At 72.0% G+C, this 54,766-nt stretch carries 55 protein-coding genes and 4 pseudogenes (1 of these 59 cut by a window edge); 25 read left to right on the top strand and 34 right to left on the bottom strand.

The window, feature by feature from the left end; translation table 11 throughout:
* The 9 genes from ACH427_RS30580 to ACH427_RS30540 all read right to left on the bottom strand — a co-directional run.
* Window positions 1-999, bottom strand: the 5' portion of a protein-coding gene (locus tag ACH427_RS30580; RefSeq protein ID WP_398874763.1) for an ABC transporter permease. Its footprint begins 756 nt before the window's first position; only the first 999 of its 1,755 coding nucleotides appear in the window; it begins with the start codon at window positions 997-999; its stop codon lies beyond the left edge, outside the window.
* 156 nt (window positions 1,000-1,155) lie between these two features.
* Window positions 1,156-2,169 carry a cation diffusion facilitator family transporter gene (locus ACH427_RS30575; protein WP_398874761.1) on the bottom strand — a complete coding sequence of 338 codons (1,014 nt, stop codon included), beginning with the start codon at window positions 2,167-2,169 and terminating at the stop codon, window positions 1,156-1,158.
* 148 nt (window positions 2,170-2,317) lie between these two features.
* Window positions 2,318-2,761, bottom strand: coding sequence for a winged helix-turn-helix domain-containing protein (locus tag ACH427_RS30570; RefSeq protein ID WP_398874759.1), 444 nt, complete (start codon window positions 2,759-2,761; stop codon window positions 2,318-2,320).
* Window positions 2,762-2,814: 53 nt separating this feature from the next.
* On the bottom strand, window positions 2,815-3,081 hold the full coding sequence (locus ACH427_RS30565; RefSeq protein ID WP_398874757.1) for a hypothetical protein: 267 nt from the start codon (window positions 3,079-3,081) through the stop codon (window positions 2,815-2,817).
* Between the two features lie 97 nt (window positions 3,082-3,178).
* Window positions 3,179-3,454, bottom strand: coding sequence for a hypothetical protein (locus tag ACH427_RS30560; RefSeq protein WP_398874755.1), 276 nt, complete (start codon window positions 3,452-3,454; stop codon window positions 3,179-3,181).
* Between the two features lie 74 nt (window positions 3,455-3,528).
* Complete coding sequence (locus tag ACH427_RS30555; protein ID WP_398874753.1) at window positions 3,529-5,181, bottom strand: NRAMP family divalent metal transporter; 1,653 nt, start codon at window positions 5,179-5,181, stop codon at window positions 3,529-3,531.
* A 437-nt stretch (window positions 5,182-5,618) separates the two neighbouring features.
* Window positions 5,619-6,098: an NUDIX hydrolase gene (locus tag ACH427_RS30550; RefSeq protein WP_398874751.1), complete on the bottom strand. Its 480-nt coding sequence runs from the start codon at window positions 6,096-6,098 to the stop codon at window positions 5,619-5,621.
* A gap of 40 nt (window positions 6,099-6,138) precedes the next feature.
* Window positions 6,139-6,744, bottom strand: a complete 606-nt coding sequence (locus ACH427_RS30545; protein WP_398874749.1) for a hypothetical protein — start codon at window positions 6,742-6,744, stop codon at window positions 6,139-6,141.
* Between the two features lie 79 nt (window positions 6,745-6,823).
* A complete protein-coding gene (locus ACH427_RS30540; protein ID WP_398874747.1) occupies window positions 6,824-7,621 on the bottom strand; it encodes a glutamate racemase in 798 nt (265 codons plus the stop codon).
* A 145-nt stretch (window positions 7,622-7,766) separates the two neighbouring features.
* Between ACH427_RS30540 and ACH427_RS30535 the strand changes: the two genes are divergently transcribed.
* Complete coding sequence (locus ACH427_RS30535) at window positions 7,767-8,936, top strand: glycosyltransferase (protein ID WP_398874745.1); 1,170 nt, start codon at window positions 7,767-7,769, stop codon at window positions 8,934-8,936.
* 13 nt (window positions 8,937-8,949) lie between these two features.
* On the opposite strand, the gene ACH427_RS30530 is transcribed toward ACH427_RS30535, so the two are convergent.
* From ACH427_RS30530 to ACH427_RS30515, 4 genes are all read right to left on the bottom strand, one after another.
* A complete protein-coding gene (locus ACH427_RS30530; RefSeq protein WP_398874743.1) occupies window positions 8,950-10,248 on the bottom strand; it encodes a TerD family protein in 1,299 nt (432 codons plus the stop codon).
* Between the two features lie 70 nt (window positions 10,249-10,318).
* A complete protein-coding gene (locus tag ACH427_RS30525; protein ID WP_398874741.1) occupies window positions 10,319-11,710 on the bottom strand; it encodes a DUF6777 domain-containing protein in 1,392 nt (463 codons plus the stop codon).
* Between the two features lie 179 nt (window positions 11,711-11,889).
* Window positions 11,890-13,353 carry a serine/threonine-protein kinase gene (locus tag ACH427_RS30520; RefSeq protein WP_398874738.1) on the bottom strand — a complete coding sequence of 488 codons (1,464 nt, stop codon included), beginning with the start codon at window positions 13,351-13,353 and terminating at the stop codon, window positions 11,890-11,892.
* A 117-nt stretch (window positions 13,354-13,470) separates the two neighbouring features.
* A complete protein-coding gene (locus ACH427_RS30515) occupies window positions 13,471-14,235 on the bottom strand; it encodes a DUF72 domain-containing protein (protein ID WP_398874736.1) in 765 nt (254 codons plus the stop codon).
* 53 nt (window positions 14,236-14,288) lie between these two features.
* Here ACH427_RS30515 and ACH427_RS30510 point away from each other — a divergent pair, with 53 nt between their 5' ends.
* From ACH427_RS30510 to ACH427_RS30500, 3 genes and pseudogenes are all read left to right on the top strand, one after another.
* Window positions 14,289-14,699, top strand: a complete 411-nt coding sequence (locus tag ACH427_RS30510; RefSeq protein WP_398874734.1) for an HIT family protein — start codon at window positions 14,289-14,291, stop codon at window positions 14,697-14,699.
* 206 nt (window positions 14,700-14,905) lie between these two features.
* Window positions 14,906-15,553, top strand: a pseudogene (locus ACH427_RS30505) (phosphoribosyltransferase); the annotation flags it as partial.
* A 51-nt stretch (window positions 15,554-15,604) separates the two neighbouring features.
* Window positions 15,605-15,874, top strand: a complete 270-nt coding sequence (locus ACH427_RS30500) for a DUF1876 domain-containing protein (protein WP_398874732.1) — start codon at window positions 15,605-15,607, stop codon at window positions 15,872-15,874.
* 72 nt (window positions 15,875-15,946) lie between these two features.
* On the opposite strand, the gene ACH427_RS30495 is transcribed toward ACH427_RS30500, so the two are convergent.
* From ACH427_RS30495 to ACH427_RS30475, 5 genes are all read right to left on the bottom strand, one after another.
* Window positions 15,947-16,303 carry a Rieske (2Fe-2S) protein gene (locus ACH427_RS30495; RefSeq protein WP_398874730.1) on the bottom strand — a complete coding sequence of 119 codons (357 nt, stop codon included), beginning with the start codon at window positions 16,301-16,303 and terminating at the stop codon, window positions 15,947-15,949.
* Entirely contained in the window at window positions 16,304-17,134 is an 831-nt protein-coding gene (locus ACH427_RS30490) for an iron-containing redox enzyme family protein (RefSeq protein ID WP_398874728.1), read from the bottom strand. It lies immediately after the preceding gene.
* Window positions 17,135-17,226: 92 nt separating this feature from the next.
* Complete coding sequence (locus ACH427_RS30485; protein WP_398874726.1) at window positions 17,227-18,051, bottom strand: dihydrodipicolinate synthase family protein; 825 nt, start codon at window positions 18,049-18,051, stop codon at window positions 17,227-17,229.
* The gene (locus ACH427_RS30480) at window positions 18,038-18,541 is read right to left on the bottom strand and encodes a DUF6190 family protein (protein ID WP_398874724.1); all 504 of its coding nucleotides are present in this window, start codon (window positions 18,539-18,541) and stop codon (window positions 18,038-18,040) included. The genes ACH427_RS30485 and ACH427_RS30480 overlap by 14 nt, the downstream gene beginning before the upstream one ends.
* Window positions 18,531-19,685, bottom strand: a complete 1,155-nt coding sequence (locus ACH427_RS30475; RefSeq protein ID WP_398874722.1) for a pyridoxal phosphate-dependent aminotransferase — start codon at window positions 19,683-19,685, stop codon at window positions 18,531-18,533. Before ACH427_RS30475 ends, ACH427_RS30480 begins: the two co-directional genes overlap by 11 nt.
* A 345-nt stretch (window positions 19,686-20,030) precedes the next feature.
* Here ACH427_RS30475 and ACH427_RS30470 point away from each other — a divergent pair.
* The 9 genes and pseudogenes from ACH427_RS30470 (at window position 20,031) to ACH427_RS30430 (ending at window position 30,727) form a co-directional block, all read left to right on the top strand.
* Window positions 20,031-20,702: pseudogene (locus tag ACH427_RS30470) on the top strand (GntR family transcriptional regulator).
* Window positions 20,699-21,397, top strand: a complete 699-nt coding sequence (locus ACH427_RS30465; RefSeq protein WP_398874719.1) for a DsbA family protein — start codon at window positions 20,699-20,701, stop codon at window positions 21,395-21,397. The pseudogene ACH427_RS30470 and the gene ACH427_RS30465 overlap by 4 nt, the downstream one beginning before the upstream one ends.
* Before the next feature lie 284 nt (window positions 21,398-21,681).
* On the top strand, window positions 21,682-24,345 hold the full coding sequence (gene aceE / locus ACH427_RS30460) for a pyruvate dehydrogenase (acetyl-transferring), homodimeric type (RefSeq protein WP_398874717.1): 2,664 nt from the start codon (window positions 21,682-21,684) through the stop codon (window positions 24,343-24,345).
* Window positions 24,346-24,673: 328 nt separating this feature from the next.
* Window positions 24,674-25,951, top strand: coding sequence for a CAP domain-containing protein (locus ACH427_RS30455; protein ID WP_398874782.1), 1,278 nt, complete (start codon window positions 24,674-24,676; stop codon window positions 25,949-25,951).
* A gap of 399 nt (window positions 25,952-26,350) precedes the next feature.
* Window positions 26,351-26,917, top strand: coding sequence for a hypothetical protein (locus ACH427_RS30450; RefSeq protein ID WP_398874715.1), 567 nt, complete (start codon window positions 26,351-26,353; stop codon window positions 26,915-26,917).
* On the top strand, window positions 26,917-27,375 hold the full coding sequence (locus ACH427_RS30445; protein WP_398874713.1) for a hypothetical protein: 459 nt from the start codon (window positions 26,917-26,919) through the stop codon (window positions 27,373-27,375). Before ACH427_RS30450 ends, ACH427_RS30445 begins: the two co-directional genes overlap by 1 nt.
* Window positions 27,376-27,555: 180 nt before the next feature.
* Window positions 27,556-29,151 (top strand): hypothetical protein, encoded by a 1,596-nt coding sequence (locus ACH427_RS30440; protein ID WP_398874711.1) that lies wholly within the window; start codon window positions 27,556-27,558, stop codon window positions 29,149-29,151.
* 141 nt (window positions 29,152-29,292) lie between these two features.
* Window positions 29,293-29,949, top strand: a complete 657-nt coding sequence (locus ACH427_RS30435) for a DUF4360 domain-containing protein (RefSeq protein ID WP_398874709.1) — start codon at window positions 29,293-29,295, stop codon at window positions 29,947-29,949.
* Window positions 29,950-30,100: 151 nt separating this feature from the next.
* On the top strand, window positions 30,101-30,727 hold the full coding sequence (locus ACH427_RS30430) for a DUF4360 domain-containing protein (protein WP_398874780.1): 627 nt from the start codon (window positions 30,101-30,103) through the stop codon (window positions 30,725-30,727).
* Window positions 30,728-30,929: 202 nt separating this feature from the next.
* On the opposite strand, the gene ACH427_RS30425 is transcribed toward ACH427_RS30430, so the two are convergent.
* On the bottom strand, window positions 30,930-32,612 hold the full coding sequence (locus ACH427_RS30425) for an enoyl-CoA hydratase-related protein (RefSeq protein ID WP_398874778.1): 1,683 nt from the start codon (window positions 32,610-32,612) through the stop codon (window positions 30,930-30,932).
* A gap of 215 nt (window positions 32,613-32,827) precedes the next feature.
* Between ACH427_RS30425 and ACH427_RS30420 the strand changes: the two genes are divergently transcribed.
* Window positions 32,828-33,307 carry a DUF6314 family protein gene (locus ACH427_RS30420; protein ID WP_398874707.1) on the top strand — a complete coding sequence of 160 codons (480 nt, stop codon included), beginning with the start codon at window positions 32,828-32,830 and terminating at the stop codon, window positions 33,305-33,307.
* Window positions 33,308-33,356: 49 nt separating this feature from the next.
* Here ACH427_RS30420 and ACH427_RS30415 read toward each other — a convergent pair whose 3' ends face one another.
* On the bottom strand, window positions 33,357-33,548 hold the full coding sequence (locus ACH427_RS30415) for a ferredoxin (protein WP_398874705.1): 192 nt from the start codon (window positions 33,546-33,548) through the stop codon (window positions 33,357-33,359).
* Between the two features lie 20 nt (window positions 33,549-33,568).
* Complete coding sequence (locus tag ACH427_RS30410) at window positions 33,569-34,789, bottom strand: cytochrome P450 (RefSeq protein WP_398874703.1); 1,221 nt, start codon at window positions 34,787-34,789, stop codon at window positions 33,569-33,571.
* A gap of 59 nt (window positions 34,790-34,848) precedes the next feature.
* On the opposite strand from ACH427_RS30410, the gene ACH427_RS30405 reads away from it, so the two are divergent.
* Window positions 34,849-35,559 carry a TetR/AcrR family transcriptional regulator gene (locus tag ACH427_RS30405; protein ID WP_398874701.1) on the top strand — a complete coding sequence of 237 codons (711 nt, stop codon included), beginning with the start codon at window positions 34,849-34,851 and terminating at the stop codon, window positions 35,557-35,559.
* Window positions 35,560-35,570: 11 nt separating this feature from the next.
* On the opposite strand, the gene ACH427_RS30400 is transcribed toward ACH427_RS30405, so the two are convergent.
* The 5 genes from ACH427_RS30400 to ACH427_RS30380 form a co-directional block, all read right to left on the bottom strand.
* A complete protein-coding gene (locus ACH427_RS30400; protein WP_398874699.1) occupies window positions 35,571-36,074 on the bottom strand; it encodes an LURP-one-related/scramblase family protein in 504 nt (167 codons plus the stop codon).
* Between the two features lie 151 nt (window positions 36,075-36,225).
* On the bottom strand, window positions 36,226-37,176 hold the full coding sequence (locus ACH427_RS30395) for an NAD-dependent epimerase/dehydratase family protein (RefSeq protein ID WP_398874697.1): 951 nt from the start codon (window positions 37,174-37,176) through the stop codon (window positions 36,226-36,228).
* Window positions 37,177-37,244: 68 nt separating this feature from the next.
* On the bottom strand, window positions 37,245-37,493 hold the full coding sequence (locus ACH427_RS30390) for a cupredoxin domain-containing protein (RefSeq protein WP_398874695.1): 249 nt from the start codon (window positions 37,491-37,493) through the stop codon (window positions 37,245-37,247).
* Window positions 37,494-37,632: 139 nt separating this feature from the next.
* Window positions 37,633-38,148 (bottom strand): GNAT family N-acetyltransferase, encoded by a 516-nt coding sequence (locus tag ACH427_RS30385; protein WP_398874693.1) that lies wholly within the window; start codon window positions 38,146-38,148, stop codon window positions 37,633-37,635.
* Window positions 38,149-38,408: 260 nt separating this feature from the next.
* Window positions 38,409-38,759, bottom strand: coding sequence for a MerR family transcriptional regulator (locus tag ACH427_RS30380; RefSeq protein ID WP_398874691.1), 351 nt, complete (start codon window positions 38,757-38,759; stop codon window positions 38,409-38,411).
* A 135-nt stretch (window positions 38,760-38,894) separates the two neighbouring features.
* Between ACH427_RS30380 and ACH427_RS30375 the strand changes: the two genes are divergently transcribed.
* Window positions 38,895-39,554, top strand: a complete 660-nt coding sequence (locus ACH427_RS30375; protein WP_398874689.1) for a flavodoxin family protein — start codon at window positions 38,895-38,897, stop codon at window positions 39,552-39,554.
* A 251-nt stretch (window positions 39,555-39,805) separates the two neighbouring features.
* Here ACH427_RS30375 and ACH427_RS30370 read toward each other — a convergent pair whose 3' ends face one another.
* Window positions 39,806-40,348 carry an FHA domain-containing protein gene (locus tag ACH427_RS30370; protein ID WP_398874686.1) on the bottom strand — a complete coding sequence of 181 codons (543 nt, stop codon included), beginning with the start codon at window positions 40,346-40,348 and terminating at the stop codon, window positions 39,806-39,808.
* Between the two features lie 156 nt (window positions 40,349-40,504).
* Here ACH427_RS30370 and ACH427_RS30365 point away from each other — a divergent pair, with 156 nt between their 5' ends.
* Both ACH427_RS30365 and ACH427_RS30360 read left to right on the top strand, forming a co-directional pair.
* Window positions 40,505-40,990: a hypothetical protein gene (locus ACH427_RS30365; RefSeq protein WP_398874684.1), complete on the top strand. Its 486-nt coding sequence runs from the start codon at window positions 40,505-40,507 to the stop codon at window positions 40,988-40,990.
* A 62-nt stretch (window positions 40,991-41,052) separates the two neighbouring features.
* A complete protein-coding gene (locus tag ACH427_RS30360; RefSeq protein WP_398874682.1) occupies window positions 41,053-41,772 on the top strand; it encodes an MBL fold metallo-hydrolase in 720 nt (239 codons plus the stop codon).
* A gap of 30 nt (window positions 41,773-41,802) precedes the next feature.
* Here ACH427_RS30360 and murJ read toward each other — a convergent pair whose 3' ends face one another.
* Window positions 41,803-43,485 (bottom strand): murein biosynthesis integral membrane protein MurJ, encoded by a 1,683-nt coding sequence (gene murJ / locus ACH427_RS30355; protein WP_398874680.1) that lies wholly within the window; start codon window positions 43,483-43,485, stop codon window positions 41,803-41,805.
* Window positions 43,486-43,589: 104 nt separating this feature from the next.
* On the opposite strand from murJ, the gene ACH427_RS30350 reads away from it, so the two are divergent.
* The 5 genes and pseudogenes from ACH427_RS30350 to ACH427_RS30330 all read left to right on the top strand — a co-directional run bounded on the left by ACH427_RS30350 (window position 43,590) and on the right by ACH427_RS30330 (window position 46,931).
* Window positions 43,590-44,189: an ArsR/SmtB family transcription factor gene (locus ACH427_RS30350; RefSeq protein ID WP_398874678.1), complete on the top strand. Its 600-nt coding sequence runs from the start codon at window positions 43,590-43,592 to the stop codon at window positions 44,187-44,189.
* Window positions 44,186-45,487: an MFS transporter gene (locus ACH427_RS30345; protein ID WP_398874674.1), complete on the top strand. Its 1,302-nt coding sequence runs from the start codon at window positions 44,186-44,188 to the stop codon at window positions 45,485-45,487. Before ACH427_RS30350 ends, ACH427_RS30345 begins: the two co-directional genes overlap by 4 nt.
* Window positions 45,488-45,835: 348 nt before the next feature.
* On the top strand, window positions 45,836-46,087 hold the full coding sequence (locus tag ACH427_RS30340; RefSeq protein ID WP_398874672.1) for a hypothetical protein: 252 nt from the start codon (window positions 45,836-45,838) through the stop codon (window positions 46,085-46,087).
* Between the two features lie 36 nt (window positions 46,088-46,123).
* Window positions 46,124-46,326 (top strand): annotated as a pseudogene (locus ACH427_RS30335) (PhnA domain-containing protein); the annotation flags it as partial.
* A 47-nt stretch (window positions 46,327-46,373) separates the two neighbouring features.
* Complete coding sequence (locus ACH427_RS30330; RefSeq protein WP_398874670.1) at window positions 46,374-46,931, top strand: PH domain-containing protein; 558 nt, start codon at window positions 46,374-46,376, stop codon at window positions 46,929-46,931.
* Here ACH427_RS30330 and ACH427_RS30325 read toward each other — a convergent pair.
* The 3 genes from ACH427_RS30325 to ACH427_RS30315 form a co-directional block, all read right to left on the bottom strand.
* Complete coding sequence (locus ACH427_RS30325; RefSeq protein WP_398874668.1) at window positions 46,870-48,429, bottom strand: SDR family oxidoreductase; 1,560 nt, start codon at window positions 48,427-48,429, stop codon at window positions 46,870-46,872. The two genes, ACH427_RS30330 and ACH427_RS30325, sit on opposite strands and share 62 nt — an antisense overlap.
* Before the next feature lie 71 nt (window positions 48,430-48,500).
* A complete protein-coding gene (locus ACH427_RS30320; RefSeq protein WP_398874666.1) occupies window positions 48,501-49,871 on the bottom strand; it encodes a cryptochrome/photolyase family protein in 1,371 nt (456 codons plus the stop codon).
* A gap of 82 nt (window positions 49,872-49,953) precedes the next feature.
* A complete protein-coding gene (locus tag ACH427_RS30315; RefSeq protein ID WP_398874664.1) occupies window positions 49,954-50,616 on the bottom strand; it encodes a hypothetical protein in 663 nt (220 codons plus the stop codon).
* Between the two features lie 63 nt (window positions 50,617-50,679).
* Here ACH427_RS30315 and ACH427_RS30310 point away from each other — a divergent pair, with 63 nt between their 5' ends.
* Entirely contained in the window at window positions 50,680-50,853 is a 174-nt protein-coding gene (locus ACH427_RS30310) for a hypothetical protein (protein WP_398874661.1), read from the top strand.
* Window positions 50,854-51,101: 248 nt separating this feature from the next.
* Window positions 51,102-52,103, top strand: coding sequence for an aldo/keto reductase (locus ACH427_RS30305; RefSeq protein WP_398874659.1), 1,002 nt, complete (start codon window positions 51,102-51,104; stop codon window positions 52,101-52,103).
* Window positions 52,104-52,152: 49 nt separating this feature from the next.
* Here the strand turns inward: ACH427_RS30305 and ACH427_RS30300 are convergent, their stop codons facing one another.
* The 3 genes and pseudogenes from ACH427_RS30300 to ACH427_RS30290 form a co-directional block, all read right to left on the bottom strand.
* Complete coding sequence (locus ACH427_RS30300) at window positions 52,153-53,280, bottom strand: amidase domain-containing protein (RefSeq protein WP_398874657.1); 1,128 nt, start codon at window positions 53,278-53,280, stop codon at window positions 52,153-52,155.
* 139 nt (window positions 53,281-53,419) lie between these two features.
* The gene (locus ACH427_RS30295) at window positions 53,420-54,472 is read right to left on the bottom strand and encodes a chitinase (protein WP_398874655.1); all 1,053 of its coding nucleotides are present in this window, start codon (window positions 54,470-54,472) and stop codon (window positions 53,420-53,422) included.
* A 199-nt stretch (window positions 54,473-54,671) separates the two neighbouring features.
* A pseudogene (locus ACH427_RS30290) lies at window positions 54,672-54,766 on the bottom strand (lytic transglycosylase); the annotation flags it as partial.

The raw sequence follows: 54,766 nt of genomic DNA, 5'->3' as shown, positions 1-54,766 counted from the left end.
GACCGTCAGCGGCCGGTCGTCGGTCCCGAGGACCCGTGCGGCCCGGCCCAGCGCCTCTCCCGCCGGGCGGGTCAGCCGGCCCAGGAGGCGCGGCCAGGAGGAACGGCGCAGGAAGTCCAGCACCAGCGAACGCTGGACGTCGGCGGCCTCGGACTGCTCGTTCTTGAACCGCTCCGTCCACGCGGCCAGCGGCCGCCAGAAGAAGAAGTTCACGCCGACGACCATGACCGTCATGGCCGCCACCGCCCAGCCGACCTTGCCCAGGTCGCCGTCGGCGATGGCCGTGCCCGCGAAGGAGCCGACGCCGGGAAGCGCGTAGGAGTGGTGGGAGACGCTGATGGCCTCGGAGGCCACCAGGAAGAACCAGCCGCCGCCGAAGCTCATCATGCCGTTCCAGACGAGCCCGATCGCCCCGGACGGGAGCTCGACCTTCCAGAACCTCATCCACCGGGTGAAGCGGAAGGAGCGGGAGACCTCGTCCAGCTCACGCGGCAGGGTGATGAGGGAGTGGTAGAAGCCGAACGTCATGTTCCACGCCTGCGAGGTGAAGATCGCGAAGATGGACGCGCATTCGAGCCCCAGCAACGAGCCGGGGAACAGCGAGATGAAGCCGGTCACCGCGACGCTCAGGAAGCCCAGCACGGGAACGGACTGCAGGATGTCCAGCGCGGGGATCAGCACCCGCTCCAGGCGCCTGCTGCGGGCGGCCGCGTAGGCGTAGACGAGGGTGAAGACGACCGAGGCGGCGAGTGCCACGAACATCCGCAGCAGGCTTCGTGCCGCGTAGTACGGCAGCTTCGTGGGGTCGGTGTCCACCTTGACGACGTGGGCCGGGTCGAAGGAGACGGTGGCGCCCTTGCTCACGCGGAGCAGGAGATACATCCCGACCAGCACGGCGGCGGCGACCACGACGTCGACCCAGGACATGCGGGACAGCCGCCCGGCCACCCGGGCGGGCAGGGAGGCCCGCGAGGTGGTGGGTCGTGACAGGAAGGACATCGGGACAACCCCCAGCACACGGCTGTTGTCTGCCGGTTCTTCCGGCAGGGACGGGACGGCGTCGACGGGAACGGTGCGCGGCCGGCGGCACCTGAGGCCACACCTCCTCGGTCTCTCCTCACCATCCTGGTCCCGCGCCGGAGGCCGAGCCAGTGGTCAGTGTTCGTGTGCCCCCTTGTGATGGGTGGTGCCGTGGGAGTCCGCGCAGTGCGGGTGCGGCTCCCCCGGCGTGGCGAGGGCCAGGACCCGTTCGGTGGCGTGGTCGACCTGCAGCGTGGTGTGGGTGATGCGGAAATCGTGCTCCAGTATGTGCTCCAGGTCGCGCCGCAGGGCGTGGCAGTCCGCGTCGGGCGCGGCCAGGACGTGGGCGGACAGGGCCGGCTGACCCGAGGTGATCTGCCATACGTGCAGGTCGTGGATCTCCACCGCGTCCGCGGCGGCGGCCATGCGGTCCCCGACCGCGTCGGGGTCGATCCCGGCCGGGGCGGCCTCCAGGAAGACCCGGCCGGACGCACGCACCAGGCCGTAGCCGGCACGCAGCATCAGGGCCACCACGATCAGCGAGGCGATCGCGTCCGCGCGGGCGAAGCCGGTGAGCAGCACGACGGCTCCGGAGACGGCGGTGGCGATGAATCCGTAGAGGTCCGTCAGGATGTGCTGGAAGGCGCCCTCGACATTCAGCGAGCTGCGGTTGGCCTTCGAAAGGCACCACGCGGCGATGACGTTGACCACGATGCCGGCCAGGGCGGTGACCAGCACCAGGCCGCCGGAGACCGCGGGCGGGGCGAGCAGGCGCTGGACGGCCTCGTACGCCAGCCAGAGGGACAGCGCGAGCAGTGTGATGCCGTTGGCCTGCGCGGAGAGGATCTCGGCGCGCTTGAGGCCGAAGGTGTAACTCCCGCGCGCGGGGCGGGCCGCCAGCCGCATGGCCACCAGGGCCAGGACGATCGAGGCGGCGTCCGTGAGCATGTGCGCGGCGTCCGACATCAGCGCCAGTGACCCCGCGAGCACACCGACGACGACCTCGACCGCCATGAACGTTCCGATCAGTGCCAGCGCGATGGTCAGCCAGCGCCGGTCGGCGTCGGCGGCCACTCCGTGCGAGTGACCGCCGTGCCAGTTTCCGTGGTCGTCCTCGTGGTCGTGCCCGTGTGCCTTGCGGCCGCCCATGCGCGTCCTCCCCCTCTTGCCGGTGGTCGTTACGCAGCGAGTGAAGCGCATATCGGCGGGAGATCCAAAGGCTGCACTGGTGACCGTTATCAACACCCATAAGAACGCTCTGACCTGCGCTGATAGCGCGTGGCCCCGGCCGGGCCGGTCAGTCGCCGCCGCAGCGTCGGCCAGCCGCCCCGGAAGGGTCGAGTACGTAACCGGCCTGTCGTACGGTCCTGATGACGTCCTGGTGATCCGGGCCGAGCTTGCGGCGCGGTCCGGCGATGTGGACATCGATGGTGCGCGTACCGCTCTCGTGGCCCTGCCCCCAGATGGAGGCCAGGAGCTGACGGCGGGTGTGCACCTGCCGGGGGCGGGCGATCAGCCGGGCGAGTATCTCGAACTCGGCGTAGGTGAGGGGGAGTTCCCGCCCGCCCGCCGACACGGTGCGCCGCTCGGTGTCGACGGCCAGGCCGCCTGCCCGGAGCGGCGGCAGCAGGGCGGTGACGGGCCGGGTACCGGTTGCTCTGGCGAGGTCGGTCAGCGTGCTGCCGGACGGGGTGGGGCACCCCGGGTGGATGCGGTAGGCCCGGGGGTATCGCAGGGACATATCGGCTCCTGACGTGCGGGGAGGAGGCTGGTGGGTCGGGTGTGACGGCCCGGTCAGGGCTCCAGCCGCCAGTCGGCCTTGAGGCGTTCACGGCCGCCGGGGCCGGTGACCGTGCGCCAGTGAGCGCGGGGCCGCCTGGGCGTGGTGTGGCCGATCGCGGTGCGGGCGTGGGCGTGGGCCGGGGCGCCCAGGACCTGGAGGACGGGGCTGTCGACGGCGCCGGCCGCGACGCGCCGGACGACCTCGCCGAAGAGGGCGCGGACAGCGGGGACGACGTGCGGCGTCGCGTAGCGGGTGCGGATGACGGGAAGGACGGACATGCGAAGGTCACCTCCGTGAAGGCGGCCGTGCCGGAAGAAGGCACGGCACAGCCGGGGAACTGGGGGAAACGGTCGGAGAAGCCGGTGCCGGGGAGGGTCAGGCGCCCGGAGACGCGGCGGCTTCAAGGATGCGGTGTGCCGCGGGCAGCGGCAGATCAGCGAACCGTGCGAGCCAGGGCGCGTCGTGGCCCTGGCGGGCGAGGATGTGGGCGAGGTGGACGCGCGGGTCGTAGACGGCGGGCCGGCGCGCGGCGGACGGGTACGCCTGCGGGTCGTCCAGCAGATAGGTGCGCTCGGTGCCGTCGCGCAGGGTCAGGCGCGGGCAGGGGCGGCGGGAGGCGGCGGTGGGCCCGGTCGGGTGGTGGAGGCGCATACGTGCCCTCCTTCGTGAGGAGTCGGTGGGGTGGTCCCCGGGGCGGAGGGGAGGCGCCGTCGCCCCGGGGACGCTCAGTGGCCGAGGGCGAGCTGCGTGACGCGGACGATCACCAGGACCATCGCGACCAGGAGATACACACGCAGCGCGGTCAGGCCGACCTTGCGGCCGGTGGAGACGACCGGCTTGGGCAGCTGCTCCAGCGGCGGCATGCGCCACGTCCCCTTGCCCGTACGGTCCACGGGTCCGGCCGGCGCCCAGCCCTTGAGCCGGCGGCGGGTCTCCGCGTAGCCGAGGGCGAGGAGGCCGGCGACGCCGCAGATCGCCGTGATGTCGAGGATCGCGGTGGAGGTGATGCCGGGGAAGAGGACAGCGGCGGTCAGGATGACCGACATGGTGACGAGGGCGGCGACGACCAGCGAGGTGAAGACGTTGGTCACCCGGCCGTTGACCCAGGGGCCGAGGACGGTCCTGTCGTTGCAGAGCAGCAGCAGGAAGACCGTGGCGGAGGGCAGCAGGACCCCGGCGAGGGTCTGCACTCCGGTGGTGAGCAGGCCGAGCGGGGAGCCGGGAACGATCACGATCACGGCGGCGGTGAGGATGACACCGGCGAAGATCGCGTAGAAGCCCTTGGCGCTCCTGACCCCGCGGTGCAGGGAGTGTTCGAGGCCCATGACGTCACCGAGGGCGTAGGCGGTGGACAGGGAGACGGCGGCGGCGCCGATGACCGAGGCGTCGAGCAGGGCGATGGCGAACAGGACGCCGGCGAGCTTTCCCGCCTCGGCCTCCAGGCCGCGGGCGACACCGCCCGCGTCGCTGAAGTCCCCGGCCTGCGGCGTGCCGTGGAAGGCGGCGGCGACGAAGCCCATCATGGCCGCGGCGCCGACGGTCACGATGCCGATGCCGAGCCACAGGTCGGCCTTCTCGTACCGCAGGAAGCGCGGGGTGATGCGCTTGTCGATGACGTAGGACTGCTGGAAGAACAACTGCCAGGGCGCCACGGTCGTCCCGACGATCGCGATGATCAGCAGCATCACGTCCGCGAGGCCGGCGCCGTGCGGCATGCCGGGCACGACGAAGTCGTGTGCCATCCGCGAGGGGGCCGGGTGAATCATGAAGTAGACAGGGATGAGCAGCAGCGAACCCGCACAGAGGAGGAGCGAGACGCGCTCGAAGCGGCGGAACGAGCCGGTGGTGGCGGCCGCGATCACGACCGCGGCGGCGACCAGCACGGAGACGGTCCTGGGCAGCCCGAGGTAGCCGACCGCGAGGGTGACGCCGATGAACTCGGTAACGATCGTCAGGGCGTTGAGCAGGAAGAGGTCGATGACGGAGAAGGCTCCCCAGAACTTCCCGAACCGCTCCAGGATGAGCCGGGCGTGCCCGACCCCGGTCACCGCGCCGAGGCGCAGCACCATCTCCTGATTGACGTACAGCACGGGGATCAGCAGGAGCAGGGTCCACAGCAAGCTGGTGCCGTAGTTCTGCCCGGCCTGCCCGTAGGTGTCGAAGGCGCCCGCGTCGTTGTCGCCGACCATCACGATCAGCCCCGGGCCGACGATGGCGAGGAGCGTCTTGAACCTGGCGGACAGGCCGCGGCGTTCGCCGTGGTCGCCCTGCCTGATGGTGCCGAGCGCGCCGCGGATGTCTCCGACGTGGGCGTCGTCGAGGACAGCGGCGCGGGGTGGTGCCGGAGCCGTGGGTGCGATGGTGATCATGTCGGTCATGACGGCCTCCCGAGTCCCCCAGCGGGGGAGAGTCCGAGGCACGCAGCAGCGATCCCCCTGCGAGCGCGCGGCCCGAGGGCCCGGGGCGGCGGAGGCCGCACGGGTGCCGGGGCGGGAGCGAGCGCGAAGACGCGCGCGGGGAAGGGTGGTTACCGCGTGCCGGAAGTCAGCGAGGACATGCGGGTGCGGGGCCTACTGTGGCCCGGACTCGCGCAACTGCCATTCATGTCTCTCGCCTCCTTCCGGCCGGGACGCGCGAGGGCGCCATGGAACACGATGAGGAGCGGACCGGCCCGCACGGCTGGTTCACCCCGACTGTCAGAGCTTCGGTGCGACGCTCAGCAGCATAGCCCCGTACTTGCGTAGGGACGCAAGTAACTTGACTCAACCTTGATGCCGCTCACGGCCGGCCCCGAACGCGGCCGGGCGGCCCCGGCCTACCGCTCGCCGATCCCCTCGAACCACGTCGGGCCGCCCGCCGTCGCCTGCTTGATGCGCGAGACCGCGAAGTCCTCCATCGGCGGCAGCGCGTCCGGCTCGAACCAGCCGACCTCCAGCGACTCGTCGTCGTTGACACGCGCCTCACCGCCGACGGCGCGGGCCAGAAAGCAGATGTCCATGAACTGGCAGTGGTCACCGTTGGGGTAGGTGACGGGCGCCAGGGCCTGGACGAGGAGGACGCGCTCGGGGACGCAGTGGACGGCGGTCTCCTCGTACACCTCGCGGACGACCGCCGCGGCGGGCTGCTCGCCCGGGTCGGGGATGCCGCCGATGATCGACCACTCGCCGGAGTCCGCGCGGCGGCCGAGGAGGACCCGGCCGGCGTCGTCCAGCACGATGGCGCTCACCCCGGGCATCCAGAGCAGCTGGTGGCCCGCGACGGCGCGGAGGTCGGTGATGAATTCGGGCGTCGGCATGGTTCGAGACTAGGCGGTGTCCGCGGGTGCTCTTCCCGGGTCAGGCGGTGGCCCTGCGCCCGGCGGCCCGGCGCAGGCCGTCGCGGATCGCCCGTACCGCGTCCTCCGCGTCGTCCACCGTGACGGTGAAGGAACGGCCGTCACCCAGGCGCAGCACGAATCCCTCGCCCCGGCGCACGACGACGGCGGTGCCCTTCTCGGGGAGCCAGCGGTAGCCCCAGCCGCCCCACTGGCGGGGGGTGACGCGGGGGGCGAAGTCGGCACCGACCACGTGCGTCAGCGGGATACGGGTGCGGGGCACTCCGATGTGGCCGCAGCGCACTTCCAGCGCCTCGGTGTCCACCCGCACCGCCACATGAACGAACGCGAGGGTGCCGTAGAGCATCAGCAGGCCCGCGGCGACGCAGCCGACGACCGACATGAGGAGAGGGGCCAGCCCCGAGGTCCACGCGCTGTCGACGGCCAGCTCGACGCCCAGCGCCAGGCAGGCTGCGCCCGCAGCGGCCAGCAGCCACTGGATCCGGTTGGTCGCACGGCCGGTCCAGACGCCGAGTTCGGTGCCGCTGCCGGCTGGGGAAGGGGTTCCGACAGCGTCCGGCTTCTCGTCGCCCTCGTGGCCCTGCGGGCCCTTGGAGTGGTCCCTCATATGACGCAGCCTACTCACCTTCCGCCACCACGGCAGGAGTGCTGCGCGGACGGGACCGGATCGTGTGGCCGCGCCGCGGTCAGGGGCGCGCGGCGCCGACGGCGCTCAGGGAGCGGCCTTCCGCGTAGCTGAGGGAGGACGGCTCCAGGGCCGCCTCACGGCCGCCGAACAGCACGGTCAGGGCGCCCGACGGCGCCGCGTCGGGGGCCGGCGCCGCACCGATCCGGCGCAGCGCCTGGGCGGCGACCGCCTCGGCGGAGCCGTGCAGCACGAGGGGCTCGTCCGAGGGACGCAGCAGCGGCTGAACGGCCTCACGGATACGCTCCGCGACCAGCTCGTAATGGGTGCAGCCCAGGACGACGGCCCTGACATCGCGCGGGGTGAGCGCGGCGGCGGCGGCCACGGCGGCCTCGATGCCGGCCGCGTCGGCGTGCTGGACGGCGTCGGCGAGGCCGGGGCAGGGCACCTCGGTGACCCGGACGCCGGAGGCGAAGTCGCGGATCAGGCCGCGCTGGTACGGGCTGCCGGTGGTGGCCGGGGTCGCCCAGATGGCGAACGGGCCGCCGCCGACCGCGGCGGGCTTGACGGCGGGCACGGTGCCGATCACCGGGAGTGCGGGCTCCAGCTCGGCGCGTATGGCGGCCAGGGCGTGCACGGAGGCGGTGTTGCAGGCGACGATCAGCGCGTCCGGACGGTGCGCGGCGGCGGCGCGGGCGCAGCTCAGGGCCTTCCCGATGAGGTCCTCGGGGGTCCGGGGGCCCCACGGCATGGTCGCCGGGTCGGAGGAGAGCACGAGATCGGCGTCGGGCCGCAGGCGGTGCACAGCGGCGGCCGCCGCCAGGAGGCCGTTTCCGGAGTCAATGAGCGCGATCTTCACCCGGTCACTTTAATGGATGGGCACCGGCGTACCCCCGCCCCGGAGGCCGGGGTTCCCGGCCCGGACGGCCTGGTCGCGCGGCCGCGGACAGTCGGGGACCCTGAAACTCCCCCGGTCAGGGGCGTCGTGCGGCAGACTGCGACGGATGAGCACGCTGATGTGGATCACTGTCGGTTCCCTTGCCGCGTGGGCCTGGCTGCTGCTGGGGCAGGGCTTCTTCTGGCGTACGGACGTGCGACTCCCGTCCCGCACTCCGCCCGACGACTGGCCGTCCGTGGCGATCGTCGTCCCCGCCCGCGACGAGGCGGAGGTGCTGCCGTCGAGCCTGCCGTCGCTCCTCGCGCAGGACTATCCGGGGCGGGCGGAGATCTTCCTCGTCGACGACGGCAGCACGGACGGCACCGGCGCGCTGGCCCGCTCCCTCGCGGACGGGCACGGCGGTCTGCCGCTGACGGTGGACTCGCCCGGTGAGCCGCCGCCGGGCTGGACTGGCAAGCTGTGGGCGGTGCGGCACGGCATGGCGCTCGCTCGTGCCCGTACGGACGCGGAATATCTGCTGCTGACGGACGCGGACATCGCGCACGAGCCGGACAGCCTGCGGGAGCTGGTGGCCGCCGCGCGGTCGGGCGGGCTGGACCTGGTGTCGCAGATGGCGCGGCTGCGGGTGGCGAGCTTCTGGGAGCGGCTCGTGGTCCCGGCGTTCGTGTACTTCTTCGCGCAGCTCTATCCGTTCCGCTGGATCAACCGGCCGGCCGCGCGGACGGCGGCGGCCGCGGGCGGCTGCGTGCTGCTGCGCCGGGAGGCGGCGGAGCGGGCCGGGGTCCCGGACAGCATCCGGCAGGCGGTGATCGACGACGTGTCGCTGGCGCGGGCGGTGAAGCGCGCCGGCGGCCGGATCTGGCTGGGGCTCGCGGAGCGGGTGGACAGCGTCCGGCCGTATCCGGGGCTCGCCCCGCTGTGGCGGATGGTCTCGCGCAGCGCGTACGCGCAGCTGCGCCACAATCCGCTGCTGCTGGCCGGGACCGTCGCGGGCATGGCGGTCATCTATCTCGCGCCGCCGGTCGCCGTGCTGGCGGGCGCGCTGACCGGGCACACCGTGACGCTCGCGGCCGGTGCGGTCGCGTGGGCGGTGATGACCGGTACGTACGCGCCGATGCTGCGCTACTACCGGCAGCCGCTCGCGCTGGCACCGCTGCTGCCCTTCACGGGGCTGCTCTATCTGCTGATGACGGTGGATTCGGCGGTGCAGCACTACCGCGGCCGGGGCGCGGCCTGGAAGGGGCGGACGTACGCCCGCCCGGAGGCCGCGCCCTGAGCGGGCCGTGGTGTCACTTGCGGCCGGGTGTCCAGTTCATGCCCCAGCCGTACGCGCGGTCGAGCGTGCGCTGCGGGCTGACGCCGCGGTCCGGCACGAGGTAGCGGGCCTCGCGCTGCACGACGAGGTCGCCGCCGTTGTTGGTGAGCAGGGCGAGGGCACAGACGTTGGAGGCCACGGTGCACTCGTCGAGCGAGAAGTCGATGGGTGCGCCGTGCTGCGGCTGGAGGGTGACGGTGGCGTGCAGACCGGCGAAGCTGCGGGCGCCCTCGTAGATCGTCACGAAGATGAGGATGCGCCGGAAGTCGGCGATGTGGTCGAGGTTGACGGTCAGGTTCTCGCCGGCCGCGGAGGCGCCGGTGCGGTCGTCGCCGTCGAGGTGGATGTACGGCGGCTGGTGCAGCGAGCCGAAGGAGTTGCCGAGCGCCTGGACCACGCCCTTGCGGCCGTCGTTGAGCTCGAACAGGGCCCCGAGGTCGAGGTCCAGATCGCCCTGCGTGGCCATGGCCATGGCCTGGCCGAGCTTTGCCTGCCAGCCGCTCTTGGCCGCCTGCTTGCGCATCTGCCAGTTGAGGTTGACGCGCAGCGCGCCGGAGGTGCCGCCCTGCTTGGTGAGGGAGACGGTCGGCTTGTCCTTGGTGAGCGTGACCTTGGTCAGGCGCACGGGCGCGGGGGCCGGGGCCGCGGGCGGCGGGACGACGGGCGGCGCCGGCGGCGCTGCGGGCGCCTGCGCGGGTGGCACCGGCTGTGCGTACGGGGCGGGCGGGGCGGCCGGGGGCGCCGGCCGGGGCTCGTCGACGGAGATGCCGAAGTCGGTGGCGAGGCCGGCCAGACCGGTGTCGTAGCCCTGGCCGACGGCCCGGAACTTCCACTCGCCCTGGCGGCGGTAGAGCTCACCGAGCACGAAGGCGGTCTCGACGGTGGCGTCCGAGCTGTCGAACCGGGCGAGTTCCGCGCCGTTCGCCTGGTCGAGCACACGGATGTGCAGTCCGGGCACCTGACCGAAGGTGCCTCCGTCGGCGGACGCGGCGAGCACGACCGTCTCGATCACGGGCTCGACGGAGGCGAGGTCGACGGCGAGGGTGTCGGTCACCGCGTCACCCACGGTGCGCTTGCCTTCGTGGCGGACGGCGCCGGAGGGATGGACGGACTGGTTGTAGAAGACGAAGTCCGCGTCCGAGCGGACTCTGCCGGTGGTCAGGAGCAGAGCGGAGGCATCGACGTCCGGTATGCCGGCGCCCGTGCGCCAGCCCAGCTCGATCCGCACGGCCGGTGCCGGAATCCGGATGTTGGTGCCCTTGAGCATCCCCATGCTCCACCCCTCTGAACAGTCCCGTCGTTTCCGGCGTCCAACGTACCCTGACGGCGGTTTTCCACCGGATTCACCGGTTCCCCTGACGCGTCCCGTACGAGCCGGTGCCGTGTGTGCCGGCCGGCTGCCGGGGTTCCGCCGGGGGCTCGACGGGCGCGGTCGCGCGCGCCGTCCCGTGGTGCGTCGGCGCTTCGGATTTCACCTCGGAGGTAGGCCGTACGGGCTCGGCGGCCGTGGGTGTCCTGGCCTCCGCGCGCGGTGTCCTGGCTGCTGTGGGCGGGAGTTCCTCCTTCGCCGGTGGGGACTTGACGTCCGTGGAGGGCTCCCCGGTCGCGGCGTGCGGCGACTTGGCGGCCTTGGTCGGCTGCTCGGCCGCTGTCGGAGGCCGCTCGCCCTTCGTCGGCTGCCCGCCCGCCGTCGGAAGCCGCTCGCCCTTCGTCGGCGGGGCCTTCGTCGGGACCGCCTCCCGCTCCGAGGCCGGCGGCTGCGGGGCACTGGTACGGGTTCCGGTCGGCGGGGCCCCGGTCGCGGGCGGCCGCGACGCGCCTGTCGGCGGTGCGGTGGCCGGTGAGGTGGCGCCGGACGGTGACTCCGTCGGCTCGTTCGCCCGCGAAGGCGGCTGCTCGCCGGTGGGCGTGCGCGTACCGGCGGGACCGCTCGGCGTGCGTGTGCCGGCCGAACCCTCCGGCGAGCCCGGTCCGTTGCCGGACGCCTCTCCCGGTGAGGGCGGCGTGCGGCGCGGCGGCGGAGTCCAGTGGAAGGTCGCGGAGTCGTGGTCGCCGTCCGTGCCCGCCCCCCGGTCGAATGCCTTGTCGCTCTCGAAGGGGTCGACCAGCGGAACCTCCTTGACCGGTCCCTTGTCCCGGGCCCGGGGCGCGATGACGGTGACCGTGGTCTCGCTGAAGGTCTCCCAGCGTGTCCCCACGTAGGTCGACGCCTTGAGGTCCACGTCGTCGTCGGGCTCCCCGAGCGGGTTGCCGCAGTTGCACTTCACCACGGGCCCGGTGTACGGGTCGTTGAGGACGGCGACGCCCTTCTGGAGCACCGACAGATACTCCCTGGTCCTTCCGTCGCCCTGGTAGTCGTGGTTCTTGACGAGGGTGTCGTCGAGCAGGATCACCTCCGTGAGGCTCTCGATGCGCTCGGCGATGCGGTTCTGGTCGATGCCGGCGGCCTGGGCCCACGCCTTGGCCTCGACGGGGTCCTGGGTGATCTGCGTGATCAGCGACGCCTTGTCGCAGTGCACGGTGCCGGGGGTGCCGCCGAAGGCGCCGCGGGCGTCCACCGCCTTCGTACCGCCGCCGCCCGTCGGGGAGTTGACGCCCTTGAGGTCGGTGCCGGGATTCCGCAGGAACGGGTGGTCGCCTGTCGTTCCCACGGCCTCCAGCGCGAGCTCGGTGGCCTTCTTCTTCTGTGCCGTCGTGCACCCCGCCACGGCGGCACCGCCGAGCAACGCCGGCACGGTGAGCAGCGCGACCGCGCGCAGCCTGCGGCGCCGCAGTGCCGCGCCTCGTGCTGCGGACCTCTGCCTTGTCCGCCTGATCGGAACACTCGCCAATGAAACTGACACCAGCCGCATAAATTCCCCCCGATAGTCGGCATGAAGTGGTCCCACGCGTGAGTCCTACGTATGGGGAAGCCTCACCCCGGCCCGCATGTCGACAGCCACCCCCCGTTGCAGGATCCGGCGGTGCTGCCACCCGCCGGGATCGTGGGCCGGGTGGCGCCGGGCGAGGGGTAGGCCGACGGGCTCGTGGCGGGGGCGGGGCTCTCCTGTCCCCCGCCGCCCGCGGAGTCGGAGGCGCCGCCCGCGGAGTCGGAGGCCGAGCTCGACACCCCGGCCGGGTTCCGCGTGCCGGAGTCCCCGCTTCCCCGCGCGGCGAGCACGGCTGCGGTGCCGCCGCCGACGAGCAGCAGGGCCAGCAGCGAGCCGAGGAGCAGCGCGACCAGTCGGCGCCGGCCGTCCGGTGGCGTGACGGGCAACGGATAGGCGGTGCCCGCCGGATACCCCGCGCCCATCACCGGGCGGCTCGCGGCCCCCGAGTACGGCGGCGGTGGCGGAGCCGGGCTCGGGGCAGGGGTCGGGTCCGGGGCCGGGGAGTGAGCCGGGCCGCCGCTGTACAGCGGCACGACCGGGCCCGATCCCGAGGTGGAGGCCGACGCGCCGCCCTGGGCGGGTGGCGTCGCAGGAGCCGGGGGAAGCGAGGGCTGAGGGGTGGGCGCCGCCCGCTCGGTGGGCACGTATCCCCCGGCGCCGGTCCAGCCCGGCTGTGTGGTCATGTGTCCCGCGGCCACGGCGTCGAGCATCCGCTGTGCCTCCGCCGAGCCCATCCGGGTCCGCGGGTCCTTGCGGAGGAGGCCCTCGAGCAGCGGGGTGAGCGGCCCGGCGCGCCGCGGCGGTGGCGGGTCGTCCTGGACCACGGCCTGGAGCGTGCTCAGCGCCGAGCCGCGCCGGAAGGGCGAGACGCCCTCGATCGCCGCGTACAGGGTCGCCCCCAGCGACCAGAGGTCGGAGGGGGCCCCGGGGCGCTGTCCCAGCGCGCGCTCGGGGGCGAGGAAGTCGGGGGAACCGACCAGGTCCCCGGTGCGGGTCAGGGTGCCCGAGCCCTCGACGAGGGCGATGCCGAAGTCGGTGAGGACGACCCTGCCGCCGGGTTCCAGCAGGACGTTCGCGGGCTTGACGTCGCGGTGCAGCACCCCGGAGGAGTGCGCGCTGCGCAGCGCCTGGAGCACCATCGAGCCGACCTTGGCGGCCTCCTTGGGCAGCAGCACGCCCTCGTGCTGGAGGACGTCCGCGAGGGAGCGGCCACGCACCAGCTCCATGACGATCCAGGGGCGGCCGTCCTGCTCCACGACGTCGTGCACGGTGATCACGTTCGGGTGGCTGACGCGGGCGGCGGCGCGGGCCTCCTGCTTGAGCCGGGCATAGAGGATCCGTACGTCGTGCTCCCGCAGGTGCTCGGGGGCCCGGACCTCCTTCGCGGCGACCTCGCGGTCGAGCAGTTCGTCGACCGCGCGCCAGACGGTTCCCATGCCGCCGCTGCCGAGCCGGTCGATCAGCCGGTACCGACCGGCGAGCAGTGGAGGTCCGTGCTCCGCGTCCATGCCGTCCGCCCCCTCCCCGTACGGACGGCGCGTTCCGGGCCGTGCGCGTTCGGGCCACACCCGCTCTGACGGCGCTGCCCGCGTTCCCGTTCCCGGGGGTACGGCTTCCTGTGGCGCTCAGCCGCGGAGGTCCGGAGTCCGGGTCACGGTGCGTCCGTGCGCGGTGGCGGCGCGGGCGAAGACGGCGGCGTCGTGGACGGCCGCTCCGCCGGGGTCGTTGTTGAAGTAGGCGTACACATCGGCCCGGTCGGGCCACTGGCCGGCGATCCGCCGGGTCCAGCTGGTGAGCGCCTGGCGTCCGTAGCGCGGCCAGGGCCGGGCCCGGCCGCGGTGGAAGCGCACATAGCCCCAGTCCGCCGTCCGCCACAGCGGCGTCACGGGCCGGGAGTCGCGGTCCGCCCAGCACAGGGCCGCGCCGTGGGCTTCCAGCACGGCCCGTACCTCGTCCGTCCACCACGACGCGTGGCGGGGTTCGACGGCCACGCGGGTGCCGGTGGGGAAGCAGCCGAGCGTGGTGTCCAGGGCAGTGGGGTCGGCGCGGAGGGTGGGCGGCAGCTGGAGCAGTACGGGCCCGAGCCGCTCCCCCAGGCCGGCGGCGCGCCGCATCAGCCGGCCGACCGGCTCCTCGGGTTCGCGCAGCCGCTTGATGTGGGTCAGATAGCGGCTGGCCTTGACCGCCATCACGAAGCCGTCGGGCGTGCGGTCGTGCCAGTCGGCGAAGGTGGCCGTCTCGGGCAGGCGGTAGAAGGAGTTGTTGTTCTCGACGGTGGTGAAGTGGCGGGCGTACTCCTCGAGCCACAGCCGCTGCGGCAGGCCGGCGGGGTAGAGGTCACCGCGCCAGTCCTTGTACTGCCATCCCGAGGTCCCGACGAGCAGGGGCATGGCATGATCCTTGCCCGGGGGGACCGGATCCGCCACCAGCGAGGTGCGACGTCGTGGACTGTGTGTTCTGTGCCATCGCGGCGGGCGGGGCGGAAGCCCACCGGGTCTTCGAGGACGAGGCGGCGGTGGCCTTCCTGGACGCCCGGCCGCTCTTCCCCGGGCATGTGCTGGTCGTGCCGAAACGGCATGTCGAGACACTCACCGATCTGCCGGTGGGGGAGGTCGGGCCGTTCTTCACCCGGGTGCAGCGGGTGGCGGAGGCCGTGGAGCGGGGCATGGGCGCCGCCGGGTCGTTCGTCGCGGCCAACAACCGGATCAGCCAGTCGGTGCCGCATTTCCATGTGCATGTCGTGCCGCGCAACCGCAAGGACGGGCTGCGGGGGTTCTTCTGGCCGCGCACGCGCTACGCGTCGCAGGAGGAGGCGGCTCGGGTGGCGGCGCGGGTCCGGGAGGCTTTCGTCTGAGCGCGCCGGGTGCGGTCCGCCACGGTCCGGCAGCACCCTGAAGGGCGCGGGAGGCGTCGCTGTGCGGCCCCGCCGCGTGGGCGCGCCGGGCCTCGGTGGCCGCGGACGACGGACGGCACATCGCGGCATTCAGCGGAACGCTCAGCGGCACCGGACCCGCCATGGACTATCAGGGCAAAGCTGACCATATTGGATATATGGCCAGCGTGAGGTTCCGCGATCGCGTGGACGCCGGGCGGCGGCTCGCCGAGCGGCTTGGGCACCTGCGGGACGGGAACACGGTCGTGCTCGGGCTTCCCCGCGGGGGTGTTCCGGTGGCCTTCGAGGTGGCCAGGGCGCTGGCGGCGCCGCTGGACGTGATCCTGGTCCGCAAGCTCGGCGTGCCCAGCCATGCGGAGCTGGGCTTCGGTGCCATCGGCGAGGACGGCGTGCGGGTCGTCCACGACAGCATCGTCCGGATGGGCCGGGTGGGCGAGGACGACCTCGCGGAGGTGCAGCGCCGCGAGGAGGCCGAACTCGCCCGGCAGGCCGACCGGTTCCGTGCCGGACGGGCGCGGATCCCGCTGGCGGGCCGTACGGCGGTCGTGGTGGACGACGGCGTCGCGACGGGCGCGACCGCGGCGGCGGCCTGCCGGGTGGCGCGGGCCCACGAGGCGGCCCGGGTGGTGCTGGCGGTGCCGGTGTCCCCGCCGGACGCGGCCGAGGAACTACGCGCGGAGGTGGACGAACTGATCTGTCTGTCCACGCCGGCCGTCTTCTTCGCGGTCGGCGAGTGGTATCAGGACTTCTCCCAGACATCGGACGAGGAGGTCGTCGATCTGCTGCGGCGCAGCAGCACGGCGCGGACCGGCCCCGGCAGCGGCCGGGACGACGCCGGAACGTGAATCGCTGGAGGTGTGACTGCCATGGAGACGATCGTCGAGTGCACCATCGATCTGGAATTCCGTGAGGCCGGGCCGCTGACTCAGGCGGCGGCGCGGCTGCGTATGCGCGACGGCACGGATTTCACGGCGCACGGTGTCACCAACCGGAATCCGGACGACCCGGGCCAGCAGCGGGTCGGCGAGGAGGTCGCGGCGGCCCGCGCGCTGTACGGCCTCGCCGAGCAGTTGCTGGAGAAGGCCGGGGTCGACATCGAGGAACTCACCCACGAGCCCGCGCATTTGACGCACTGACCGGATGGGTGATGTGCCGGTCGCGCGGAAGCACGCGTGTGTGCTTCCGCACGACCGGTACGGCCCGAGCCCTCAGTTCACCGGCTCCGGCGACCGCTCGGTGGTCTCCCGTACGCACAGCGGGGTGCGGGTGGGGCCGGTGACGGCCTCGCCGGTCTCCAGGGAGAAGCTCGAGTGGTGCAGGGGGCAGGTGATCCGCAGCCGGGCGGCGTTGACATAGCCGTGGGCGAGGAACCCCTTGCGGTGCGGGCACAGGGAATCGGCTTCGAATTCCCGGTCACCGACGCGGATCCGGATGCGGTTCTCACCGATCTGCTCGACACTGCTCTGCTCGACCGCGACACGGCTTTGCCCGGCACTGCTCTGCTCGATACTTCTCCGCTCGACACTTTCCTGCTCGACCGGGGCCGGTCCTGTCGTGTCCGGCATTCAGCCCACCTTCAGCGCTGAGGCGACGGCTGCCTCGGTGGCACCGCCGATGACGTCGCTGGCGAGCTTGAACCCCGTCCACACCTTGGCCGGGTGCAGGTCGGCCTCGGCGTCGAACTCCCGGATGGCGACCTGGAGTTCCTTGGCGTGGAAGTTGTCGATGTGCAGGTGCTCGGTGTAATAGCGGGCACCCTTCAGGCCGAGCCTGGTGGCGGCGTCGGCGAAGCACTGGAACGCGTAGAGGATGCTGGATTCCAGATAGCACAGCGCGCCCAGGAAATACTCCGGGCGCGGCGCCCGGGCGGCCGCCCAGAAGAAGGTGTTGACGTAGGCGAACGTCTCCTCGTTGGTGCGGTCTAGGTAGTCGCCGACCTCCAGCGACATGTCCAGTTCGGTCATCAGGTCGCGGTAGATGTTGAAGTGCGCCTGGTCGAGGTTCCCGCAGCCGAATTCGTCGACGAGCACCCGGAAGACCGCCATCTTGGCCTTCTTCGGGAGCCGCCAGACGATGGGCAGGAAGGACTCCGACTCGGTCAGGCCGTCCACGGCGAACTGCGCGACGACCTCCTTGAACTGCTCGCGGTCGAGGTCCTCGGCCAGGACGCGTTCGAACTCGGGCGCGTCGGCCTTCTCCGCGTCGAGCAGCGCCTTCATCCGGCGGCTCAGGGCCGCGCGGTCGGCCATCTCCGGGGCGGCCGCCTCGATCTCGCGGGCGCGGCCGACGATCAGCCGCTCCTCCAGCTCGTGCAGTTCGCGCAGTTCATCGGCGGTGGGTATGGAACGGTTCAGTACGAAGAGGCGGCTGCCGGCCGTACGGGTCGTGGTGGTCACGGAAGACTCCCGGCGGATCGCGGATTCACGGATTCGGATGGGCGCCGGCACGGGCGCGCGCGAAGGCGGCGCGCCCGCGCCGGCACGTACGGTCAGCTGACGGGCAGCGCGGTGCCGATGACGCCCCGGCGGACCAGCTCCGCCTTGACGTGCAGATACCAGTCGTCCGTCAGCAGCCGCAGGCGCTCGGACAGCGCGTCGACGCGGGCCTGTGCCTCCTCGCCTCCCCGCGCGAGCGCGGTGGCGCAGACCGCGGGTTCGAGGTTGGCCAGCGGCCCGACGAAGCCCTGTACGCCGGGCGCCCGGGTCAGCAGGTGTTCCCAGCCCTGGAAGACGGGCACTCCCGCGGCGTTGTCCAGCAGCTGCCGGGTGAACTCGGCCGAGCCGCTGGAGTCCTTGACGCCGACGATGCCGGGCAGGTCGCAGACCTTCCGCAGCGCGTCGATGTCGAGCGGCGCCTTGGACTCCACGTGCTCGTGGTAGACGAAGACCGGCAGCGGGCTGCCGTCGAGGATCTCCGCGAAGTGGTCGACGAGGCCGCGGCGTTCACCGTCGGCGCCGGGGAACGGCGGGGGCACGACGACCGCGTCGGCTCCGAGGTCCGCCGCCAGCCGGGCGCGGGCCAGGATGCCGCCGACGTCACCGAGCGCCGCTCCGGCGAGGACGGGGAGGCCGTCCGCGTGCTCGACGGTCAGCCGCACCATGTCGGTCCACTGCCCGGCCGAGAGCGTCCAGCCCTCGCCGGTGCTCAGGGCCGGTACGAGACCGGTGACGTCCCCGCGCAGGGACCGCACCAGCTTCCCGACGCTCGCCGGGCACACCCGGCGCCGCTCGTCGACCGGGGTGACGAGGGGCACGAGCGTGCCGCGCAGGCCCTTCAGCCGCCGGGCCGCCGCGGCTGTGTCAGAGCGCGGCATGGTCGGCCTCCAGGACCAGGGACCGCTCGTAGAGCTCGTCGAGCGCGGCGGGGAAGACACCGCGCTCCGCGGCCGGTTCGGGCTCCCGCACGGAGGGTCCGAGTCCGGTCAGGGCGGTGAGCCGCGGGTTGACGGTGATCAGCCGGCCGCCGGTGGCGACGACCGAGGCGAGCAGCAGCCTGTCGCGCACCCGCAGTCCGGAGGTCTCCGCGGGCAGGGCCGCGGCGGCGGCCAGGTCGGCGTCCGTGTAGGCACGCCGGGTGATCGGCATCAGGGAGTGCAGGACGTCCATGAAGGGGTAGTAGTCGTCCTGCACCTCACGCGGCGCGTGCCACACGAAGTCGTCGCAGCGGCCGACTTCCTCGTAGGTCATCACGACGGGCCGGTCCAGGTGGGACGCGAAGAAGGCCGTGCAGGCGGCCCGTACGGACGGGTCGGTGCTGTGCATCCCCATGAAGAGGGACGCGTCCAGATACAGCTCAGGCGCCATAGCCGTCCACCGCCTCGCGCAGGCGGGTCACCGAGGCGAGGAACTCGCCGGGGTCACGGGCCAGTGCCAGGCGGACGTAGGACTCGCCACGCTCGGGCTCGTTCCAGAAGAAGTAGGTCCCGGGGAGCACGTACACCTCGTGCCGGGCCAGGTGGCGCTGGAGGTCGGTCGCCTTGATGTCCGCGTCCTGGATGCGGAACCAGGCCACGCTGACGTTGACGGCCGGTTCGATGTGCTCCAGGAGGCTGCCGGCGAGGGCCTTCTGCGCGGTCTCCCGGTTGCGGGTGATCACGTCACGGACCGATGCCATGCCGTCCTCGATGGAGTCCTCCACATAGCGGGCGAGGAAGTTGAGGATGAAGGGTGAGACGTCGAGCAGCACACTGGTGTGGATGTTGTAGACGTCCTCGTAGAGGTCGCGGCTGCAGGTGAGCAGGGCGCACTTGGCGTCCTGGAGCGGCCAGGTCTTGCCGGTGTCCTCCAGCGCGATGTAGCGGACGCCGGAGGTGTCGAGCAGCTCGTAGAGGTCGAAGCGGCCGAAGCGGGGGTCGGCGAGGGCGAAGGCCGCGAAGCAGAGGTCGACGATGAAGAGCTTGTCGTGGTCGACGCAGAAGCGGATGACCTCCTCGAAGCCCTTGCGGCCATGGGAGAGCAGGCTGAACCCGGTGGGGTTGTTGGGGTCGACGAGGAAGAGCGCGTCGGTGGTGACGGAGGCGGCGAGCCGCTCGTAGATGCGGTCGGCGTCGTGCAGGGCGTCCTCGGGGACGGGCACGGGGTGCACACCGACGTTGTGCAGCACGTCGGGGAGGTTGTCGAAACACGGCTCGACGAGGCTGACGCTGATGTCGTGGCGTTTGAGATACATACCGGCGACCAGCGTCGATATGGAGGCCGCGTAGGAGAGCATGGTCGACTCGGCGCGGACGCTGTTCTGACCGTGCAGCCGGAAGAAGACCTCCTTGAAGCGGTCCTCCAGTTCGGCCTGTTTGGTCGTCTCGGCCTCGTACCACAGGGCGGGCAGAGCGGCGACGATCTCCTGCTGGCCGGGGGACTGCTGCTGGTGCGTGTGGGCGTCGGCGAGGTTGAAACGGGTCTTGAGTGCCTCGATCTCGTGCTGGGTGAGGTCGAGAAGCTGCTCGGTCACGGGTTCTCCTTCGCAGGCTGCGGCAAGTGAGCAACAGACAGGTGCCGGGGGGCCGGTGGGCCCCGCGGTACGGCACGCCGGGGACGTCCGGGCAGCTGGCGCACGGGCGTTCGCGACGGCCGGGTGGGATACGGGCCAGGGATTCCGCTGACATGGCGGGACGGGATCGCACTGGACCGGGAAACGCGTCGACCGCGTGGATGGCGCCGGACCCGCATCCGGCCTTGCCGGAGGTCAGGTTCCCGTCTGCGAAGTGGCTTGAAGCACCCGCGAATTGACCCCCGTCGTAACGTACGTTAACCGACGATCGATCATCGCTCAAGGCTGTTCGGGAGAACCACGTCGATGACCGCGGAGCCGCTCCGTCACACAGGCCCCACCGCGCGGCCGACCCGCGCCCCGCTCAGCGACCAGGTCCGGCGGACCCTGCTCGGCCATCTCTCGCGGGGGCGGTGGCAGCCCGGCGACCGGATCGTCGACGCCGGGTGGCGAGGGAGCTGGGGGTGAGCCAGACGCCCGTACGGGATGCGCTGCGGGATCTCCAGGCGATGCAGCTGGTCGAATTATCGCCAAATAAAGGCACTTGGAGTCCGGGAACTCACCCCGCGGCGGCTCGGCGAGGTACATCCGGTGCGCGGCGGCGCCCTGGAGCGGCTGGCCGCCGAGCTCGCGCTCCCCCGCCTCGCGGACCGCGCCGCCGTCACGGAGGAGCACACGGCCCGGACGCACACCGCGGCCGAGGCCGGGGACGTCGACGGGCAGGTCCGCCACGGCGTCGCTTTTCACCGGGAGATCGTCGAAGCGGCCGGGAATTCCGTACTGTTGCCCAACCGGGAGTCGCTGACCGTCGAGTTGTGGACGCGGCTCTCCCTCACCCGGCCGCGCACCGAGCCGCACACCAACGCCTCGCACCACGAGCCCCTCGTCGAGGCGTTCCGGCGGCAGGATCCGCAGGCCGGGCGCCTGCTGCAACCGCACATCCTGGGCTACGCCCTTGAACCGATCGGAGCATCATGACCACCACAACCGCACCCCAGGACGAGGTCCGCCCCGGGGTCATCACCGTCTTCTCCGACATCTGGTGCTCGTTCGCGCACGTGGCCATGCACCGGCTGCACACCACCCGCGAGCGGCTCGGCCTGGAGGACCGCGTCCGGCTGGACCACCGCGCCTTCCCGCTGGAGATGTTCAACAACGGTCCGAGCCCCCGGCCCGGCACGGACTCGGAGGTGGGCGGTGTGGCCCACATCGAGCCCGAGGCGGGCTGGCAGCTGTGGCGCGCGCCCGACTGGAAGTTCCCCTCCACCTCGCTGCCGGCCCTGGAGGCGGTGCAGCTCGCGAAGGAGCAGAGCCTGGAGGCGTCCGAACGGCTGGATCTGGCGTTGCGCCGCGCCTTCTGGGCGGAGAGCCGGTCGATCGGGGCGTACGCGGTGGTGCTGGCCGTCGCCGAGGAGACGGAAGGTGTCGATCCGCGGCCCATCGCCGAGGGGCTGGCCGAGGGCCGCGCCCGCGCGGTCGTCGCGCGCGACTTCCTCTGCGCGAAGGAACACGGCGTCAAGTGCAGCCCGCACTTCTATCTCCCGGATGGATCAGATCACGCCAATCCCGGGGTCGCGGCACGCTGGCACGGCGCGTACGGAACGGGCTTTCCCGAGGTAACGGCCAATGACCGGGGCGTTTACGAGGCGCTGCTGGAGCGGGCGGCCGACTGACCCACAGGTCAGAACGGCCCGGGCGGGCCTGCGGGGAAAAATGATCGATCATCGTTCATTACCGGTGGGTAGATGTTGACTACAGCAACTTGCCGCTCCTAGCGTGAGTCGGACGGAAACGTGGTTCCGCTACACGGAATCAAAGGTTCTAACGGGGCTCACCGGCGGGCCCCGGCGGCCGGTCCACCCGCATGCCTGGTCGCGCGTCACCATCGCCGGGGGTACCACGGCAGCAGCGCGCGGCGCCCCCGGTCCCCACCCGGGATCGTGAAAGAGGATCACCCGTGTCCCAGCTCGACCAACTGCCCGACAAGGACCCGTCAGAGGTCGCCGAGTGGCGCGAGTCCCTGGACTCCGCCACCCGGTTCGGGGGAGCCAACCGGACGGCGTACCTGCTGCGCCGTATGGCCGAACACGCCGAGCGGACCGGGCTGGACCTCCCCCCGCTCCTGGAGACCCCTTATCTCAACACCATTCCGACCTCCGCCGAGCCCGCCTACCCGGGCGACGAGGAGCTGGAGGCCCGGATCACCGCGTGGAACCGCTGGAACGCGGCCGCCATGGTCACCCGTGGCAATCAGCGCGCGGGCCTCGGCGGCCACATGGCGACCTTCGCCTCGGCGGCCTGGCTCTACGAGACCGGCTTCCAGCACTTCTTCCGCGGCAAGGAGACGGACAGCTCCGGCGACCAGCTCTACATCCAGGGCCACGCCTCCCCCGGAATCTACGCGCGCGCCTTCCTGGAAGGGCGCCTGACGGAGGATCAGCTCGACCGTTTCCGGCAGGAGGCCGGCGGCGACGGGCTGCCCTCCTATCCGCACCCGCGCCGGCTGCCCTGGCTGTGGGAGTTCCCCACCGTCTCCATGGGCCTGGGCCCGCTCTCCGCCATCTACCAGGCGCGGTTCAACCGCTATCTGGAGCACCGCGGCATCAAGGACACCTCCCGGTCGCACGTCTGGGCCTTCCTCGGCGACGGCGAGATGGACGAGCCGGAGTCGACCGCCGCCCTCGCCCTCGCGGGCCGCGAACGGCTGGACAACCTCACCTTCGTCATCAACTGCAACCTCCAGCGCCTCGACGGCCCGGTCCGCCCCAACTTCAAGATCGTGCAGGAGCTGGAGGCCCAGTTCCGCGCCGCCGGGTGGAACGTCGTCAAGTCGCTGTGGGGCACCGCCTGGGACAAGCTCTTCGCGAAGGACACCGAGGGCGCACTGCTCAACCGCCTGCGCGAGGTCCCGGACGCCCAGTTCCAGACGTACGCCACGGTGGATCCGGCCTATCTGCGCGAGCACTTCTTCGGCGCCGAGGGCCCAGGCTCCCCCCTGCACACGATCGGCGCGGGCCTCGCGGACGCCGAGCTCCTGGAGCTCTTCCGCACCTCCCGCGCCGGTCACGAGCCGCGCAAGGTGTACGCCGCCTACCGCGCCGCCGTCGAGCACCGGGGCGCGCCGACCGTCATCCTCGTGCAGACTGTCAAGGGCTACACCCTGGGCCCGGGCTTCGAGTCGCGCAACGCCAACCACCAGATGAAGAAGCTCACGGGGAAGGAGTTCCGGGCGATGCGGGATCTGCTCGGCCTCCCCATCCCCGACAGCGCGCTGGACGGCGAGCTGGTGCCGTACGCCCACCCCGGCGAGAACTCCCCCGAGGTGCGCTATCTGCGCGAGCGCCGCGCGGCGCTCGGCGGCCCGGCCCCGGCCCGCAAGGTCGTCGCCAAGCCGCTGCCCGAGCCCTCCGCGAAGCCCTTCGAGGCCCTCCACAAGGGCTCGGGCCGCCAGGAGATCGCCACCACCATGGCGTTCGTCCGACTGGTCAAGGACCTCATGCGGGACAAGGAGACCGGCCCGCGCTGGGTGCCCGTCGTACCCGACGAGGCCCGCACCTTCGGCATGGAGTCGCTCTTTCCCTCGGCCGGCCTCTACTCCCCGGCCGGCCAGACCTACGACCCCGTCGACCGCGACCAGCTCCTCTACTACAAGGAGTCCAAGGACGGTCAGATCCTCAACGAGGGCATCACCGAGGCGGGTTCGCTGGCCGACTTCACGGCGGCCGCCACGTCGTACGCCACGCACGGCGAGCCGATGATCCCGTTCTACATCTTCTACTCGATGTTCGGCTGGCAGCGGACGGCCGATCAGTTCTGGGCGCTGGCCGACCAGTTGGGCCGCGGCTTCGTCATCGGCGCCACCGCCGGGCGCACGACGATGACGGGCGAGGGCCTCCAGCACGCCGACGGCCACTCGCACCTGATCGCCTCGACCAACCCGGCGGCGGTCTCCTACGACCCGGCGTTCGCGTACGAGATCGCGGTCATCGTCCGGGAGGGCCTGCGGCGGATGTACGGCCCCGAGGCCGAGAACGTCTTCTACTACCTGACGGTCTACAACGAGACCAAGGTCCAGCCGGCCATGCCCGAGGGCGTGGAGGAGGGCATCCTCAAGGGTCTCTACCGCTTCAAGGAGGCCGCCGGGGCGTCGGCCGAGGCACCGCGCCTGACGCTGCTGGCCTCCGGCACGGCCGTCCACTGGGCCCTGGACGCCCAGCGGCTGCTGGCCGACGACTGGGGGGTGGCCGCCGACGTGTGGTCCGCCCCCTCCTGGACCGAGCTGCGCCGCGACGCCCTGTCCTGTGACGCGGCGCGGCTCAAGGGCGAGGACCGGGTCCCGTACGTGACCCAGGCGCTGCACGGCGCGCCGGGTCCGGTCCTCGCCGTCAGCGACTGGATGCGGGCGGTCCCCGACCAGATCGCCCCCTGGGTCGAGCAGGACTGGACGTCCATCGGCACGGACGGCTTCGGCCTCTCCGACACCCGCGAGGCGGCCCGCCGCCACTTCGGTGTGGACCCGCAGTCGGTGGCCCTCGCGGCGCTCGCCGCGCTGGCCCGCCGGGGCGAGGTCAAGGCGGAGACGGTCCGGGAGGCCGCGCGCCGGTACGGCCTGGAGGGCTGACCCGCACGCTGTGGCACAGGCCCCGCCCGGTGACCGACCGGGCGGGGCCTGGCGCATGCGCGCGGGACGTCACGGCTCCTTCGCCGGCCAGAAGTCCGGCTCCGCGGGCGACGGGCAGCGGCGGATGGAGGGCGTGCGGGACAGCCGACCGCGCACGTACGGCCCGCGGGGGAAGCGGTCCGCGGCCGGCAAGGCGGGCAACCCCTGTACCGAGTCCGGCGGGCTCTCCCGCGTCCCGGACACGCTCGGGAACCGCGCGGGAACCCACGGCGCCCCGCGGGCCGTTCTTCCAGCGCTTTCCACGAACGACGAGGACACAGGTGCGGCGATGACCCAGTTGACGCCCGGCGGCAACACCCCGCTCCCCCACGGCCCGGTGTCCCTCCGGGTTTCCGGGCCCTTCGACCTCTCCGCCCTCATCACCGACGACACCGGGAAGGTCACGGGGGACGGCGACTTCGTCTTCTACAACCAGCCCTCCGCCCCGGGGGCCCGGCTGCACGACGGCGGCCTCACCGTGGATCCCGCGCGGCTGCGGGCGGGAGCGAGCCGGGTCACGCTCGTCGTCAGTCCGGCGACGCCCGGCACCCCGCTCGGCCGGCTGCCCACGCCCGCCCTGTCCGTGACGGCCGGCGGCCGGGGCGTGCTCGCGTGCTTCACGCCGCCACGCCCCACGCGCGAGACCGTCCTGCTGCTCGCGGAGATCTACCGCCGCGGAGGTGAGTGGAAGCTGCGCGCGCTCGGTCAGGGGTACGCGGACGGGCTGGCCGGGATCGCCCGCGACTTCGGTGTCGACGTGCTGGACGAGAACGCGGAGGAGGCCGACCCCGATCCCCTTGCCGCACTGGTCAATTCGGGGCGGGCGCGCAGCGGAGCACCGCCGGTGACCGTGGACCCGAGGCTCACGGCCGCCGCGCGGAGCCACGCGGCGGCGATGGCGGCCCAGGGGCACCTCGGCGCCGAGGGAGCCGACGGCGTCTTTGTCTTCCAGCGCGTCACCGGCAACGGCTACGCCTATCTGGGCATGGCCGAGCAACTGGTCTCCGGGCCCCGTACGCCCGCGGAGTTCCTGGATTACTGCCTGGGCGAGGCGGAGGCCGGGCGTCCGCTCCAGGATCCCGCCTTCACGGCCGTGGGCCTCGCCCACGCCGTGGACTCCCGCTCGGGCACCACGTATTGGACGGCTCTATGGGCGAGCCCGTTCAGCTCGGCGGGCCTGGCGCGGACCGCTGCCGAGGTCGTCGCGCTCACCAACGCCGAGCGGGCCTCGGCGGGTCTGCCGCCGCTGGCCGACGACCGGCGCCTCGGCGCGGCGGCGCAGGCGCACTCCGCGGACATGGCCGCGCGCGACTTCTACGCGCACATCTCGCCCGAGGGGAGCCGCCCTTGGGACCGGGCCGCCGCGGCGGGGTGCGCCCACCGGGGCATCGGCGAGAACATCGCGTGCGGCCAGCGCTCCCCCGCCGAGGTCGTCCGGGGCTGGATGGACAGTCCGGGGCACCGGGCCAATATCCTCGATCCGGGCTTCACCCACATCGGCGTCGGGTTTGCCGGCGGCGGCCGGGCGGGTACCTACTGGACGCAGCTGTTCGGCCTGTCAGGGTGAATCGGCCCCCAACTCCCGCGATCGGCACAGGAGTCCGAAGGTGCCGGAATTTCCGCTACAGAATCGTTCTTTCACAGCTACTTGATCGTTCTACCACCGAGTAATCCCGCCCATCCGCGACGTTTTGCCGGAGCGCACGGGCGCGCACCTTTTCCGTTCCCCTAAATCTTTCGACACAGCTTCACCAACGGTTGGCGATCTGCTACGTTGGGTACGCTCGAGATACCTCAGGGGGGCGCCGTGCGGAGAAAAGAATTCGCTGTTGGCGTGCGCAGCCTGATTGATCCGGCAGGCCGCTCCTTACCGGCACGTTCGGCACCCCGCGTGGCGCGACCGCGATCCTTCGACAAAGGCGCCGGGGCTCTCATATCCGCGTTGCGGCAAGAAGAGAGCCGACGGATGGCCGGGCCGGCGGGCCCGCAGGAAGAGCTGGCCAGACACCCGGAATTGACCAGGCTGCGCATCGCGGCGGTGACGGGGAGCTTTCTATCCGCGGTGGGGACCCTGGCTTTCTGCACGCTCGCCTACGCGAGCCACGCGGAATGGCCGCTGATAGGGGTCTGGGCGATGTCGGCGGGGGCCACCCTGGCCATCCTGGTCTTCTTCACCGCGCTGCGCCGGGCGCTGGCCAAGCAGCGGGAGCACGAACTCCAGGTCTTCCGCTCGATGTTCTGCTCCACCCTGCGCGGCATGGCCGAGGAGCAGGTGCTCAACCTCGAGGCGAAACAACTGCTGCGGCGCAGCCAGGACGACCCGGAGCTGGCGAACGCCATCCTCGCGGGCATCGTCCGCGAGTACACCGACGCCGAGCAGTCAGCCGAAAAGCACACGGAATTGGGCCGGCATCATAAAATCGCCGTCCTGGTGGGCAAAGTGACGAACCCGGCCAACCAGGACCATCTGATCGCCCGTACACTTCGGCGGCTGGCCTCGGACGTGGACGTGGACGTGAGCGAGGCGCGTTGATGACGGACAACGGGGGAAATAACGGCGGTTCGACGATCGCTGTCGACCAGTTGATGGAACTGGTGAAGAATCTCGAACATGTGAAATCCAGAAATTTGCGGCGTGCCATGCGGTCCATCAATATGGAGGCCCGCAATCAGCGCCTCGACGTCATCCTGGGAAATGCCACGACGGCGCTGGGGCAATGTCTTTCCGGCGCTCTGGTCGTCGCCTATCTCTGGGTGGGGTATCAGATGGTGCAGCGGGGCGACGCGGGTTACTGCGTGCTGCTGTGCGGAATGCCCGTCACCTCCGTCGCCTCCATCTTCGCCCTGAAGAAGGTGCCGGCCACCCAGGCCATGGGCCAGCTCTCGCGTCAGGTCACCAAGCTGCTGCGCCGTGCCTCCTCCCCCACCGAGGGCTCCCAGGACGGCGCCGCGCCGAACGAGCTGGACGGCGACGGCCAGGGCACCTCCTGAACCACACCCCGCACAGGCCGGCCGCGCGGGGCCGGACCACCTGACACCGGCACGCCCAGCACGCGTAGCCACGCCGCGATCCGGGCCCGGCCCGGGCGGTCACGCTGCCGCCCCGGGCGGGCGGCGCCGCGCCCGGTCCCGGGTCCCGGCACCCGACTCCCACTCCCGGATGGAGAAGTGATGGCCGATCCCGACACCCCCGGTCCGGCGGACCGTACGCACCACGCGCTCGTCACCGATCTGGAGACCCTCATCGAGGACATCGCCCGCGCCGCCGCGCGCCACGGCTGGACCGCCGTGGCCGAGGCCGCCGCCGCGCTGCCGGGCCGGGACGACCGGACGGTCCTGCTGTGCGCCTCGCCCAAGGCCGACGGCACGGCCCTCGCCGCCCAGCTGCGCGCCCGGATACCGGAGTCGGCGCCACGCACGCTCCCGCTGGAGGCGTTGCACACGGATCCCGCGGCGGCGCTGCGCGCGGACCGCGTCGTCCTCGCGCTGGGCTGCGCCGAGTTGCTCAGCCCCGTGGCGGCCGCGGCGGCCGCCGCCCTGGCGGCCCGCCCGCCGGGCACCGTCCTGGTCGTCCTCACGGGAGCCGACACGCTGTCCGGGGACGACGACCTCGCCCTGGTGGCCCGGCGGATGCGGCGCGTCCTGCACGCCGGTCCCGAGGAGTGGACCGGCCGGAGCCCGGCGGAGCTTGGCTGCCTGCTGTGGAGCGCCGAGGATCCCGCGGACCTCCCCGAACCGCTGCGCGGCCTGCTCGTCCGCGACGCGGTGGCGCTGGAGGAGCGGTTGCGCGCAAGGGTGCCGGTCCCGCCCCAACTGCTCCACGACCGCGCCGTCCACCTGCTCGACCTCGCCGCCGGGCTGCTCGCCGGGCCCGCACGTGGCGGGGATCCGCGCCCGCGGCCCGCCGACGGCGCCGCCGAGGCCCGTACGGCGCTGGAGAACGGGCGCCAGAAGGTGCTCCACGCCGTGGACGCCGAAACAGCGGCGGCGGAGCGGGAGATCGTGGCGTCGCTGCGGGTCGCGGAGGGGGATCTGCTGCGACGGCTGGACGGGTTCCTGGAGCGGCACCGCCAGGAGATGTCCGAGCCGGGGCGGGCGCGGAGCCTCGTCGCCGGATATCTCGACCGCGGCACCGGAGGCTGGGCCGCCGCCGCGGCACCGGGGCTGCGGGCCCGGGCCGCCCGGATCGACCGCGTGACCGCGGAGGCGTTCCAGGAACTGGAGCAGGCGCTCGCCCGGCGGGGCGTGGAGGGCATCACGGTCGGCGCCCCGCCGTCGGTGTCCCTCGACGGCGCCGTGCACGGCCCGGCCCCCGCGCCGGGCAGCAGGCCGCGGGGCGGGAAGCCGTCCGGGGTGCCCACGGGGATGGTGGTGGGCGGCGCGCTCGGCGCGGCGGCCGGGGCCGTCCTCACGAGCGGACTGGGCACCCTCCTCGGCGCCGGGGTGGGGGCGGCGGCCGGTGGCGTGCTCCACCATCGCCAGACCGGGTTGCAGATCGGCCGCGCCGCCGCGTACGGCCGGGTGGCCGTGCGGGAGCGCTTCAGCGCGCTCGTGGCCGGTGTCCCGGCGGCGGTGCGCCGCGAGACGGGATCCCTACGGCGTTCGGTGGAGCGGGAGCTGGACCGGATCGGCAGGGACCTGGAGATCGCGCTCCTGGCGGCGCACGCCGGCCTGCGCCCCGCTCGCCGCGCCGCCGGGACGGCCGGCGTGGTCGGCGGCCTGCGGCAGCGGCTCGCCGCGCTGGAGCGGATGGCGGTCGGCGGCTGACGGCGGATCACCCGCGGCGGGGCGGGGGCGCAGGGCGGGCCGGCCGTTCCAGGGACGGCTCAACTTGACCTGTACACGCCCCACCCCCGGTGGTGGCATGGGCGTCCCCGAGCGGGGTCCGTGCAGCAGTGGGAGGTCTCCATGTTCAAACCATCGGCCATCAGACCAATGGTGATCGGCGGGGCGGCGGTGGCACTCGTGGCCGCGTCGTTCACCCCGTCGTCGGCCGCCGAGCGGGTGCCCCCGCCCGACAGGGTCGTGATCGACGTGGTGACGGTCAACGGATCGGGTTGCCCCGCCGGTACGGCCGCCGTCGCGGTCGCGTCCGACAACACCGCCTTCACCGTCTCGTACAGCAACTACCTCGCCCAGGTCGGTGTCGGCTCCAGACCGACGGACGGCCGCAAGAACTGTCAGCTCGGCCTCAACATCCACGTCCCCCAGGGCTTCACCTACGCGATCGCCGAGGCCGACTACCGCGGCTTCGCCCACCTGGAACCGGGCGCCATCGGGCTGGAGAAGGCCAGCTACTACTTCCAGGGCATGTCGAACACGACCGCCGTGAGCCACCGATTCGCCGGCCCCGCCGACGACGACTGGCAGACCACCGACGTCACGGACTCCAGCTCCCTCGTCTACGCCCCGTGCGGCGCCTCGCGGATCCTCAACGTCAACACCGAACTGCGGGTGGGCGCCGGGACGTCGGACCCGTCGACGACCACCAGCTACATGGCGATGGACTCCACCGACGGCAGCGTCAACACCCTCTACCACTTCGCCTGGAAGCAATGCCCCTGACCGCACGCCCCGGCTCATGAGGTGATTCCGGTCCGGGCCGGCGGAGACACGTCTGCCGTCGGCCCGGTGCCGGGTGTGCGGCGCGTTTCCGCTCGGCTCCAGGGCACTCCCAAGGCAAGGGAAGGGGTCTTCCGTGATCAGACCGGTGATCATGTGTGGTGCGGCCGTGGCACTGCTCGCCACGTCGTTCTCGCCGCGCGCGGCGGCGCTGGACGGAGTGCCTCCGCCGGACAAGATCGTGATCGACGTGGTGTCCGTCAACGGCACGGGCTGTCCGGCCAATACGGCCAACGTCGCGGTCTCACCGGACAACACCGCCTTCACCGTTTCCTACAGCAACTACGTCGCCCAGGCCGGAGTCGGCGCCAAGCCGACGGACGGCCGCAAGAACTGCCAGCTCGGCCTCAACGTCCACGTCCCCCAGGGCTTCACCTACGCCGTCGCCCAGGCCGACTACCGCGGCTACGCCCGCCTGGAACCCGGCGCGACCGGCCTGGAGCGGGCCAACTACTACTTCCAGGGCATGTCGCAGACGGCGTTCATGAACCATCCTTTCTCCGGTCCGCTCAATGACGACTGGCAGACCTCGGACACCACCGACCTCGACGCCCTCGTCTACGCGCCTTGCGGAGCCATGCGGTATTTCAACATCAACACCGAGCTGCGCGTGGACGCCGGAACCTCCGACCCCACCAGGACGACCAGCCTCATGGCGATGGACTCGACGGACGGAAACATCAACACGCTCTACCACTTCGCCTGGAAGAAGTGCCCGTAGGCAGGCCACTTGGCCGCGGATACACCGGAGTTGCCATTCAGACCAAAGGCCGGTGCGACGGCGCACAGCCGCCCCGGCCGCCGGTCATTCCCGTGGCATTTTCCGCCGCCTCCCTCCCCCCGTGGACCCGGTCGACGTACTCGCGCGAGCAGTCGGCGCACAGGAGAAAACCGGCCACGGGGGTGCCGGGTGACGATGCCCCTCAGCGCGTCACGCCGACCGTGCGGGCCCTGGCCCCGGTCGGTTCCTTGCGCACGAAGGCGCGGCGCCTGGCGTGGTAGGGCGCGGCCCGGTCGTAGAGGACGGCGCGCATCCGGGCCAGTTCCTCCTCCCGGTAGGCGGCCAGTGGCTTTCGCGCCTCGTCCTGCTCGCGTCCGGCCTTCTTCGCCGCGATCCGGGCCTGGGCCGCGGGCGTTGCGGCCAGGTGCGCGGCCAGTGCGGCCACCTTCTTGCCGAACTCCCCGGGGGACGCGTCGACGACGCGGTCCGCCAGCCCGATCCGTTCCGCGGCCACCGCGCTGACGGGCAGGGCGTCGTCCATGAGCCGCTCGGCCGTACCGGCGCCGACGCGGCGCGGCAGGGAGTACGTCCAGAACTCGGAGCCGTAGAGCCCCATCAGCCGGTAGTGCGGGTTGAGCACGGCACCGGCCCGGCACCAGACCTCGTCCGCGGCCAGGGCCAGCATCACCCCGCCCGCCGCGGCGTTGCCGCCCAGTGCGGCGACCACCAGCCGGTCGGTGGTGGTCAGCACGGCGTGGACCAGGTCGTCCATGGCGTTGATGTTGGCCCAGGACTCCTCCGCCGGGTCCGCGGCCGCCTCGATGACATTCAGGTGGATCCCGTTGGAGAAGAGGTCCCGGCCGCCGCCGAGGACCAGCACGGAGACCGGGCGGGAGCGCGCGTAGCGATAGGCGGCGAGCAGCCGGCGGCACTGCGTCGTGCTCATCGCGCCGCCGGGGAAGGAGAACCGCAGGAAGCCGACCGTTCCCTCCTCGCGGTAGCGGATGTCGGTCCAGGTGCGGCGGTCGTCCCCCAGGTCGAGCGGGGCCGTCGCCTCCGGCAGGCGCGGCAGCCGGTGCCCCAGTGCCAGCGTCGCGGGCAGCTTGAACCCCGGCGGCTCGTCCGGTCCGCGGCGCTGCCGCAGCCGCGGGATCCACACCGCGCCGTCGGCGGTCGCCCGGCAGACGGCGCCCGCCCGGGTGGCCAGCAGCTCGCCCGGGCGGCCGGTCAGCCTGTCCTCGAAGTGGCCGCCGTGGAGGTACCACTCCTCGCCGAGCAGGGTGTCCAGCACGCCCGGGCTCGAGTCCGCGGCGCGCAGCTTGCGCAGCACGGTCTCGGTGGGGTCACCCTCCCAGTCGATGCGCCGCAGCTCCTGCCGGAAGTACGGGCGCGCGGGCTCCGCGTTCTCCTGCGGGACGGGTCCGTACGTTCCGGTGGCGAAGCGCTCGACGGCCAGCAGGACGGCTTCGAGTGCGGCGTCGGCGATCTCGTTGCGGCAGAGATCGCTCTTGGCCACCGGCGGGACCGGGCAGGTGACCGACGCCCAGACGCCACAGGCGCCCGGCTCCGCGCCGGCCTGGAAGACCGTGACGCCCCACTCCCGCACCCCCTCGTGCACCGCCCAGTCCAGGGAGGACGGGCCGCGGTCGCCGACCGGGCCGGGGTGCACCACGAGGCAGGGGTACGCGGACCGCACCTCGCGCGGGATCTCCGCCGTGAGCGCCGGCGCGAGGATCAGCTCCGGGCGGTGCCGCCCCACGATCCCGCTCACCTCCGCCCGGTGCGCCACCTGCTCCGCCACGACCGCGTGCCCGTGGTCCCCCAGCTCGGCGTAGACGCGCTGGGTGAGGCCGCTGAACGCGTCGGCGAGCAGCAGGATGTTCATGACGACCTCCGGACGGGTCACGCGTCGGGCGGAAGCGGCGGGCGTCCTGGCCGGCGGGCCCGCCATCGGTGATCCTTGCGCCCGCTCGCCCCGCCACCATCGAGACATGTCCGGAACGCTCCGTTATGTCACCCACACGCCCGAGCCCGCCCCGTGCGGCTCCCCGCCCGCACGCCGGTGCTCGCGATCGCGGCGCCGCTCGGCATACTGAGGGGGTGAGTTCCCTCGCCCCCTCGCCCCCGCCGTCCGGGTCGCCGGACACGCTGCCCGTCCAGGACGCCGCGGCCTATCTGGCCGGCTGGTGGACGGTCGACCGCACGCTCGTCGATCTGCGGACCGGCTCCTGCGGGGTGTTCCGCGGCACGGCCGAGTTCCGGTGGCTCGACGACGCGTCCCTGCTGCACGTCGAGGACGGCGAGCTGAGCTGGAACGGCACGGTCAACCGCGCGGGCCGGACACTCAAGCTGTTCCCCCGGGCCGACGGCACCGCCGAAGTGGCCTTCGCCGACGGGCGGTTCTTCCACGAACTGGACCTGCGCGGCGGGTCCTGGACCACCCGCCACCCGTGCGGCCAGGATCTCTACGACGGAACCTTCACCGTCGTCTCGCCCGGCGAATGGCACGTGCGCTGGCACACCGCCGGACCGGCCAAGGACCAGCTCCTGCGCTCGGTCTACCGGCGGCAGGAGCGGTAGCGGGCGGCCGGGACCCGGCCGACGGCGGAGCCGGGTCCCGGCCGTGGGCCTATTCGGTGATCCGGACGGCGCCGGACGGACAGAGGCCGCCGGCCTGCCGCGCGGCGGGCTGCTGGTCGGCGCCGGGGTCGGCGTCCAGCACCGTGACGAGGCCGTCGTCATCCTGGTCGAAGACGCCGGGCGCGGTCAGCGCGCACAGGCCGGCACCGATGCAGACACTGCGGTCGGCGGTCACCCGCACGGTCGCTCCTCTCGCCGCGGTCACCAGGTGACCGGGAGTTCGTTGACACCCTGGATCGTCGTGCCCGGCCGCAGCACCAGCCGGTCGGCCGGGACGGCCAGGCGCAGCGTCGGGATGCGGTCGAAGAGCGCCGTGATGATCACTTCGAGCTCCAGGCGGGCCAGGTTCTGGCCGAGGCACTGGTGCACTCCGTAGCCGAAGGCGATGTGGTGGCGGGCGGAGCGGCGTACGTCGAAGGTGTCCGGGTCCGCAAAGACCGAACCGTCGCGGTTGGCGATGGAGTTGGCGACCAGCACGCCCTCACCGGCCCGGATGACCTGCCCGTCGATCTCGATGTCGGCCGTCGCGACGCGGGCGCCCGCGAGGTCGGCGATGGCGAGGTAGCGCAGCAGTTCCTCGACCGCGCCGGGAGCGAGCCCGGGGTCGGCGCGCAGGGCGGCGAGCTGGTCCGGGTGCTCCAGCAGGGTGATCACGCCGAGCGAGGTCATGGAGGCGGTGGTCTCGTGGCCGGCGACGAGCAACAGCATCGCGTTGACGACCAGTTCCTCGCGGTCGATCTCCCCGGCGGCCAGCTGTCCGGAGACGAGGCTGCCGAGCAGGCCGGGGCCGGGCCGCGCCTGCAACCGGGAGACCAGTCCGTCCAGATAGCCCTTCAGTTCCTCGCGCGCGGCGATGGTGTCCGACGGGTCCGACGCCTGCACCAGCCGCCTGCTGGCGTCCTGGAAGAAGTCGTGGTCGGCGTAGGGCACGCCGAGCAGCCGGCAGATCACCATGGAGGGCACCGGCAGCGCGAAGGTGCTGACCAGGTCGGCGGGCGGGCCCGCGGCCAGCAGTTCGTCGATGAAGCCGTGCACGATCCGCTCGATCTCCGCGCGCATGCCCTTGATGCGCTTCACGGTGAACTCGCTGATCGTCATCCGCCGCACGGAGCCGTGCTCCGGCGGGTCCAGGCCGATGAAGGCCGGGCGGCTGTCCCGGAACGTCGCGATGCGCGGCGTGGCGGCGGGGAAGCCGGGGTGGGTGCGGTCGGAGGACAGCCGGGGGTCGGCCAGCAGTTTTCGCGCGGCCTCGTGCTTGGTCACCAGCCACGCCCGGCGGCCGTCGTAGAGGGTCACCCTGCGCAGCGGGCCGGGCTCGTCCCGCCAGCTGGTGTAGGAGTCGGGCAGGTGGTACGGACAGGTGCGGTCGTCGGGAAAGGCGGGGGCGTCCTCGGTCTTGAGCTTCGCGGCAGTCTCGGTCATCGATCCCCTCGAGCTCTCTGACGGTTAAAGAACGGTCAGTTCTCTAATTGGAGGCTAAGGTGTCCCCACGAGGAAGGCAACGACTCTCGACGAGCTTTCAGGAGCCCACGCTGTCACCGAACGCCGGCCAAGCCCTCGAACCGGCCGCCGACCACCGCAAAGGCCCTCGTCGGCGGGGCGCGGAACTGGAAAAGGCCATTCTGACGGCGGTCCTGGAGGAACTCGGCGAGGTGGGGTACGCCGCGCTGACCATGGACCGGGTGGCCTCCCGCGCCCGCACCAGCAAGGCCGCCCTCTACCGCCGCTGGGCCGGCCGGGCCGAACTGGTCCTGGACGCCTGCAGACTCCGCACCCTCGCCGACCTCGAACTCCCCGACACCGGCGCGCTGCGCACGGATGTGATCGGCCTGCTGCGGCAGATGGCAGCGCAGATGGCCAGCCCCTTCGGCGGCATCCTGCGCGGCCTGCTCTCCGAGATGACGAGCGACCCCGAATTCGCCCGCCTCATCCGCGAGCAGGTCCACAACGGCGGCCCGGTCACGACCCGCGTCATCCTGGCGCGGGCCGTGGCGCGCGGCGAGGTCGAGCCCTGGATCCTGGACTCCCGGCGGGCCACGGTCGCGACGGATCTGCTGCGCAACGAGTTCCTGCTGTTCGGCGCGCCCATCGACGACCGGATCATCATGGAGATCGTCGACGACGTGTATCTGCCGCTGATCCTGAGCCCGGCCCCGGGAGCGGCGGGCGGCGCCGCCCGCGACGCCGAGTAGGCCGATCCGCCTCAGCGGTGGGCCAGTTGCTCCCGCTTGCGGTCGTGGAGGGTGTGGTCCACGCACACCGCGAGGATGATCATCAGTATTTCGTCCTCGGGGTCCAGCACATCGACCGCGTAGGCGTCCCGCATGCTGAACCAGCGCCGGGAGACGTGCGCGAGCGTGGTGCCCTCGTGCTGGATGTCGAACTCCCGGTCCCAGAAGCTGCCGACGATCCGCAGCCGCCGCCCGTCGTGCAGCGTCACCTTGAAGCGGTCCCCGAACAGGCTGAACGCCCGCTTGCTGATCCGCGCGTCCAGCCAGCCGTCCCGCTTGACCAGGATCGTGTGGTGAAGGGTGAACGCCTTCTTGACGATGCTGGCCGCCTCCCTGCCCTGGGTGTCCACGAAGGTGAAGGTGGTGCGCAGCCGGAACAGCTTCCTGTTGACCTTGTAGATCTTCTCGCGGTGTTCGGTCTCGATCCAGGCTTCTTCATGAAAGGCCAGCACGCGATCGCGTACCAGGTAGCGCATGGAAACCCCCGTCCACGTCATGTCCGCCAGGCCGTTGGCGCGGTGCCGCCACAGAGCGTAGTGATCGGTGCCGCCGGTCGGCCAGCCGACCCTTCGCGCCGAGACAGGGATGAGACCTTGGCGGGCCCCGCCCACCGGTCACGCCCACCGGTCATGCTCCGGCGAGCAGCCTCTCCTCGTCCGCCGCGGACAGGCCGCATCTCAGCGGGGGTTCGCCGCGGCCGCGGTCCCAGGCCAGCACGTCGGCCACCGTCACCGGCAGCGAGGTCGCGGGCAGGCCCGCGGCCCGGGCGCGCGCCGCGCTGCGCTGCTGGGTGGACCAGTCCGGCCGTACCAGCGGGAACGCCGGCGGCGCGGACGCGGGGTCCACGGGCACGATCTCGACCTCGCTGCCCGCCACCCGCGCGCAGGTCTCGATCAGCCCACCGAGGGTGACCGGATCGGCCGGGCCCACGGCGTGGAAGGCGCCCGGCCGGTCGTCGAGCAGCAGCCGCACCACCAGCCGGGCCACATCACGCGAGTCGACGACCTGCGACGGCTGCTCGGGACGCCCCGGCAGGGCCACCCGGCCGCCACGCGCCGCCCGGCGCGCCCAGTACAGGAAGGTGTCCGACGTGTCGTACGGCCCGGCGACCTTCCCCGGGCGCACGATCGTGGCCCGCGCGCCGTACCGGGCCAGCACGTCGTCCTCGCACGCCACCTTGAGGGGACCGTAGGTGGCCTCGGTCAGTTCCTCGGTGTCACGGACCGGCGGCCTGCGCGGGGTGTCCTCGTCGGAACCCGGTCCGACGCCCGTCCGCGCGTACACCGCGTGACTGGAGACGAAGAGATACCGTCCGCACCGCTCGCCGAGGGCCTCCATCGCCTGCCCGACGTGACGCGGTACGTACCCGCTCACATCGACGACCGCGTCCCAGCTTCCGTCGCTCAGCGCGGCGTAGTCGCCGGTCTGCCGGTCGCCGACAAGGCGCGGCACGTCCGGGAAGAGACCGGTACCGGTCCTGCCCCGGTTGAACAGGGTCACGTCGACGCCCTGCCCCAGGGCGTCCTCGACGATCGTCCGGCCCACGAATGACGTTCCGCCCAGCACCAGGATCCGCATGGTGCCCGACGATAACCGCACCCGCGCGGCGCCTCCACCGGGTTTCCGGGCCCACGGGTTTCCGGGCCTCAGGTGACGAGGATGGCACCCGTCATCTCCGGGTGGAGGCCGCAGTGGTACCGGAACATGCCCGGGGCCGAGAACATCCGTGAGAAGGAGGCCCCCGCCTCGATCTCCCCCGAATCCCACAGGCCGGTGTCCGAGGTCACCGTGTGCGGCACACCGTCCTCACCGTTGGTCCAGGTGACCGTCTCCCCCGCCAGGACGGGAAGCTCAGCGGGGGTGAACGCGTGGTTCGCGATCGATACATCGGGCATGGGTGCTACCTCCCCGGCATCGCCGGACATCGACGCCTCGCGACGCCTTCCCTGCCCCGGAGGTGTGAATCACCGGCCCACTCGGACGAGCCGTGCGAGAGGCGGGCGCCCCTCGCACGACGTCACGCCGGATGCCGCGTCAGATCCCGAAGGGGGCCGCGTAGCGGACGGTACCGCTCGGCAGCGGGTGGGCCTCGTCCAGTGCCATGGCCATCAGGGCCTCGTCCGGGACATCGATGCTCAGGCCGATGCCGTAGGTGGAGGCGCGGGTGAAGCCGAACCGCGGGTAGTACGCCGGATGTCCGAGTACGACGACGTAACGCTCGCCCAGGTCCTTCGCCGCCGCCAGGGCGGCCCGGATCGCGGCCGAGCCAGCGCCGCTCCTTTGGTACTCGGGCCGCACGGAGACGGGAGCCAGGCACAGGGCCGGGGTGTCACCGATGTGGCAGCGGGTCAGGAGGGCATGGCCGACGAGCTCGCCGCTCCCGGCCGCGCTGACGACGGACAAGCCGTCGATCCAGGCGGGGCCGGCGCGCAGCGCGTCGACGAGGTCGGCCTCCAGCGGTGTCTCGAAGGCCGCGAGGACGATGTCACGGATGGCGGGGATGTCGGCGCCGGTCTCGGCGCGGGTGATCCAGTGGTCGCGTGTACGCATGACGGGACGATGATCCGTTTCATGGAGAGGTCCGGATGAGGAACGCCTCGCGGGCTCACGCTCTCAGCGAGGCGGGGAACGACGGGGTCAGGCCGTCGCCCGGGACGTGCCGGCGGCCCGGGCGCTGCTCGCCGCAGTGGCCTTGAACGCGGTCATGTGCCCCACCTCCCTTTCCGTCCTCGATCCGCAACACCACGAACCCCGACAACATAACAGCCCGCGCGTAGCTCGTCCTCCGGATAAAGGAGCCGCCCGGTGGATCAGGGCTGGACCTGCGCCAGGAAGCCGGCGAGGGTGTCGCGGCTGCGGCGGAGCCCGTCGAGGCGCTCGTCCGTGGCCGCCAGCTCCCGGCCCAGGATGTCCCGCACGTCCGCGCACCGGGCGAATTCCGGCTGCTCGCCCCGGGCGCACGGCAGCACCGAGCGGATCACCTCGGTGGACAGGCCCGCGTCCAGCAAGGCGCGCACCTGCCGGACGGTGACCACCGTCCGCTCCTCGTACACGCGGTATCCGTTCGGGCCACGCCCGGCCCTGAGCAACCCCTGTGTCTCGTAGTACCGCAGCAACCGCGGGCTGACCCCGGTACGCCGGGACAACTCCCCGATCAGCATGTGACGCGCCCCCGTCCGACGTTGACCTTGCCATTGATGCGAAGCCCTAACGTCGCCCCGTGAGCGAACATTCCGCGCACACCGCCCGCGCCGTCGCTGTGGGCGGGCCCGTACATCACCGCTGGAGTGACTCCCATGACCTCTCCTGTCGTTCCGCGTCCTGTCGTTCCGCGCGACGAGGCGGCGGCCGGCCGCTCGTTCCTCTTCGTCCTCGGCAGCTCCCGCCCCGACGGCAACACCGAGACGCTCGCTCGTGCCGCCGCCGGGCACCTGCCCGCCGATGTGCCCCAGCGGTGGCTGGACCTGACCCGACTGCCCCTGCCCGACTTCCAGGACGGGCGCCACGACACCCGTGCCTGGCCGGGCGGGGAGAACGAGGAGATAGTGCGGCGGGCCACGGAGGAGGCCACCGATATCGTCCTCGTCACGCCCCTCTACTGGTACACCGTCTACGCCCACACCAAGCGCTACCTCGACTACTGGTCGGGCTGGCTGACCGCGCCCGGCTCGGACTTCAAGGAGCGGATGGCGGGCCGGACGCTGTGGGCCGTGACGGTCATGGCGCACGACGACGAAGCCGTCGCCGACGGGCTGGTGACCACCCTCAACAACTCGGCGGCGTATGTGCGTATGCGGTTCGGAGGGGTGCTGCTCGGCAACGGCTCCCGGCCCGGCCAGGTGCGGGACGACGAACGGGCGATGACCCGTGCCAAGACCTTCTTCCAGCGCGCGGCGCCGCTCGCCCGCTTCCCCTACGAGGAAGGCAGTCGGCCGCCCGTCCCGTCGGCAGTCTGAGTACGTATCAACGGTGGAGCGGGGGAAGAGTCCGAGGTGACCTGCCCGGCCGCCGAACAGCGGGCGTCCATGCGACGCGTCGTCACGGCACTCTGCGCTCTCTCCGCCTGACCACCTGCCTCACCAAGGCGGCTGGGGCGGCCCGACGGACAGCTAGCGCAGAGCCTGAGGCCCGCCACCCGACGGCTCGCGGCCGGTCGCACTGTCGTCAGCGCCCGTGCGGCGAAACCGGCCGCGACCGTCCGGCCCGCTCACACCGACAGGCGGAAGTGGAGGTTCCCGAACGCGACGTGGTCGCCCGGGTGGACGCGTACCGTGCCGGCGATGCGCAGGCCGTTGACGTACGTGCCGTTGCGGGAGCCTTGGTCGGACAAGCGCCAGTGGCCGTCCGCATACGTCAGTTCGGCGTGCCGCCGGGAGACCGAGTCGTCGTCGAAGCGGAGGCCGGACAGCGGGGCGCGGCCGATGCTCAGCGGCTCCGCGCCGGGCTCGGGAAGCCGCAGCCCCGGCAGCCGCGCACCGTACCAGGCCCGGCGTATTCGCACGGTCAGTGTGGCCACGCGGTTCACCGTGCGCACGATGAACTCCGAGAGCCGTCCGTGCGTCCGGAGGTCCGCCATGGCGTGGTCGATGTCCGCCCGGCTGCGGGCCGTCAGAACGATGTTCATGCGGCGCATGAAGGTGTCATGGGAGAGCCTGCCGTCGACGGCTCCGTCCCTCAGCACGACCAGCGCCTGATTCTTCTCGGCCTCGGAGGGCCGGGTCACGCGCGTACGGAAGTCAGGTGTGGTCATGGAGAGGATTTTCGGCCTGCCGGGCCTTCCTTGTCCATGTCCCGCGGCGCCGCGGCGTGAGGAGCCACCCCTGCTGAGTGATGCCCCGGACGTCCGCACACAATGGGCGGTTGAGGCACTGGCGTCCGAATGCGGCGCCGCAAACGGGGGTTCGGCATGCAGAGTACGGACAACGGGACCGCTCTCGTCCCAGCGGCGCTGGTCGTCGGGCTCGTGATACGGCAACAGCTGCGCACCCGCCCGGTGCGGCGCTACGGCTCGCTGATCACGCCGGCGGTCTTCGGTGTGCTGGGCGTCGCGGGGATCGCCTTCGGCATCGCCTCGGTCGTCAAGGACCGGCCGCTGACCACGCTCCCCGTCGTCCTCCTGGTGGCGAGCCTGGCCGTCGCGGCGGGCATGGGCGCGGCCAGGTCGCGGACCGTACGGGTCTGGCGCGGCCCCCAGGGCGAGGTGCTGCGCAAGGGTACGGCGGCCACCACCGCGCTGTGGCTGGCCTCGGTGTGCGCGCACTTCGCGCTGGGCCTGTGGATCGATCGCGCGGCCGGGACCGGGGTGCTGGGGGCCGCGTCGTTGTACGCGTACCTGGCGATCGGGGCCGGCACGCAGAACCTCCTGGTGCGGGGCCGGGCCGCCGCGCTGTGAGCGTAATCCGCCCGCAGCGCAAACCGGCGACCGCTGCGACGGCCACCGTTTAGCGTCGCGGTATGGAACCTGTTCAGATCACCTCTGCTGTCTGGCAGTTGCCCTTCCCCGTCGGGCACGTTCACGTCGTCCGGCTGGCGGACGGATACGCCCTGATCGACACCGGTGTGCCGGGGTCCGCACCGGCGATCCTGGACGCCCTGGGACGGCTCGGCTGCCGCCCTCAGGACGTACGGCAGATCGTCCTGACCCACTTCCACCTCGACCACATCGGCTCCGCCGCGGATCTCGTCGCGGCCACCGGTGCCCGCGTCCTGGCCGGTGCGGGGGACGCCCCGTTCATCAGCGGCGCCACACCCGGCCCCGAGCCGGTGTTCACCGCCGCGGAACGCGGCCTTCATGAGCGGGTGACAGCCGGCCTCGCCGACGCGGGCCTGCCTCCGCTGGAGCACGTACCGGTGGATGTCGAACTGCACGACGGCGACACCCTCGACGGCTGGGCCGAACCCGTCCGCGTCCTGCACGCGCCCGGCCACACGCCGGGGGCCATAGCGCTCCATCTCACGTCCAGCGGCGTGCTGTTCCCCGGCGACACCATCGCCACCGTCGAGGGCCGGGCGGTCCTCGGCCCGTTCAACGTGGACAGGGCGGAGGCCGTCGCCGCCTTCCGGCGGCTGGCCGCGCTGGACGTGGAGACGGTGTGTGTGGCCCATGGCCTCCCGCTGCTGAAGGGCGGAGGCGCGGCGCTCCGGGCGGCTGTTCCGGAGAACGACTGGGTGTGAGTCGCCCCCGGCCGGCCGAATCCGAAGAGGTCACCTCATACCCGGCAGGCGGCGCAGTTCGCCGACCTTCAGGGCGCGGGCGAGCAGCAGGAACAGCAGCGCCATCGTGAGGCCGCCCGTGACCACGGATGTGGCCGGAGCCCAAGTCGCCGAGGTCAGGTTCATGGAACACAGGCGGGCGACGGACCAGCCGAGCACACCGGCCGACACGGCGGAGGCCGTCAGTTTGCCGTAAGTGCGGCACAGGCGCTTGCCGTCCAGTCGGCCTTCGAGTCGGCGCCGCAGCTTCAGGGCGGTGATGAGCAGGCCGACGGCATAGGAGACGGCATACGCCGCGGCCATCCCTGTCACCGCCCAGCGCGCGGGGAGCAGCAGGTGGCACCCAGTGGCGAGGGCGACGTTGACGGCGCCGATCCACACGGCCGTCAGGAAGGGCGTACGGGTGTCGTCGAAGGCATAGAAGCCGCGCAGGAGAAGGTACTGCGCCGAGAAGGGGATCAGGCCGAGCCCGAACGCCTGGAGCATGTGGCCCAGCGGCCGGGTGGACCCGGGGTCGGCGGCGCCGTGGGCGAACAGCAACTGTGCGGTCTGCGGCCCGAAGGCGAGGAAGAAGAAAGCGGCGGGGACGATGACGACGCCGCTGATCCGCAGTGCGCGCGAAAGGTCGCCGCGTACGTCGTCCAGGCGCTGCTCGGCGACGGCCCGGCTCATCCTGGGCAGCAGGGCTGTGACCAGCGAGACCGTGACCACCGCTTGGGGCAGCATCCAGATCGTCTGCGCGTTGGAGTAGGCGGTGAAGCCCACGCCGCCCTGCGGCAGGGCCTGGTCCGCGGCCGAGGCATAGCGGGTCACCACGGCGCCGGCGGCCAGGTTGGTCAGCACGAACAGCAGTGTCCAGCGGGCGGAGCCGACGCTCTTGCGCAGGCCCGTCCCCCGCCAGTCGAAGCGGGGCCGGAAGCGGAAGCCGGAGGCGCGGACGAAGGGGATCAGGGCGAGCGCCTGGACCGCCAGGGCCAGGGTGGTGCCGGCGCCCAGCAACGTCACCTGGGTCCCGCTGATGTCCTGCACGCGCCCGGGGACGGTCATGAGTCCCACATAGATCCCGAACATCGTGATCAGGACGAGGTTGTTGAGGACGGGCGTCCACATCATCGCCCCGAACCTGTTCCGGGCGTTGAGCACCTGTCCCAGGATGCTGAACAGCCCGTAGAAGAAGATCTGCGGCAGCAGGAAGCGGGCGAACGTCACGGTCAGCTCGAACGCCGCGTGACTGTCCGGTGTATCGCTCTGATAGAGGCTGACGATCTGCGGGGCGGCCCATACGGCCAAGGCTGTGCCGAGGCCCAGCACACAGAGGACGAGGGTGACCAGCCGCTGCTCGAAGGCGAGCCCGCCGTCGGGGTGTTCCGCCCTGGCCCGGGTCAGCTGCGGCACGAGCACGGAGTTCAGGGCTCCGCCGATGAACAGGAAGTACAGGCTGGTGGGTACGGTGTTGGCCTGGTTGTAGGTGGTAGCGAGCAGGCCGGTGCCCAGCGCGGCCGTCTGGAGCACCTGTCTGATCAGTCCCGTCGCCCGGGACACCACGGTCCCCCCTGCCATCAGCATGGAGGAGCGCGTCAAGCCACCCGCGCCCGGCTTCGGGGCGGCGTGCCGCCCGCGCTTCCGCTGCCGCCGAGGCCGGGATATGGCCGCGGTCTTCATACCTTCCGTCATCCGGCCAATCTACGGGGCGAAGATCGCTCACAGGGCCGGGCCGCCAGGGAACCTCCTTGCGGAGAACTCTATGCAGAGGATCCTCTGCAACATACCGTGTCACCATGCCCGACGAACCTGAGAGCACGTCAGCTCCCTGCCCCAGACCCACCCGCCGCATGGACGCGCGCAGCCTGCGGGGGCTGGCTCATCCGTTGCGGATGCGTATCTTCGAACTGCTGCGTCTGGACGGACCCGCCACCGCCACCGGACTCAGTGAGCGACTCGGGGAGAACACCGGCACCGTCAGCTGGCATCTGCGGCACCTCGCCGGGCACGGCTTCATCGAGGAGGAGACCGGGCGGGGCACCAAGCGCGAGCGCTGGTGGCGAACGGCCGGAGTGGCGAACGAGCTCAACACCACCGACTTCCGCGACGATCCCGGCACTCGCGGCGCCCTCTCGGTCTATCTGCACGAACTCGTGCAGCAGTACGCCGGGCGCGTCACGAATTACCTCAGCGAGGAATGGGACGACAGCTGGCGCGGCGCGGGGACCATCGCGGACTGGTCGGAGTTGCGAATGACACCGGATCAACTGGCGGCACTGAACGCCGAGTTGGCCGCCGTGATCGACCGGCATACCCGGGTCGCACCGGATCCGGACGCGCTGCCCGTCGTCGTGCAACTACAGTCCTTTCCCCGCAGGAGACGTGGCACCTCATGAGCCGGGGCATACGGGGCGGCCTGCTGGGCCGCCATCGCGACTTCCGGCTGTTGTGGTGCGGGGAGACCGCCGGGAAGTTCGGTGCGTCCGTCACAGGGGTGGCGATGCCACTGGTCGCCGTATCCACCCTGCGTGCGGGCACGTTCGAGGTTTCCCTGCTGACGGCGGCTTCCTGGCTCCCCTGGCTGGTCATCGGCCTGCCGGTCGGTGTCTGGGTGGACCGGATGCGGCGCAGGCCGATCATGCTGGCCGCCGCGGCGGTCTCCCTCGTACTGTTCGCCGCCGTCCCGGTCGCCGCCCGGGCCGGTCTGCTGAGCATCGGCCTGCTGCTGGCCGTCGCGCTGCTGACGGGTACGGCCGCGGTGTTCTTCCAGACCGCCTACAGCGCTTACCTCCCCAGCATCCTGGAACCGGAGGATCAGCCCGAGGGCAACGCCAAACTGCACGGCAGCGCGTCCGCCGCGCAGATCGCCGGGCTCGGATCCGGGGGCCTGATCGCGCAGGCGGCGGGGGCGGTGAACGGGATGTTCGCGAACGCTGCCACGTTTCTCGTGTCGTTCCTGTGCCTGTCGAGAATCCGGCACCGCGAGCCACGCGGCACGCGGGCCGCGCGTCGCCCGGGCGGTCTGATCGGCGAGGTGGGTCAGGGGCTGCGGCTGGTCGCGGGTGACCCCTGGCTCCGCACGCTGACGCTCTTCGGCGCGGCCTCCAACCTGGCCCTCATGGGATACCAGTCGATCCTGGTCGTCTTCCTCGTACGGAGCGTCGGACTGGAACCGGGGGTGGTCGGCGCGCTCATCGCGGCCGCCGGGACGGGAGGCGTCGTCGGCGCCTTCGCCGCGCGCCGGGTCGCCGGACGGGTCGGCACGGCCCGCGCGACGCTGCTCTTCGAGCTGGGACTGCCGACGTTCGCCCTGCTCATCCCGCTGGCCACCAGCGGAGCGGGAGTCTGGTTGTACGTGGCGGGCGGCTTCTGCGTCTCGGCCGGTGTCGTGGCCGGAAACGTCGTCAAGGCGAGCTTCCAGCAGCGCTACTGCCCGCCCCGGCTCCTCGGCCGCCTCACCGCGACCAGCGCGTTCCTCAATTACGGAACGATCCCTCTCGGAGCGCTGCTCGGCGGCACGCTCGGCACGGCGCTCGGCATCCGCGCGGCGATGTGGGTCACCACGGCGGGAGTCCCGCTCGCGGCGCTGATCCTCCTCTTCTCCCCCATCGGGCGGTGCCGGGAACTGCCGGCGTCCCGCGCCCCGCATCAGCCGGCTCCGGCGGACGGGCGGGCCCACGCGCTTCGGACGTGACCGTCGACGGACCGCCGGATCGTATGCCTGGCATGCTCATATTCCGGCTCATACATGGCCTCTGTCTGAATTTGGTGGGCCAATCGTGCGCGTCGACCTCCCGCCATCGTCCTGGGAGAACGCGATCGACGCCATCCCCTCCCTGGCGAACCCGGCCAACGGCGGCTGCCGCGCCGGACGCTGACCAACGGCCCTTCGCCCACGGGACGATGGACGAAGGGCCTTCACCCGGCCCCACGGGCACGCTGGACACTGCCACCCACAGAACCTGACCCCGCTACCGAGGCCCGGAGGCCGTCCCGTGAAAGCAGGTGGCTCTCACCCCGGCCGCACGCTACGTTCCTGCTCATGCCACTGACTCCCGACGATGAGATCCGCAGCCGCGAAGAGCTCGCCGCCTTCATCCGCGGCCTCCATGAGGACTACCTGCGACGTGGTCACGCCTGGGAGAACGGCACTCTCGACCGGTTCCTCCAGGCGCTCGCCGCTTGGACCAGTGATTCCAGTGGCTGGTACAGCAACTTCGGCAAGGAGCTTCCGGAAGGTGGCGACTGGACCTTCCTGGCGCGGGCCCTGCAAGCGGCCACCGTCTACGAGTGAGCGCACGTCGGGCGGCCGCGCTCGCTCACTCGCACCCTCCTGATCTGTCCCGAGTGCGGGCACGAGTGGTCGCCCGCGGCCGAGGAGGCCGGGAGTGGGGATTGAAGGTCAAGGGCGGCCCGGGCGGGATCAAGGCCGGTACCACGGTGCGCAACATCCGGCTCGTCGGCGGCGTCGACTGCAAGATCGACGGGTTCGGTGCCATGCGGCTCAAGTCCGGCGTCGTCAGGAATGCCTGAGCAATACCGGAACAAAGGCTGCTATATCCGTGGTATAGGCTCCCGCCGTGGATGTGCACGAATACCGGATCGCCGTCAGCAAGGGCCAGTGGACCGGGTGCGCCCTCATGACCCTCTGCGGGCTTCTCTGCCTGCTCCGGGTGACCTTCGGTCCCGGGTGGGCGCACTACGTGCGCCATTTCGACGGCAGCCTCCGCGAGACCAGCGTCGCCAACTACCCGAGCCCGGACCTTATGCTCGGGCTCGGGATGATGCTGCTCACACTCGCTCCCCTTTACTCCCTCGCCGTGATCTGGCGCACGTGGACCACGCCCGAGGGCATCCGCACCCGCGGTATCCTCCGTCGCCGGTCCATCCCCTGGCTGAGCATCGCCGGCATCCACATCAGGAAGCACGGCGGCGGCACCCAACGCGCCTATTACCACCTCGAGGTCCGGCTCCACAGCGGCAAGAGGCTGTGCCTGCCGGGCCTCCAGGAGTACCTCGAGAGCGAGCTCGTGGGTCCCCGCACCGAGATCGTCACCCGTTGGAAGGCCGCCCACGTCACCCCCGGCCCGGACGGCTCCTGGCCGCGCGACGGTCGCGGGGCGGTTCCTCAGCCGTAGCGCCCGCCAGGGACTCCGCCCGGTGGGCGATGTTGCGGGCCATGCCGCCGAAGACGAGGGTGTGGAAGGGGGCGATCGAGTGCCAGTAGGCGTGCCCCGCCAGGCCGTGGGGGTGGAAGAAGGCGCGCTGTTCGTAGCGGGCGCGGTGGGGGCCGTCGGGGGTGGCGGTGAGTTCCAGCCAGGCGCGGCCGGGCAGCAGCATCTCGGCCCGTAGTCTCAGCAGCCTGCCCGGGACGATGTCCTCGACGCGCCAGAAGTCGAGCGCGTCGCCGGCCCGCAGCCGCCGGGGGTCGCGGCGGCCCCGGCGGAGGCCGACGCCGCCCAGGAGGCGGTCCGCCCAGCCCCGGGCGGCCCAGGCGAGAGGGAAGGAGTACCAGCCGTTCTCCCCGCCGATGCCTTCGATCACCTCCCACAGCGTGGCCGCGTCCGCGGCGACGCGCAGGCCGCGCCGGTCCTGGTAGAGGCTGCCGCCGGACCAGTCGGGATCGGAGGGCAGCGGGTCGCTGGGCGCGCCCGGCAGGGCGGCGGACGACCACCGGGTGCTCACGTCCGCGTCCTTGATGCGCTGGAGGGCGAGGCGTACGGCCCCGTCGAAGCCGGTCAGGCCCTGGGGCGGGTCGGGGACGTACGCGGCGATGTCATGCTCGCCGCAGACCACCTCGTGGCGCAGGGATTCCACCAGCGGGCGGGCGATGGTGTGCGGCACGGGGGTGACCAGCCCCACCCAGTAGCTGGACAGGGCCGGGGAGAGCACGGGTACGGGGATGACGGCCCGGTGCGGCAGCCGGGCCGCGGCCGCGTACCGCTGCATCATCTGCCGGTAGGTCAGCACATCGGGCCCGCCGATACCGAAGTCGCGGTTGACGTCCGGGGGGAGGCCGGCCGCGCCGACGAGGTAGCGCAGGACGTCGCGGACCGCGATCGGCTGGATGCGGGTGTGCACCCAGCGGGGCGTGACCATGACGGGCAGGCGTTCGGTGAGGTAACGCAGCATCTCGAAGGAGGCGGAGCCGGAGCCGATGATCACCGCGGCCCGCAGGTGGGCGGTCGGCACCCCACTGGCCAGCAGGATGCGGCCGACCTCGGCGCGGGAGCGCAGGTGCGGGGAGAGGTCCGCCTCGGGGACGCCCGCCGGGGCCAGGCCGCCGAGATAGACGATGCGGCGGGTGCCCGCGGCCTCGGCCGCCCGGGCGAAGGCGCGGGCGGCGCGCCGGTCGGTCTCCTCGAAGTCCCGGCCGGTGCCGAGCGCGTGGACGAGGTAGTAGGCGACCTCCACCTCCTCGAAGGCTTTCGGCAGGGTGCCGGGGCGGGTCACGTCCGCCTGGACCACCTCCACGTCGGCCGCCCAGGGCTGATCGCGCACCCGCCCCGGGTCGCGGACCAGGCATCGCACACGGTGGCCGGCGCGCAGCAGTTCGGGCACGAGCCGCCCGCCGATGTATCCGGTCACTCCGGTGACCAGGCACAGCTGTCCGGGTCGCGGTGGTGGTGCGGGCATGGGCGCGGTGCCTTTCCGTCGGGTGCCTCAACCTTCGCACCGGTCGCCGGGTGCCGCACGGAGAGACCGCCTCACCGCCCGCGGGCCCGCTGGAAGCGGGCCAGGCCGTCGGCGAGGCCGACGAGCGGCTCAGGGTAGTCGTACCGGGCCCGTTCCGCCGCCGACAGCTTCCACGGTTCGTGCACGGCGGACCCGTCGATCCCGGCGAGTTCGGGCACCCAGCGGCGTACGTACGCGCCGTCCGGGTCGAAGCGTCTGCCCTGGACGACGGGGTTGAGGACCCGGTTGGGGCGGGTGTCGGTGCCGGTGCCCGCCACCCATTGCCAGTTGAGCTGGTTGTCGGCCACGTCGCCGTCGACCAGCCAGGTCAGGAAGTGGCGGGCGCCGACACGCCAGTCGACGTACAGCGTCTTGGTGAGGAAGCTCGCGGTCAGCAGGCGGCCGCGGTTGTGCATCCAGCCCTCGTGGCGCAGCTGGCGCATCGCCGCGTCGACGACGGGGTAGCCGGTGCGCCCCTCCTGCCACGCCGTGATCTCCTCCCGCGCGGAGCTCGCGGTGCGCCAGTGGTCGTGCCGGGTGCGGTAGTCGGCCGTGGCCGCGTCGGGGCGGGCCGCGAGGACCTGGTGGTGGAAGTCGCGCCAGCACAGCTGCCGGACGAAGGCCGCGGCGCCGGGCCCGTCCGACGCCCGTGCGCTGTGGGCGAGTTCGACGGGCGAGAGCGTGCCGAAGTGCAGGTGCGGGGAGAGCCGGGAGGTGGCGTCGCCCGGCAGGTCGTCGTGGCGGTCCTCGTAGGCGGCGAGCCCGCGGCGCTTCCAGGCCGTCCAGCGTCTTCGGCCCTCGCTCTCGCCGCCGGTCGCGAGGCCCGGTGACACGCCGCCGATGTGCTCGCGCGCGGGGAGCGGTTCGGAGCCGATGCCGTCCGGGACGCGTACGGCGCGTGGGGCGCGCATGACGTCGCGCGGCCGCTCCTGCGACCAGCGGCGGAAGTACGGGGTGAACACCGCGTAGTGGTCCGAGCCCGCCGGTGTCACGGCGCCGGGCGGCAGCGCGGTGCTCACGGCGTCGTGGACGCGCAGGTGGCGGCCGTCCGCCCGGAGCGCAGCGCGCAGGCGCCGCTCGCGGCGCTGGGCGAAACCGCTGACGCCGGCCGCCATGTGCACTTCCCGGGCGCCGGCCTCGGCGGCGACCGCGCGCACCTGGCCGGCCACGTCGCCCGAGCGCACCACCAGGCGGCCACCCCGCGCGCGCAGCCCCGCGTCGAGATCGGCCAGGCAATCGGCCAGGAAGGCGAGCCGGTTGGGCGCGGCGAATCCGGTGGCGGCGAGGGCGTCGTCGCGGACGAACAGCGGCACGACCTCGTCCGCGCCCGCCAGGGCCGCGCGCAGGGGCGGGTGATCGTGCAGCCGGAGGTCCGAGGTGAACAGGACGACGGAAACCGTCATGGCAGCGGCTCCTCCATGGAACGGGGTACGGCCACCGTACGGTCCGCTGCCGGGCTGTGCGGGACCGGCGCGTCCGGTCGGCTCAGGTCACCGAGGCGCTCGCCAGCACCGCGTCGATCTCCTGACGTGCGGCCGGGTCGGCCGACTGGGTGATGCCGAGGAGGAAGGCCCCGCGCCCTTCGTGTGCCGCGATGACGGTCATGCGGAGGTGGACGGTGGCGCCTTTGCCGTCGTTCACCCTCAGGGCCACCGTGTGCGCGGGGCGGCCGCTCACGGTCGTCGGCCTGGTCTCCTCGAGGGTGGAGCCGCCGTCCGGGTAGAAGAACTCGGCGTTCGACCGGGCCGCTCGCTCCGCCGTCCGCTTCAGGCCCTGCTCCGGGACGTCCCCGGCCTTGCCGGCGAGCACGACGCCGCCCGTGCCCTCGGCGCGCTTCGTCCCGATCGACGAGGTGAAGGCATCGATCAGGCGCTTCCGGCTGGTCTCCCAGCCCTCGGGTATCGCGTACGAGATCCCCGCCGCGCCGTCCGTCACCCGGGGCCGCCCGGCGAACGGGGAACCGTCCTCGCCGCGGGTCAGCCACCACGCGGCCGCGCTGCCGCCCGCCAGGAGGAGGACCAGCGCCGCGACGACGGCGGCCACGACGATCCTGCGGTCGCGCGCCCGCACGGGAGGGTGCGGCGGGTACGGCGGGAAGGGGACGGGGGCGGGCGGCTGCGGCGGGCCGGCGGGGGCGGATGTGATCATGAACCCAGCATCCCCGCGCGGCCCGGCTGCGCCCTGAGCGTTCGTACTCAGCGCCCTACTCAGATGCGCCCGGTTCCCCCGGGCGGAACACGAGAGGCACCGTCCCGGCGGAGCCTGCTGGAGATCCGCGCCGGACGCCTCGCCCCGCTCGGGTACGAAGGCGTCGTCCGGCACCACCCCGACGGCCGGATGGCCGAGCTCAAGGTCCCCGGCTTCCTTGCGCCGACGGATCGCTGAGGGCCTCTCAAGGGCGCTCCTCCAGGATTCCGGGCCAGGCGCGGCCACCTGGCGAACGGCTCGGGGCCGAGGTCGGCCGGGGCGGAGTCCCACGACCGCCATGGTCCGGGCGGTTGTGCGACGCTCAGCCGGCTCCGGACCCGGAAGGGGCGGGCAGCGACGCCCCGGAAGCGAGATCGAGAGGTCGCGGCGGGCCGGGAAAAGGGGCAGGCTTCCCGGGAGCCACGAGCCGAGGGGGAGAACAGCGGATGAGGCGTCGCGTGCTGGGGAGGCAGGGCCCGGAGGTATCGGCCATCGGTCTCGGCTGCATGGGGATGTCGGTCGCCTACGGCGTTCCGGACGACGCCGAGTCGCTGCGCACGCTCGACCTCGCCGCCGAGTCGGGGGTCACCCTGCTGGACACCGCGGACGCCTACGGGCGCGGTGCGAACGAGGAGTTGCTGGGGCGCTGGCTCCGCGAGCGGCCCGGCGGCCGCGAGAAGGTGGTGCTGGCGACGAAGTTCGGCCTGCGGCACGACGCGGCGACAGGGCGGGTGGACGACGTCGACACCTCGGCGGCGTACGTCGGGCCCGCGTGTCACGCCTCGCTCCGCCGTCTCGGCACCGATCACATCGATCTCTACTACGCGCACCGCCGTGATCCCGAGGTCCCCGTGGAGGAGACCGTCGGTGCGATGGCCGCGCTGGTCGAGGCGGGTGACGTGCGCTTCCTCGGGCTCAGCGAGGTCAGCCCGCGGACGCTTCGCCGCGCGCACGCCGTACATCCCATCAGCGCGGTGCAGTTGGAGTACTCGCTCTTCACGCGCGATGTCGTGGAGGGGGAAATGCTGGCAGTGTGCCGGGAGCTGGGAATCGGCGTCGTGGCGTATTCACCGCTGGGGCGCGCCATGCTGACCGGATCCGTCACCTCGCGCGACGATCTCGCCGAGGGGGACAACCGAAGGCGCTGGCCACGTTTCGCGGAGAAGAATCTCGCCGGCAATCTCGCGCTCGTGGACGCCGTGCGCGGTGTCGCGGCACAGCTGGAATGCTCCCCCGCGCAGGCCGCGCTGGCATGGCTTCTGGCGCAGGGCGACGACATCGTCCCGATCCCCGGCACCAAGAAGCGCCGCTATCTCGCCGAGAATTCCGCGGCGGCCGAGATCTCCCTGACCGCCGAGCAGACCGAACTGCTGCGGCGAGCGGTGCCGGACGGCTCCGTGTCGGGAACGCGCTATCCCGAGCAGGCGCTCTCGCGGCTGGGACACTGAGATCCGCCGCGCGATGGGCCCCGGTCCGTGGCCGGGGCCCATCGGTTCCTCAGGTGCGGTAGGCGTAGTAGACCGCGTCCGGGTTGGAGGCGATGATGCTCGCCACCGACTTTCGGTAGGTATTCGTGGAGTGGTACGTCAGATACGGGACGCCCATCCGGCTCCGGTAAGTGACGATCATCGAGTGGTCCTTGGACCCGTCGCCGTCGAAGTCCATCTGCAGGATGTCGCCGACATCCATCTGATAGACGTTGGCGAGGTTGGACGCCCGCTTGGACGACAGCGTGAACCACGCCCACTCGTTGGCACCCACCCAGGAATCCGTCTGCCCGGACGGCCCGTACGACCAGTTGTGGTAGTCGGAATACGAACCGGGCACGTTCTTCCAGCCGCCGGCCTTGAGGGACTGGCTGATGAAGTTGGTGCAGTCGCCGCCGGCGTCGTTGAACTGCCGGTAGTCCGGGTTGTAGTTCCGCCAGTACTTCTCCGCGTAGGCCGCCATGGCCGCGTAGTTGTAACCGGTGCCGGTCATCTTCTTCGGCTTCGACGGGGCGGGCCACGAGATGTCGGCGGGGGTCCCGGTGGGGGCGACCCCGGTGTCCGCGGCGACCGCGGTGCGGGGCTCGTTGATCGCCCGGGGGCCCCCGTCCGTGGGCCTGATGGCCGTCAGCTCCCACTTCCCCTTCTTGTTGCCGGAGAAGCTGAGCTCGTGGTGGGCCTTGAAGCCCGTCGTCGTGGGCTCGTCACCACGGACCTTCTTGTACGTCAGCGTCGTGGTCTCGGTGACCTCGACGGTGGCGCGCCCGTTCTTGACCTGGGTCCTGTCCACGGACACCTGGGTGTCGGAACCGGTGTACGCCTCACCCAGGGAGGCGAGCTTCGCCTTGCGGGTGCGCAGTGAGGACAGCGCGCTGTCCTCACTGCGGGCCAGACCGGACGAGACGCTCACATTGCCGTCGCGGAGCGACGGGGCCGCTATTCGCCGCGTGGAGCGGTTGTCCAGAAGCGCGGCCGTACGCTCTTCCAGTACGGCGTCGGCGACGCGGCCGAAGGACTTGACGGTCTTGCTGTCCGCGGACTTCGCCTCGCTCGCGTCCGCGCCCGAGGGCAGGAGCACCGTCGTGACGGTCGCTGCCAATACCGCGCCGACGGCGATTCTCAGCGTGTTTGCTTTCACGTGTTTCCCCTTTGACCCCGGTCCGGGCGGACCAGGGAAAGGGGATCTTCGCACAGATTTACGCGACCGTGGACATGCGCTCGGATCACGGATCGGACACCTGATCCACCGGCCCGTACGGCACCCGCCGTGACCCGCTTCAGCGGCCTTGCAGCGCCTTCACGTTGTCACCGAACGACCACCCTCGCGAGCCGTCCCAATTGAGGGACCAGGTCATCGCGCCTTTCAATGCGCCGCCGTAATTGGTCCAGACCTGCGAGACCTGATCCGGGGACATATAGCCGCCGCCCGCGCCGGGTTGAGCGGGCAATCCGGGGACCTGCTTGTCATAAGGCACCTTGATGGTGGTGCCCTGCACGACAAGCCCCTTGTCCAGGCAGTCCGTCTGCGCGGTGAATCCCTCGACGGTCCCGGCGGAGTACGAATCTCCGGAGCAGCCGTACATGTTGCCGTTGTAGTACTGCATGTTCAGCCACCAGAGTCGGCCGTTGTCAACGTATTTCTTCACGATCGGCAGGTATGCGCCCCATATCGAGCCGTATGTCACGCTGCCTCCGGTGACATAGGCGGTCTCGGGCGCCATCGTCAGGCCGAAGCCGGCGGGCATCCGGTCGAGAATGCCGTCGATGATGCGCATGAGATTGGTCTGGGACGCCGACGGGCTGGTGATGTCGCCACTGCCCGTCAGGCCGGTCTCGATGTCGATGTCGATGCCGTCGAAGTTGTACGCCTTCAGGATCGGCACCACCGTCTCGACGAACCGGTCGGCGACCGCGCTGGAACCGAGGTCGATTCCGGCGGCCGCGCCGCCGATGGACATCAGGATCGTGGCACCGGCCGCCTTCGCCTGACACATCTCGGCGGGGGTCGCGACTTTCACGGTCGCGTCCATTCCGTCCTCCCACACGGCGGTGCCGTCGGAACGGATGACAGGGAACGCGGTGTTGAGGACGTTGTAACCGTGACCCTGAATACGGGCATCGGTGACCGGGATCCAGCCGAGGGGTGGATGGACACCGTTCACGGCGCCGTCCCAATTCTCCCAGTACCCCTGAAGAACCTTGCCCGCCGGTCTCGGCTTGACGGCGCATGTGTCGTCCCGCGGCGCGCCCACCGCCCCGGCGACGGGCACTTGCGCGACGAAGGCCAGGGCCAGGGCGGCCCCCAGCAGACACGAAAGGCGACGCCTCACGAGGGACTCCCTCCCGGGACCGGCCACGGGCGACCGCACGTCGCGCCCGCATCCCGGCTTGCCGAGAAGGTAGGGCGGGGCCGTTGAGGCGTCAATAGGTCTGGACCAACACACCGCCGCGCGAGCAGGGCCACACATCGAAGGGCGGCAGCACCAAGTGGTGCTGCCGCCCTTCGGTTCTACGCCTTGCCGCTGTGGGTCAGTATGCGGAGTTGACGTTGTCCATGGAGCCGTAGGTCTTGGCGGCGTAGTTGCAGGAGGCGACGATGTTGGCGACCGGGTCGTAGATGTCCC

The sequence above is a fragment of the Streptomyces sp. NPDC020379 genome, assembly GCF_044387105.1.
GTDB lineage: Bacteria > Actinomycetota > Actinomycetes > Streptomycetales > Streptomycetaceae > Streptomyces.
Note: the sequence above shows the minus strand (reverse complement) of the source record. Positions and strands in the feature narration are given on the sequence as shown.

What these genes read in the sequence shown, in the direction of transcription:
- ACH427_RS30530 (WP_398874743.1), bottom strand. Translation starts at nt 10,248, where the DNA reads ATGGGGATGCTCAAGGGCACCAACATCCGGATTCCGGCACCGGCCGTG.
- ACH427_RS30555 (WP_398874753.1), bottom strand. Translation starts at nt 5,181, where the DNA reads ATGACCGACATGATCACCATCGCACCCACGGCTCCGGCACCACCCCGC.
- ACH427_RS30565 (WP_398874757.1), bottom strand. Translation starts at nt 3,081, where the DNA reads ATGTCCGTCCTTCCCGTCATCCGCACCCGCTACGCGACGCCGCACGTC.
- ACH427_RS30310 (WP_398874661.1), top strand. Translation starts at nt 50,680, where the DNA reads ATGCGCCCGGTTCCCCCGGGCGGAACACGAGAGGCACCGTCCCGGCGG.
- ACH427_RS30520 (WP_398874738.1), bottom strand. Translation starts at nt 13,353, where the DNA reads ATGGACGCGGAGCACGGACCTCCACTGCTCGCCGGTCGGTACCGGCTG.
- ACH427_RS30430 (WP_398874780.1), top strand. Translation starts at nt 30,101, where the DNA reads ATGTGTGGTGCGGCCGTGGCACTGCTCGCCACGTCGTTCTCGCCGCGC.
- ACH427_RS30305 (WP_398874659.1), top strand. Translation starts at nt 51,102, where the DNA reads ATGAGGCGTCGCGTGCTGGGGAGGCAGGGCCCGGAGGTATCGGCCATC.
- ACH427_RS30425 (WP_398874778.1), bottom strand. Translation starts at nt 32,612, where the DNA reads ATGAACATCCTGCTGCTCGCCGACGCGTTCAGCGGCCTCACCCAGCGC.
- ACH427_RS30380 (WP_398874691.1), bottom strand. Translation starts at nt 38,759, where the DNA reads ATGCTGATCGGGGAGTTGTCCCGGCGTACCGGGGTCAGCCCGCGGTTG.
- ACH427_RS30385 (WP_398874693.1), bottom strand. Translation starts at nt 38,148, where the DNA reads ATGCGTACACGCGACCACTGGATCACCCGCGCCGAGACCGGCGCCGAC.
- ACH427_RS30435 (WP_398874709.1), top strand. Translation starts at nt 29,293, where the DNA reads ATGTTCAAACCATCGGCCATCAGACCAATGGTGATCGGCGGGGCGGCG.
- ACH427_RS30480 (WP_398874724.1), bottom strand. Translation starts at nt 18,541, where the DNA reads ATGGCGCCTGAGCTGTATCTGGACGCGTCCCTCTTCATGGGGATGCAC.
- ACH427_RS30365 (WP_398874684.1), top strand. Translation starts at nt 40,505, where the DNA reads ATGCAGAGTACGGACAACGGGACCGCTCTCGTCCCAGCGGCGCTGGTC.
- ACH427_RS30545 (WP_398874749.1), bottom strand. Translation starts at nt 6,744, where the DNA reads ATGAGGGACCACTCCAAGGGCCCGCAGGGCCACGAGGGCGACGAGAAG.
- ACH427_RS30445 (WP_398874713.1), top strand. Translation starts at nt 26,917, where the DNA reads ATGACGGACAACGGGGGAAATAACGGCGGTTCGACGATCGCTGTCGAC.
- ACH427_RS30340 (WP_398874672.1), top strand. Translation starts at nt 45,836, where the DNA reads ATGCCACTGACTCCCGACGATGAGATCCGCAGCCGCGAAGAGCTCGCC.
- ACH427_RS30465 (WP_398874719.1), top strand. Translation starts at nt 20,699, where the DNA reads ATGACCACCACAACCGCACCCCAGGACGAGGTCCGCCCCGGGGTCATC.
- ACH427_RS30325 (WP_398874668.1), bottom strand. Translation starts at nt 48,429, where the DNA reads ATGCCCGCACCACCACCGCGACCCGGACAGCTGTGCCTGGTCACCGGA.
- ACH427_RS30350 (WP_398874678.1), top strand. Translation starts at nt 43,590, where the DNA reads ATGCCCGACGAACCTGAGAGCACGTCAGCTCCCTGCCCCAGACCCACC.
- ACH427_RS30400 (WP_398874699.1), bottom strand. Translation starts at nt 36,074, where the DNA reads ATGCGCTACCTGGTACGCGATCGCGTGCTGGCCTTTCATGAAGAAGCC.
- ACH427_RS30345 (WP_398874674.1), top strand. Translation starts at nt 44,186, where the DNA reads ATGAGCCGGGGCATACGGGGCGGCCTGCTGGGCCGCCATCGCGACTTC.
- ACH427_RS30320 (WP_398874666.1), bottom strand. Translation starts at nt 49,871, where the DNA reads ATGACGGTTTCCGTCGTCCTGTTCACCTCGGACCTCCGGCTGCACGAT.
- ACH427_RS30560 (WP_398874755.1), bottom strand. Translation starts at nt 3,454, where the DNA reads ATGCGCCTCCACCACCCGACCGGGCCCACCGCCGCCTCCCGCCGCCCC.
- ACH427_RS30570 (WP_398874759.1), bottom strand. Translation starts at nt 2,761, where the DNA reads ATGTCCCTGCGATACCCCCGGGCCTACCGCATCCACCCGGGGTGCCCC.
- ACH427_RS30495 (WP_398874730.1), bottom strand. Translation starts at nt 16,303, where the DNA reads ATGCCGGACACGACAGGACCGGCCCCGGTCGAGCAGGAAAGTGTCGAG.
- ACH427_RS30370 (WP_398874686.1), bottom strand. Translation starts at nt 40,348, where the DNA reads ATGACCACACCTGACTTCCGTACGCGCGTGACCCGGCCCTCCGAGGCC.
- ACH427_RS30440 (WP_398874711.1), top strand. Translation starts at nt 27,556, where the DNA reads ATGGCCGATCCCGACACCCCCGGTCCGGCGGACCGTACGCACCACGCG.
- ACH427_RS30500 (WP_398874732.1), top strand. Translation starts at nt 15,605, where the DNA reads ATGGAGACGATCGTCGAGTGCACCATCGATCTGGAATTCCGTGAGGCC.
- ACH427_RS30515 (WP_398874736.1), bottom strand. Translation starts at nt 14,235, where the DNA reads ATGCCCCTGCTCGTCGGGACCTCGGGATGGCAGTACAAGGACTGGCGC.
- ACH427_RS30315 (WP_398874664.1), bottom strand. Translation starts at nt 50,616, where the DNA reads ATGATCACATCCGCCCCCGCCGGCCCGCCGCAGCCGCCCGCCCCCGTC.
- ACH427_RS30390 (WP_398874695.1), bottom strand. Translation starts at nt 37,493, where the DNA reads ATGCCCGATGTATCGATCGCGAACCACGCGTTCACCCCCGCTGAGCTT.
- ACH427_RS30410 (WP_398874703.1), bottom strand. Translation starts at nt 34,789, where the DNA reads ATGACCGAGACTGCCGCGAAGCTCAAGACCGAGGACGCCCCCGCCTTT.
- ACH427_RS30550 (WP_398874751.1), bottom strand. Translation starts at nt 6,098, where the DNA reads ATGCCGACGCCCGAATTCATCACCGACCTCCGCGCCGTCGCGGGCCAC.
- ACH427_RS30485 (WP_398874726.1), bottom strand. Translation starts at nt 18,051, where the DNA reads ATGCCGCGCTCTGACACAGCCGCGGCGGCCCGGCGGCTGAAGGGCCTG.
- ACH427_RS30535 (WP_398874745.1), top strand. Translation starts at nt 7,767, where the DNA reads ATGAGCACGCTGATGTGGATCACTGTCGGTTCCCTTGCCGCGTGGGCC.
- ACH427_RS30455 (WP_398874782.1), top strand. Translation starts at nt 24,674, where the DNA reads ATGACCCAGTTGACGCCCGGCGGCAACACCCCGCTCCCCCACGGCCCG.
- ACH427_RS30575 (WP_398874761.1), bottom strand. Translation starts at nt 2,169, where the DNA reads ATGGGCGGCCGCAAGGCACACGGGCACGACCACGAGGACGACCACGGA.
- ACH427_RS30375 (WP_398874689.1), top strand. Translation starts at nt 38,895, where the DNA reads ATGACCTCTCCTGTCGTTCCGCGTCCTGTCGTTCCGCGCGACGAGGCG.
- ACH427_RS30395 (WP_398874697.1), bottom strand. Translation starts at nt 37,176, where the DNA reads ATGCGGATCCTGGTGCTGGGCGGAACGTCATTCGTGGGCCGGACGATC.
- murJ (WP_398874680.1), bottom strand. Translation starts at nt 43,485, where the DNA reads ATGACGGAAGGTATGAAGACCGCGGCCATATCCCGGCCTCGGCGGCAG.
- ACH427_RS30360 (WP_398874682.1), top strand. Translation starts at nt 41,053, where the DNA reads ATGGAACCTGTTCAGATCACCTCTGCTGTCTGGCAGTTGCCCTTCCCC.
- ACH427_RS30450 (WP_398874715.1), top strand. Translation starts at nt 26,351, where the DNA reads ATGGCCGGGCCGGCGGGCCCGCAGGAAGAGCTGGCCAGACACCCGGAA.